Origin of the sequence: Geminicoccus sp. (assembly GCF_035556675.1) — a bacterium.
GTDB lineage: Bacteria > Pseudomonadota > Alphaproteobacteria > Geminicoccales > Geminicoccaceae > Geminicoccus.
In genome coordinates this window covers 1-57,671 of sequence record NZ_DATMFZ010000259.1, presented here as the reverse complement: position 1 = coordinate 57,671, position 57,671 = coordinate 1, and the positions used below count along the sequence as shown (strand labels likewise).

The 57,671-nt window shown below is 69.8% G+C and carries 47 protein-coding genes, 1 other RNA gene and 1 riboswitch (2 of these 49 only partly in view); of the genes, 34 read left to right on the top strand and 14 right to left on the bottom strand.

The window, feature by feature from the left end:
* Position 1: a 1-nt sliver of a cell division ATP-binding protein FtsE gene (locus tag VNS22_RS18245; protein WP_325734916.1), read on the top strand. It extends 707 nt beyond the left edge of the window; just 1 of its 708 coding nucleotides falls inside the window; its start codon lies off the left edge, out of view; only part of the stop codon is in view: it crosses the left edge, with 1 base visible at position 1.
* Positions 1-861: the 3' portion of an FtsX-like permease family protein gene (locus VNS22_RS18240; protein WP_325734914.1), read on the top strand. Its footprint begins 3 nt before the window's first position; 861 of the gene's 864 nt are visible here — the last part of the coding sequence; its start codon lies beyond the left edge, outside the window; it ends in the stop codon at positions 859-861. The genes VNS22_RS18245 and VNS22_RS18240 overlap by 4 nt, the downstream gene beginning before the upstream one ends.
* Positions 862-867: 6 nt before the next feature.
* Here the strand turns inward: VNS22_RS18240 and gloB are convergent, their stop codons facing one another.
* A complete protein-coding gene (gene gloB, locus VNS22_RS18235; RefSeq protein ID WP_325734912.1) occupies positions 868-1,608 on the bottom strand; it encodes a hydroxyacylglutathione hydrolase in 741 nt (246 codons plus the stop codon).
* A gap of 138 nt (positions 1,609-1,746) precedes the next feature.
* Between gloB and VNS22_RS18230 the strand changes: the two genes are divergently transcribed.
* On the top strand, positions 1,747-2,526 hold the full coding sequence (locus VNS22_RS18230) for a methyltransferase domain-containing protein (protein ID WP_325734910.1): 780 nt from the start codon (positions 1,747-1,749) through the stop codon (positions 2,524-2,526).
* A gap of 136 nt (positions 2,527-2,662) precedes the next feature.
* Positions 2,663-4,111, top strand: coding sequence for a hypothetical protein (locus VNS22_RS18225; protein WP_325734908.1), 1,449 nt, complete (start codon positions 2,663-2,665; stop codon positions 4,109-4,111).
* Positions 4,112-4,131: 20 nt separating this feature from the next.
* On the opposite strand, the gene sugE is transcribed toward VNS22_RS18225, so the two are convergent.
* Entirely contained in the window at positions 4,132-4,452 is a 321-nt protein-coding gene (sugE, locus tag VNS22_RS18220; RefSeq protein WP_325734906.1) for a quaternary ammonium compound efflux SMR transporter SugE, read from the bottom strand.
* 150 nt (positions 4,453-4,602) lie between these two features.
* Positions 4,603-5,532, bottom strand: coding sequence for a homoserine O-succinyltransferase (locus VNS22_RS18215; protein WP_325734904.1), 930 nt, complete (start codon positions 5,530-5,532; stop codon positions 4,603-4,605).
* Between the two features lie 87 nt (positions 5,533-5,619).
* A riboswitch (SAM riboswitch) is annotated at positions 5,620-5,698 on the bottom strand.
* A gap of 291 nt (positions 5,699-5,989) precedes the next feature.
* Here VNS22_RS18215 and VNS22_RS18210 point away from each other — a divergent pair.
* From VNS22_RS18210 to VNS22_RS18185, 6 genes are all read left to right on the top strand, one after another.
* Positions 5,990-8,485, top strand: a complete 2,496-nt coding sequence (locus VNS22_RS18210; RefSeq protein WP_325734902.1) for a glycogen/starch/alpha-glucan phosphorylase — start codon at positions 5,990-5,992, stop codon at positions 8,483-8,485.
* A 345-nt stretch (positions 8,486-8,830) separates the two neighbouring features.
* Entirely contained in the window at positions 8,831-10,099 is a 1,269-nt protein-coding gene (gene glgC / locus VNS22_RS18205; RefSeq protein ID WP_325734900.1) for a glucose-1-phosphate adenylyltransferase, read from the top strand.
* Positions 10,100-11,563 (top strand): glycogen synthase GlgA, encoded by a 1,464-nt coding sequence (glgA, locus tag VNS22_RS18200; protein WP_414653378.1) that lies wholly within the window; start codon positions 10,100-10,102, stop codon positions 11,561-11,563.
* Positions 11,560-13,191, top strand: coding sequence for an alpha-D-glucose phosphate-specific phosphoglucomutase (locus tag VNS22_RS18195; protein ID WP_325734897.1), 1,632 nt, complete (start codon positions 11,560-11,562; stop codon positions 13,189-13,191). The genes glgA and VNS22_RS18195 overlap by 4 nt, the downstream gene beginning before the upstream one ends.
* Positions 13,192-17,256, top strand: a complete 4,065-nt coding sequence (glgX, locus tag VNS22_RS18190; RefSeq protein WP_325734895.1) for a glycogen debranching protein GlgX — start codon at positions 13,192-13,194, stop codon at positions 17,254-17,256.
* A gap of 13 nt (positions 17,257-17,269) precedes the next feature.
* A complete protein-coding gene (locus tag VNS22_RS18185) occupies positions 17,270-18,019 on the top strand; it encodes an SDR family oxidoreductase (RefSeq protein WP_325734893.1) in 750 nt (249 codons plus the stop codon).
* 30 nt (positions 18,020-18,049) lie between these two features.
* Here VNS22_RS18185 and gabT read toward each other — a convergent pair whose 3' ends face one another.
* From gabT to VNS22_RS18130, 11 genes are all read right to left on the bottom strand, one after another.
* Positions 18,050-19,351, bottom strand: a complete 1,302-nt coding sequence (gene gabT / locus VNS22_RS18180) for a 4-aminobutyrate--2-oxoglutarate transaminase (protein ID WP_325734891.1) — start codon at positions 19,349-19,351, stop codon at positions 18,050-18,052.
* A gap of 15 nt (positions 19,352-19,366) precedes the next feature.
* Entirely contained in the window at positions 19,367-21,052 is a 1,686-nt protein-coding gene (locus VNS22_RS18175; protein WP_325734889.1) for an NAD(P)/FAD-dependent oxidoreductase, read from the bottom strand.
* 4 nt (positions 21,053-21,056) lie between these two features.
* Positions 21,057-21,971 carry an agmatinase gene (speB, locus tag VNS22_RS18170; protein WP_349261836.1) on the bottom strand — a complete coding sequence of 305 codons (915 nt, stop codon included), beginning with the start codon at positions 21,969-21,971 and terminating at the stop codon, positions 21,057-21,059.
* A gap of 29 nt (positions 21,972-22,000) precedes the next feature.
* Positions 22,001-22,801 (bottom strand): carbon-nitrogen hydrolase family protein, encoded by an 801-nt coding sequence (locus VNS22_RS18165; RefSeq protein ID WP_325734885.1) that lies wholly within the window; start codon positions 22,799-22,801, stop codon positions 22,001-22,003.
* Positions 22,802-22,811: 10 nt separating this feature from the next.
* Positions 22,812-24,434, bottom strand: coding sequence for a 5-guanidino-2-oxopentanoate decarboxylase (locus VNS22_RS18160; protein WP_325734883.1), 1,623 nt, complete (start codon positions 24,432-24,434; stop codon positions 22,812-22,814).
* 4 nt (positions 24,435-24,438) lie between these two features.
* Complete coding sequence (locus VNS22_RS18155) at positions 24,439-25,233, bottom strand: ABC transporter permease (protein ID WP_325734881.1); 795 nt, start codon at positions 25,231-25,233, stop codon at positions 24,439-24,441.
* Positions 25,230-26,087 (bottom strand): ABC transporter permease, encoded by an 858-nt coding sequence (locus tag VNS22_RS18150; protein WP_325734879.1) that lies wholly within the window; start codon positions 26,085-26,087, stop codon positions 25,230-25,232. The genes VNS22_RS18155 and VNS22_RS18150 overlap by 4 nt, the downstream gene beginning before the upstream one ends.
* On the bottom strand, positions 26,084-27,136 hold the full coding sequence (locus VNS22_RS18145) for an ABC transporter ATP-binding protein (protein ID WP_325734877.1): 1,053 nt from the start codon (positions 27,134-27,136) through the stop codon (positions 26,084-26,086). Before VNS22_RS18145 ends, VNS22_RS18150 begins: the two co-directional genes overlap by 4 nt.
* Positions 27,137-27,182: 46 nt before the next feature.
* Positions 27,183-28,292 (bottom strand): ABC transporter substrate-binding protein, encoded by a 1,110-nt coding sequence (locus VNS22_RS18140; protein WP_325734875.1) that lies wholly within the window; start codon positions 28,290-28,292, stop codon positions 27,183-27,185.
* 199 nt (positions 28,293-28,491) lie between these two features.
* Positions 28,492-29,298: an SGNH/GDSL hydrolase family protein gene (locus VNS22_RS18135; protein WP_325734873.1), complete on the bottom strand. Its 807-nt coding sequence runs from the start codon at positions 29,296-29,298 to the stop codon at positions 28,492-28,494.
* Between the two features lie 153 nt (positions 29,299-29,451).
* Positions 29,452-29,973 (bottom strand): TlpA disulfide reductase family protein, encoded by a 522-nt coding sequence (locus tag VNS22_RS18130; RefSeq protein ID WP_325734871.1) that lies wholly within the window; start codon positions 29,971-29,973, stop codon positions 29,452-29,454.
* Positions 29,974-30,021: 48 nt separating this feature from the next.
* Between VNS22_RS18130 and argH the strand changes: the two genes are divergently transcribed.
* From argH to VNS22_RS18010, 24 genes are all read left to right on the top strand, one after another.
* Positions 30,022-31,389: an argininosuccinate lyase gene (gene argH, locus VNS22_RS18125; protein ID WP_349261835.1), complete on the top strand. Its 1,368-nt coding sequence runs from the start codon at positions 30,022-30,024 to the stop codon at positions 31,387-31,389.
* A gap of 29 nt (positions 31,390-31,418) precedes the next feature.
* Positions 31,419-31,544, top strand: a complete 126-nt coding sequence (lptM, locus tag VNS22_RS18120; RefSeq protein ID WP_325734867.1) for an LPS translocon maturation chaperone LptM — start codon at positions 31,419-31,421, stop codon at positions 31,542-31,544.
* Positions 31,541-32,800 (top strand): diaminopimelate decarboxylase, encoded by a 1,260-nt coding sequence (lysA, locus tag VNS22_RS18115; RefSeq protein WP_325734865.1) that lies wholly within the window; start codon positions 31,541-31,543, stop codon positions 32,798-32,800. The genes lptM and lysA overlap by 4 nt, the downstream gene beginning before the upstream one ends.
* A gap of 38 nt (positions 32,801-32,838) precedes the next feature.
* Positions 32,839-35,382, top strand: a complete 2,544-nt coding sequence (locus tag VNS22_RS18110; RefSeq protein WP_325734863.1) for a TIGR02302 family protein — start codon at positions 32,839-32,841, stop codon at positions 35,380-35,382.
* Positions 35,354-36,061, top strand: coding sequence for an N-acetylmuramoyl-L-alanine amidase (locus VNS22_RS18105; RefSeq protein WP_325734976.1), 708 nt, complete (start codon positions 35,354-35,356; stop codon positions 36,059-36,061). Before VNS22_RS18110 ends, VNS22_RS18105 begins: the two co-directional genes overlap by 29 nt.
* Positions 36,062-36,087: 26 nt before the next feature.
* Positions 36,088-36,487: RNase P RNA component class A (gene rnpB / locus VNS22_RS18100), an RNA gene on the top strand.
* Between the two features lie 522 nt (positions 36,488-37,009).
* Positions 37,010-38,032: a 16S rRNA (cytosine(1402)-N(4))-methyltransferase RsmH gene (rsmH, locus tag VNS22_RS18095; RefSeq protein ID WP_325734861.1), complete on the top strand. Its 1,023-nt coding sequence runs from the start codon at positions 37,010-37,012 to the stop codon at positions 38,030-38,032.
* Positions 38,029-38,403 carry a cell division protein FtsL gene (ftsL, locus tag VNS22_RS18090; RefSeq protein WP_325734859.1) on the top strand — a complete coding sequence of 125 codons (375 nt, stop codon included), beginning with the start codon at positions 38,029-38,031 and terminating at the stop codon, positions 38,401-38,403. The genes rsmH and ftsL overlap by 4 nt, the downstream gene beginning before the upstream one ends.
* The gene (locus tag VNS22_RS18085) at positions 38,400-40,112 is read left to right on the top strand and encodes a penicillin-binding protein 2 (protein WP_325734857.1); all 1,713 of its coding nucleotides are present in this window, start codon (positions 38,400-38,402) and stop codon (positions 40,110-40,112) included. The genes ftsL and VNS22_RS18085 overlap by 4 nt, the downstream gene beginning before the upstream one ends.
* Positions 40,090-41,559, top strand: coding sequence for a UDP-N-acetylmuramoyl-L-alanyl-D-glutamate--2,6-diaminopimelate ligase (locus VNS22_RS18080; RefSeq protein ID WP_325734855.1), 1,470 nt, complete (start codon positions 40,090-40,092; stop codon positions 41,557-41,559). Before VNS22_RS18085 ends, VNS22_RS18080 begins: the two co-directional genes overlap by 23 nt.
* Positions 41,556-42,944, top strand: a complete 1,389-nt coding sequence (locus VNS22_RS18075) for a UDP-N-acetylmuramoyl-tripeptide--D-alanyl-D-alanine ligase (RefSeq protein WP_325734853.1) — start codon at positions 41,556-41,558, stop codon at positions 42,942-42,944. Before VNS22_RS18080 ends, VNS22_RS18075 begins: the two co-directional genes overlap by 4 nt.
* A complete protein-coding gene (gene mraY, locus VNS22_RS18070; protein ID WP_325734851.1) occupies positions 42,944-44,032 on the top strand; it encodes a phospho-N-acetylmuramoyl-pentapeptide-transferase in 1,089 nt (362 codons plus the stop codon). The genes VNS22_RS18075 and mraY overlap by 1 nt, the downstream gene beginning before the upstream one ends.
* Positions 44,033-44,047: 15 nt before the next feature.
* Positions 44,048-45,391, top strand: coding sequence for a UDP-N-acetylmuramoyl-L-alanine--D-glutamate ligase (murD, locus tag VNS22_RS18065; protein WP_325734849.1), 1,344 nt, complete (start codon positions 44,048-44,050; stop codon positions 45,389-45,391).
* Between the two features lie 6 nt (positions 45,392-45,397).
* Positions 45,398-46,507, top strand: a complete 1,110-nt coding sequence (locus VNS22_RS18060) for a putative peptidoglycan glycosyltransferase FtsW (RefSeq protein ID WP_325734847.1) — start codon at positions 45,398-45,400, stop codon at positions 46,505-46,507.
* Positions 46,504-47,571: an undecaprenyldiphospho-muramoylpentapeptide beta-N-acetylglucosaminyltransferase gene (murG, locus tag VNS22_RS18055; protein WP_325734845.1), complete on the top strand. Its 1,068-nt coding sequence runs from the start codon at positions 46,504-46,506 to the stop codon at positions 47,569-47,571. Before VNS22_RS18060 ends, murG begins: the two co-directional genes overlap by 4 nt.
* Positions 47,572-47,627: 56 nt before the next feature.
* Positions 47,628-48,980, top strand: coding sequence for a UDP-N-acetylmuramate--L-alanine ligase (murC, locus tag VNS22_RS18050; RefSeq protein ID WP_414653382.1), 1,353 nt, complete (start codon positions 47,628-47,630; stop codon positions 48,978-48,980).
* Complete coding sequence (gene murB, locus VNS22_RS18045) at positions 48,980-49,882, top strand: UDP-N-acetylmuramate dehydrogenase (protein ID WP_325734841.1); 903 nt, start codon at positions 48,980-48,982, stop codon at positions 49,880-49,882. The genes murC and murB overlap by 1 nt, the downstream gene beginning before the upstream one ends.
* The gene (locus VNS22_RS18040; protein ID WP_325734840.1) at positions 49,879-50,808 is read left to right on the top strand and encodes a D-alanine--D-alanine ligase; all 930 of its coding nucleotides are present in this window, start codon (positions 49,879-49,881) and stop codon (positions 50,806-50,808) included. Before murB ends, VNS22_RS18040 begins: the two co-directional genes overlap by 4 nt.
* Positions 50,796-51,638: a cell division protein FtsQ/DivIB gene (locus VNS22_RS18035; protein WP_325734839.1), complete on the top strand. Its 843-nt coding sequence runs from the start codon at positions 50,796-50,798 to the stop codon at positions 51,636-51,638. Before VNS22_RS18040 ends, VNS22_RS18035 begins: the two co-directional genes overlap by 13 nt.
* Entirely contained in the window at positions 51,638-52,936 is a 1,299-nt protein-coding gene (gene ftsA, locus VNS22_RS18030) for a cell division protein FtsA (RefSeq protein ID WP_325734837.1), read from the top strand. Before VNS22_RS18035 ends, ftsA begins: the two co-directional genes overlap by 1 nt.
* 106 nt (positions 52,937-53,042) lie before the next feature.
* Positions 53,043-54,560, top strand: a complete 1,518-nt coding sequence (gene ftsZ / locus VNS22_RS18025) for a cell division protein FtsZ (RefSeq protein ID WP_325734835.1) — start codon at positions 53,043-53,045, stop codon at positions 54,558-54,560.
* Between the two features lie 235 nt (positions 54,561-54,795).
* A complete protein-coding gene (gene lpxC, locus VNS22_RS18020) occupies positions 54,796-55,743 on the top strand; it encodes a UDP-3-O-acyl-N-acetylglucosamine deacetylase (protein ID WP_414653381.1) in 948 nt (315 codons plus the stop codon).
* A 121-nt stretch (positions 55,744-55,864) separates the two neighbouring features.
* Complete coding sequence (locus VNS22_RS18015; protein ID WP_325734831.1) at positions 55,865-56,614, top strand: hypothetical protein; 750 nt, start codon at positions 55,865-55,867, stop codon at positions 56,612-56,614.
* A gap of 47 nt (positions 56,615-56,661) precedes the next feature.
* Positions 56,662-57,671: D-TA family PLP-dependent enzyme (locus VNS22_RS18010; RefSeq protein ID WP_325734829.1), on the top strand; the 1,010-nt coding region annotated here is incomplete at its 3' end.

Below are 57,671 nucleotides of genomic sequence, written 5' to 3'. Positions count from 1 at the left end.
AGTACCGGCACCTTCCCGACGCCCGGCTGGCCGACCAGGGGCATGGTTGCCCTGCTCCTCGGGCTGCTGGTTCTGGCGGCGACGGTCGGCTTGGCGCTTGCCGCCGCGGGCCATGGCCTGCTGCTGGTGGCCGAGGACCGCAGCGTCGCCGTAGCGGTAGTGTCCTTGCCGGCACCGCTCGATCCGGCCGATCGCGACGGCGACCTCGCCGGCGTGATGGCCCTGCTGCGTGCCGACCCACAGGTCGGGCAGGTCGAGCTGATCCCCGAGGCGGAGGTGCGCGAGGTTCTGGTCGGCGGCCGGGATGCCGATCTGCCCATGCCGATCCTGCTGGAGGCCCGGTTCGACCCAGGGGTGGTGCCCGACCTGGCGCGGCTCCACGAGCGGATCACCGCTCTTGCCCCGGACGGCCTGATCGAGGATGCCGGGATCATCGGCCCGCGTCCCGACCCGGCACTGCTCGCCCTGCTGCGCTATGCCATGCCGGCCCTGGGGGCAGGCACCCTGCTCCTGGCACTGCTGCTGGCAGCGGTCCTGACGGCCGATGCCGTTCGGCGCCGGCACGGGGAGATCGAGGTCCTGCGCATGCTCGGTGCCGACGATCCATTCGTGTTGCGCGAGCTGCGGCCCTATCCGTTCCGCCCGCTATGGCTGGGCGGCTTGGCCGGGGCCGGCCTGGGCGCGTTCGCCATGCTCATGCTGGCAGAGGCCGGCCCGGCGGGCAGCTGGCCGGTGCAGACGATGCTGGCCGTCCGGCCGCTGGACGCGGCCATCCTAGTGCTGGGGGCACTCGTTGTCGTGCTGGCCGTGATGCTGGCGGCCCGGCAGACGGCCAGCGCCATGCTGCGCCGCCTGCCCTGATCTCCCTTATCCGCGGAAGTTGTTCTTGGCCTCGCGCAGCTCGGCAAAGCGCGCCTCGGAGCCACCCAGCAGGAACGGATTGGTCCGCTTCTCCTCGCCGATCGTGGTCGGCACGGTCGGCTGGCCGGCCGCCCGCAGCTCCTGGACCTTGGCGAGCCGGGCCTTGATCTCCTGATTGTCCGGGAAGACGTGGGCCGCGAACTTGGCGTTGCCCAGCGTATATTCGTGGCCGGAATAGACCTTGGTGTCGTCGGGCAGCTTGGCCAGGAGCTGCAGGGACTTCCACAGCACCTCGGGCCCGTCCTCGCCCAGCCGGCCGCAGCCCATGGTGAACATCACATCGCCGCAGAACAGCAGCTTGGCCTCGGGCAGATAGTAGCTGACATGCCCGCGCACATGGCCGGGCGTGTCCAGCACTTCGACCGGGGTGCCCAGCAGCTCGAAGCGCTGGCCCGGCTCGACCGTGCGGGTCAGCTTGGGCAGGCGGTGGCAGTCGGCGCCATTGCCGATGACCTCGACCTGGGTAGCCAGCGCCAGCTCCTCGACCCCCGCCACATGATCCGAATGGCTGTGGGTAATCAGGATGGTGCCGATCTGCAGGCTGCGCTCGGCCAGCGCCTCGGCAATCGGCGCTGCGACACCCGGATCCACGATCACCACCCTGGAATTGCCTTCCTGGCGCAGCATGAAGGCGTAGTTGTCGTCCAGGATCGGCAGGAGTTCCACCAGGATTGGGGCATTGGCCAAGGTCGCATCTCCCGATTGGTCGCGTTTGGGCGTCTACCCACTTCAGCATGGGCATTGCCGTCGTATATGGTCCGGACGAGCAGTGTGCGCCACCTCGGGCGGCACATGACCTTGGTCGAGCCGGAATCGAACGGAGTCATGAACGGCGATCTCGAGCAGTTCTACGCCAGCCGCAAGGGCCAGCTCGCGCGCCGGCTGATCGGGCTGCAGCTCCGTCAGCTCTGGCCGCAGGTGGCCGGCAAGACCATCGTCGGCATGGGTTACGCCATGCCGTTCCTGGACGTCTTCGCCGACGAGGCGGCCGCGACCCTGGCGCTGGTGCCGGCCGGCTGCAACGTGCAGCGCTGGCCGGAGACGGGACCTTGCCGGCTCGCGATCTTCCAGGAGGACGAGATCCCGCTGGCCGATCAGAGCGTGGACTGCCTGCTCCTGGTCCATGCGCTGGAGACCTGCCGCAGCCTGAACCGGCTGATGCGCGAGATCTGGCGAGTGCTCACCGATGACGGCCGGGTGGTGCTGATCGTGCCGAACCGGCACGGGCTGTGGTCTTTGTCCGACACCACGCCGTTCGGCCAGGGCTCGCCGTTTACCGCCGGCCAGCTCGAGCGCCTGCTCGCCCGCCACCTCCTGGTGCGGGGCGAGGTGCGCCGGGCCATGTTCGTGCCGCCCTGGAACCTGAAGATCCTGCAGCGCCTGGCGATCCCGCTGGAGCGCACCGGTCAGCGGCTCTGGCCGCAGTTCGGCGGCATCCTTCTAGCGGAGGCGGAAAAGCAGCTCTATCTGGGCGCTCCGGCCTTTCAGACTGCGCGGCCCCGGCGGCGCCAGTACGTGGCGCTGCCACAGGCGGCGGCGCGCACGGCCGAGCATGCCGCGATTCGGGTGCTGGCGCCCCATGACCGGCGCCCGCCCCGCCGCTGACCGCGATTTCCGGGAACGGAGCCGCTTGCGGTGGGGTTCCTGCCACAAGCGGCTGATGCTGCCGTGACGGCGTGACTTGAGGGAATGCGCAAATACGTGTCATGATGTTCCATGGCCCATGCGAGGACACGCGCGGATGATCCGTTGGGCGCACCGTGCCGGATTTTCTACGGCACTTCTTCTGTCGCTCCTGCTGCCGGGATTGTCGCCCGCGGCAGAGCCGGGACCGATCGCGAACGGCGTGGCGGCGGGTGCCGCCGGCAGCTTCTCCGGCCGCTTGGCATCGCCCCGGCCCCTGGCCGCCCTGGCGCCCGTCACGGCCAGGCCGGCCATCGGCGCCCAGGCGGCGGCAGGACCGCTGGGCGGGATGCAGGCGGTGGATTCGATTCGGCTGGATGCCGCCTGCGGCGAGGTATCCCTGGATGACCAGGGCCGGGTGCTGGCGGTCTGCACCAGGCCCGGCGGAGCGACGCTCAATCTCCTGGACCCTGGCTCCCTGACCCGCCTGGCCGAGCTGGCGCTGCCCGATGGCCCGGCGAGCGGCGCCCATTTTGTCGACCAGGCCGGCCGGATCGTGGTCCTGGCGGGCGACAGCCAGGTATGGATGGTCCAGCAGGTCCGGGTGGTGACGATCGGCGCGGTGTGGACCCGGGGAACGGCCAGGTTCGAGCAGGTGGCGGGCTGTGACCTGAAGCCTGCCCTGCCGGCCGGCGACCAGGTGACCGCCCTCCTGTCGCAGGGCGACGGCCGCGCCTGGTTCGTGAGCGCCACCGGGATCGCGGGGACCCTGCGCCTGGACGACTGCACGACCAGGACCCTGGCGCTCACGACGGCGAACGGGACTTCCGCCACGCCCGGCAGCCATCCGGCGGTCGATCCGGGCGAGGGGGCGCTGTTCCTGGTCGCAGGGGACGCGCTGCAGCGCCTGGATGCCGGTGCGGACGGGCAGCCGGTGGTGACGTGGCGCCAGCCGCTGGTGGCGCCGCAGGTGGTGGCGGGCAGGCCGGAAGCCGCCTCCAGGCAGCGGACGGTGCTGCTGCTGGGCCGGCAGATGGTGGCGCTGACCGATGGCGGCTGGCCGCATGAGCAACTGGTGGTGTTCGACCGCTCCCGGCAGGCCGGTGGCCAGCGGATCTGCAGCACGTCCCTGTTCGCTGCCTATCCCTTCCCGACCCGGTCGGGCGAGCGGCTGCTGGGCGTGGCCTGGCAGGCGGACGGGCAGGCCACGGTCCTGGCGGCGAACCTGGCAGGCGGGCGCGGCCTGGAGCGGATCGACATCGACGCGCGGCAGGGCCGCTGCGAGACGGCCTGGAACAGCACGGTGGGTGTCGCGGCGATGCCGGCCCTCTCGCTGGAGAACGGGCTGATCTACAGCTACGAGCACCTGCCGGACGGCAATCGCTGGGCATTGACCGCGCTGGATTTCGTGACCGGCCGGACTCAGTACCGCCGGATCGTCGGCACCGGGCCGGACCATGCCGGCAGCGGAGCCATCACGCTCGGCAAGGCGGGTGCCGCCAGCATCGGCGTGGCCGCCGGCATGGTCAGGGTCCAGGATCAGAACCCGGGCGACCGGCAGGGCTGAGCCCGCACCCGGCCACCCTGTCAGGCGCTGCTGGACAGCTTCATGAGCAGCAGCCCGCTCACGATGAGCATGGCCGCCAGCAGACGCATCGCGCTGACGGACTCACCGAGAAAGACGATCCCTGCCAGGAAGGCGCCCACCGCCCCGATCCCGGTCCAGACCGTGTAGGCGGTGCCGAGCGGCAGCGACCGCATCGACCAGGACAGGAGCCCGAAGCTCACCAGCATCGCGGCGAAGGTGATGACCGTGGGCCAGAGCCGGGTGAAACCTTCCGACTGTTTCATCGTGAAGGCCCAGACGACCTCGAACAGACCGGCGATCACGAGAATGAACCACGCCACGGCAACCTCCTTCGGCCAGGCTGCCGGGCCGTCCCGGACTTCATCCCGTAAAGGGGGAGGACGTGGCCTCGCGCCATCCAGGTAGGCAGGCGAGCAGGAAGGTCAATATCAATCCACCACCAGCCGGCTGCCCTCGTGCCCGCCTGCCGGTCAGCCGCCGATCCCGTCCAGGTCGAACGGCGTGGTCTGGTACATCTCGTTGATCCAGTTGCCGAACAGCAGGTGGGCGTAGGCGCGCCAGCGATTGACCGGCCGCTTGGCCGGATCGTCGTCCGGATAGTAGCGCAGCGGCATCTCGACGTTCAGCCCGCGCTCCAGGTCGCGCCGGTATTCCCGGTCCAGCGTGAACGTGTCGTATTCCAGGTGGTTGAACATGAAGAGGTGGCGGTTCGCCGGGTCCTCGCACAGGCACAGGCCGGCACGGGACGAACGGGCCAGCACCCGGATGCTGCCGTCGGCGGGCAGGTCCTCCTCGCGCACCTCGGTGTGGCGGCTGACCGGCACCCAGAATTCGTCGTCGAAGCCGCGCATGAGCGGCGAGCGCGCGGCGTCGCGCGGCTCGGTGACCTCGTGGCGGTAGATGCCGAAGCGCTTCACCGGCAGGGTGTGCTTCGGCACGCCATGAAAGTGATAGAGCGCTGCCTGGGCGCCCCAGCAGACGTTGAAGGTCGAATGGACGTGACGGCGCGACCACTCGAAGATCCGTACCAGTTCGTCCCAGTACTTCACCTCCTCGAATTCCAGGAGCTCGACCGGGGCGCCGGTGATGAGCAGCCCGTCGAACTTGCGGTCGGCGACCTGCTCCCAGCTCTGGTAGAAGCTCTGCAGGTGCGACTGCGACACATTCGAGGGGATGTAGCTTCCGGTCGAGATCAGGGTCAGCTCGACCTGGAGCGGCGTGGCGCCCAGCAGCCGGGCGAACTGAGTCTCGGTGGTGAGCTTGTCCGGCATCAGGTTGAGCAAGCCCACCTGCATCGGACGGATGTCCTGCTGGAGGGCGTCCTCCTCGCCGATCAGGCGCACGCCCTCGTTGCGCAGCAATTCGGCTGCGGGCAGGTCATTGGGAATCTTGATGGGCATCGACCGCTTCCTGGCCTCGATTCAACGTCGAGTGGCCGACCGGTCAGGAACGGGATAAGGACGCATTCCCGATCGGTTCCGGGAATAAAGTCCTATATCACGACCTTTTAGCCGCTTATTTAACGTGGCCGCAAGCCGGTCGGCGCAAATCACCACGGAGACGATGGCAGGCAAGCTGGGTGTCGAGGCCGCCAATGTCAAGTCGCTGCTGGGTGGAGCCGGCGGCTTGTGCTCGCGGCGTGGCCGATGCTGCTGCCCGGAATCTGCAAGGGCCCCTCCCGTTTCCATTGTGACGCTTGCCAAGCTCGTCATGCCCGCCATGCTCGGCCAGCGGCGTCGGCTTCCGTGCTAGAAGTCGGTCAGGGTCGGCAGCAGACCCGTCGAGCGCCGCGTGCGTACACGAGCCGAACCTCCCGCGGACCGGGTCAGGGGAAGGCCACCAAGGACCTGCGACGTGATGGACACCAAGACCATGTCGAGTTCGCCATCGCCAGCCAGCGCCTCGCCGCCGCGGCTGATGCCCGGCCGGGCGTCCGCGGACCTCAAGGAGGCGATCGTCACCACGCTGCGCTATGCGGTGGGCAAGAATCCCGAGTTCGCCCGGCTGCACGACTGGTACGCAGCGACGGCGATCACGCTCCGCGACCGGCTGGTCGACCGCTGGTTCGCCTCCACCGATCATACCTACCGGCAGCGCAGGAAGCGGGTCTACTACCTGTCGCTCGAATTCCTGATCGGCCGGCTCCTGACCGACAATGCGAGCAATCTGGGCCTGCTGGACGAGGTGAAGGCGGCACTCACAGCCCATGGCATCGACTTCGAGGCGGTCAAGGCGCTGGAGCCGGACGCGGCACTCGGCAATGGCGGCCTGGGCCGGCTCGCGGCCTGCTTCATGGAGAGCATGGCCACGGTCGGCGTGCCGGCCTACGGCTACGGCATCCGCTATGATTTCGGCCTGTTCCGCCAGGTTATCCGGGACGGCTGGCAGGTCGAATTGCCCGAGGACTGGCTGGCCTTCGGCAATCCCTGGGAGTTCGAGCGGCCCGAGGTCGCCTACGAGATCGGCTTTGGCGGCCATGTGGATGCCGAGGACAATCCGGACGGCACCGTCTCCTATGTTTGGCAGCCGTCCGAGCGGGTGCTGGCTCAGGCCTACGACACGCCCGTGGTCGGCTGGGAAGGCAAGACCGTCAACACGCTGCGCCTGTGGGCGGCGCGGCCGATCACGCCCATCCGGCTGGATGCCTTCAACCGCGGCCAGCATGTCGATGCGTTTGCCGAGCAGGTGCGCGCCAGCTCGATCTCGCGGGTCCTCTATCCCGACGATTCCACGGCCGAGGGCCAGGAGCTGCGCCTGCGCCAGGAATTCTTCTTCACCTCGGCCTCCCTGCAGGACCTGATCCGCCGCCACCTGACTCAGTATGACGACCTGACTTCGCTGCCCGAGGCGGCGAACATCCAGCTCAACGACACCCACCCGGCCCTGTCGGTGCTGGAGCTGACCCGGATCCTGGTCGACCTGAACGGCTTTGCGCTCGACGAGGCCTTCGAGATCACCAAGGCCACGCTCTGCTACACCAACCACACCCTCCTGCCCGAGGCGCTGGAGACCTGGTCGGTGCCGCTGTTCGAGCGGCTCCTGCCGCGGCACATGCAGCTGGTCTTCGAAATCAACGCGATGCACCTGGCGGCGGTGCGCAAGCGGCCGGATGTTACCCTTGATCTGGTCCGCTCGGTTTCCCTGATCGACGAGACCCATGGCCGCCGCGTGCGGATGGGCAACCTCGCCTTCATCGGCTCGCACAAGGTCAACGGCGTGTCGGAGCTCCATGGCGAGCTCATGCGCGAGACCGTGTTCAAGGACCTGAACACGCTGTTCCCGGACCGCATCACCCACGTCACCAACGGCATCACGATGCGTCGCTGGCTGGTGGAGTGCAATCCGGACTTGGCACACCTGATCACGGACGCGATCGGCCCCCAGTGGATCAAGGACGCCGAACGGTTGAAGGAATTGGAGCGGTTCGCGACCGATCAGGCCTTCCTCGAGCGGTTCGCGCGGGTCAAGCAGGGGGCCAAGCAGCGCCTGGCGGTGTTCGTGGCGCAGCGGACCGGCATCCGCCTCGACCCGGAAGCGATGTTCGACATCCAGATCAAGCGGATCCACGAGTACAAGCGCCAGCTCCTGAACATCCTGGAGACGGTCCACCTCTACGAGGCGATGCGCGCCGAGCCGGAGCGCGACTGGACGCCCAGGGTCAAGATCTTCGCCGGCAAGGCGGCCGCGAGCTATCACCGGGCCAAGCTGATCATCAAGCTGATCAACGACGTGGCGCGGGTGGTCAACCGCGACCCCACGGTGCGCGACAAGCTCCGGGTGGTGTTCCTGCCGAACTACAACGTGTCACTGGCCGAGATGCTGGTCCCGGCTGCCGACCTGTCGGAGCAGATCTCTACCGCGGGCATGGAAGCGTCCGGCACGGGCAACATGAAGTTCCAGGCCAATGGTGCCATCACGATCGGCACCATGGACGGTGCCAATGTCGAGATCAGCCGTCATGTCGGCTTGGACAACATCCTGATCTTCGGGCTGACCGCGGATGCGGTGCGCGAGCGCTGGACCAACGGGCACAACCCGCGAGCGGTGATCGAGGGAGACGGCAACCTGCGCCAGGTGCTGGACGCGGTGGGCGGCGGCGTGTTCTCGCCGGACGAGCCCGGCCGCTACGGCCCGATCGTGCACGACCTGTACGAGAGCGACTATTTCATGGTGGCGGCGGATTTCGCCGACTACTCCGCGACCCAGCGCAAGGCGGCCTCCATGTTCCGCCGGCCGGCCCAGTGGCGGCACATGTCGCTGCACAACACCGCGAACGCTGGCTGGTTCTCGTCCGACCGCTCGATCCGCGAATATGCCGATAATATCTGGCACGCGCCGATGGACCCGGGCTGAGGAAGCGGCCTCGTCCTGCGGGCCATCCATCTGCAGGTGAGCAAGGCCCGGTCCGGGCGAAGCCTTCCGTGGCAGGCAGCGCCTTATTCCAGCGTTACGACTGGAATATCGCGCCGGCCCGCCGCAACCTGGACGCGGGCGAGAAGTTCTCAACACGGGTGCGGCTTGCTACCGTGGCGGCGGATGGGCGATCGGGGCGAATTCGCGGGCGAAACGACGGCACGGTACGACCGGTCCCATGCGGCGCCGGTCACGCTCCCGCCCCCGTCGGCGGACTTATTCGACGCGGATGATGAGCTCAGTTCATGAGCGGCAGGACAAGAAGAGACGGGAAGGGAGCGATCGATGGTCGAAGTGAGGACGCCCACCACCGTCCTGGCCCGCAGTGCGATGGCCTACGTGCTGGCGGGTGGCCGTGGCTCGCGCCTGCATGAGCTCACCGACCGGCGTGCCAAGCCGGCGGTGTTCTTCGGCGGCAAGACCCGGATCATCGACTTCGCGCTGAGCAATGCACTCAATTCCGGGATCCGGCGGATCGCGGTGGCGACCCAGTACAAGGCACACAGCCTGATCCGCCATCTGCAGCGTGGCTGGAACTTCCTGCGGCCCGAGCGCAACGAGGGCTTCGACATCCTGCCGGCCAGCCAGCGCGTCTCGGAAACCCAATGGTACGAGGGCACGGCCGACGCCGTCTTCCAGAACATCGACATCATCCAGGACTATGCGCCCGAATACATGGTCATCCTGGCGGGTGATCATGTCTACAAGATGGACTACGGGCTGATGCTCCAGCAGCATGTGGACACGGGCGCCGACGTCACCGTCGGCTGCCTGGAGGTCCCGCGCCTGGACGCCACCGCCTTCGGCGTCATGCATGTCGACGAGAATTCCCGGATCGTCGCCTTCCTGGAGAAGCCGTCCGACCCGCCGGGCATCCCCGGCAACCCGGACATGGCGCTCGCCAGCATGGGCATCTACGTCTTCCGGACCGACTTCCTGTTCGACCAGCTCCGCCGCGATGCGGAACTGCCCGGCTCGTCGCGGGATTTCGGCAAGGACCTGATCCCCTACATCGTCCAGCACGGCAAGGCGGTGGCGCACCGCTTCACCCAGTCCTGCGTGAAGTCGAAGGCGGAATCGGAGGCCTACTGGCGGGACGTCGGCACGGTCGACGCCTACTGGGAAGCCAGCATCGACCTCACCGACATCGTCCCGCAGCTCGACCTGTTCGACCAGACCTGGCCGATCTGGACCTATTCGGAACTGACCCCGCCCGCCAAGTTCGTCCACGACGTGGACGGCCGCCGCGGCGAAGCCGTCAGCTCGCTGGTGGCCGGCGGCTGCATCGTTTCCGGCTCGAAGGTCCGCCGCTCGCTCCTGTCCACCGGCGTCCACGTACATTCCTATGGCCTGCTCGACGGGGCGGTGGTGCTCCCCTATGCCAAGATCGGCCGCGGCGCCCGGCTGCGCAACGTGGTGATCGACGGCAGCGTGACCATCCCGGACGGGCTGGTCGTGGGCGAGGATCCTGAGGTCGATGCGCAGCGCTTCCGGCGCACCGATCGCGGGATCTGCCTGATCACCCAGCCGATGATCGACCGGCTCGGCCGCTGATTGATGAGCTTGTCCGTTCTGTCAGTGGCATCGGAGTGCTTTCCGCTGATCAAGACCGGCGGCCTGGCCGACGTGGTGGGCGCCCTGCCGGCGGCGCTGGCGCCGTACGGCGTGGCGGTGCGCATCCTCCTGCCGGCCTACCGGCAGGTCATGGCCAAGCTGGTACAGGTGGAGGAGTGCCTGCGCCTGCCCGGCCTGTTCGGTGGCGACGCCCGGCTGTTGGCAGCGTCGGCCGACACCGGCCTGTCCCTGTTCCTGCTCGATGCACCGCATCTGTTCGACCGGCCGGGTGGGCCCTATCTCGATGCCGCGGGGCTGGACTGGGCCGACAACGCCCAGCGCTTCGCTTCCCTCTCGCTCGTGGCGGCCTGGCTCGGCCAGGGCCTCCTGCCGGGCTTCAGGCCGGACATCGTGCACGCCCATGACTGGCAGGCCGGGCTGGCTCCGGCCTATCTGGCGCTGGCCGACGGCAACCGCCCCGTGACCGTGCTGACCGTCCACAACCTGGCCTTCCAGGGCCAGTTCCCGGCCCGCCTGCTCGACGAGCTGCGTCTGCCGCGCCGCGCCTTCGTGCCGGACGGCGTCGAGTATTACGGCCAGATCGGCTTTTTGAAGGCCGGGCTCAACTATGCCGACCGCATCACCACGGTGAGCCCGAGCTATGCCCGCGAGATCCGTGCGCCAGAGCTGGGCATGGGGCTGGACGGCCTGCTGAACGCCCGGGCGGCGCGGCTGAGCGGGATCGTCAACGGCATCGATCTGGGCCGGTGGAACCCGGCCACCGATCCGTTGCTGGCGAAGAACTATGCGGCCGGCAGCCTGGAGGACCGGGCGGCGAACAAGGCGGCCTTGTGCGAGCGGCTGGGGCTCGACCAGGACGACTCGCCGCTGTTCTGCGTGATCACCCGCCTGACCTGGCAGAAGGGCGCGGACCTGATCCTGGAGGCGGTGCCGCACCTGCTGGAAGCCGGCGGCCAGTTGGTCGTGCAGGCTGCCGGGGACGTGCAGCAGGAAGCCGTCTATGCGCGCCTGGCCGAGCGTCACCCCGGTCGGATCGCCTGCGTGCTCGGCTACAGCGAGGAGTTCCCGCATCTCCTGGCGGCCGGCGCGGACGCGATCCTGGTCCCGTCCCGGTACGAGCCCTGCGGGCTCATCCAGCTCTACGGGCTGCGCTATGGCTGCATCCCGGTGGTGAGCAGGGTGGGCGGGCTGGCCGACACGGTGATCGACGCCAATGACGCCGCGCTGGCGGCGGGCGTGGCGACCGGCGTGCAGTTCTTCCCGGTGACAGCCGAGGCCTTGCGCGATGCCATCAACCGGACGATCGACCTCTACCGGCAACCCGGGCACTGGCGGAAGATGCAGCGCAACGGGATGACCAGCGAGCTTGGCTGGGAGGTGCGGGCCGAGGCCTATGCCAGCCTGTACCGGACCCTGGTGCCCGAGAGCGGAGCGGCGAGATGACCATCCAGACGATCGAGACCCGGCCCTTTTCCGACCAGAAGCCCGGCACCTCCGGCCTGCGCAAGAAGACCCCGGTCTTCATGCAGGAGCACTATGTCGAGAACTTCGTCCAGTCGATCTTCGACAGCCTGGAGGACCGCCAGGGCAAGATGCTGGTGGTGGGCGGCGACGGCCGGTTCTTCAACCGGGAAGCCATCCAGACCATCATCAAGATGGCCGCGGCCAATGGTTTCGGCAGCCTGCTGGTGGGCCAGGGCGGGCTCCTGTCCACACCGGCCGCTTCCTGCGTGATCCGCGCGCGCAAGGCCTTTGGCGGGATCATCCTGTCGGCCTCGCACAACCCGGGCGGGCCGGAGGGTGATTTCGGCATCAAGTACAATATCGAGAATGGCGGGCCGGCGCCGGAGAAGATCACCGAAGCGATCTTCGCCCGGACCAAGGCGATCACCGAGTACCGGATCGCCGATGCCCCAGATGTCGACCTGGACCAGCTGGGCACGACGTTGGTCGAGGGCATGACCGTCCAGGTGATCGACTCGGTCGAGGATTATCTCGGCCTGATGATCAACCTGTTCGACTTCGACCGGATCCGCGCGCTGTTCGCGTCCGGCTTCCGGATGCGCTTCGACGCGATGCATGCGGTGACCGGGCCTTATGCGCACGCCATCCTGGAAGGGGCGCTCGGCGCCCCGCCCGGCACGGTGGTGAACGGTACGCCATCGCCCGATTTCGGCGGCCATCATCCCGACCCGAACCTGGTCCACGCCAAGGAGCTGTACGACCTGATGATGGGGCCGGACGCGCCGGATTTCGGTGCTGCCTCGGACGGCGACGGCGACCGCAACCTGATCATCGGCAAGGGCATCTTCGTCACGCCCTCGGACAGCCTGGCTTTGCTCGCCGCCAACGCACACCTGGCCAAGGGCTATGCCGGCAGGCTCAAGGGCGTGGCCCGTTCCATGCCCACCAGTGCCGCGGCCGACCGGGTCGCCGAGAAGCTGGGCATCGGCTGCTACGAGACGCCGACCGGCTGGAAGTTCTTCGGCAACCTGCTGGATGCCGGCATGGCCACGCTGTGCGGCGAGGAAAGTGCCGGCACCGGCTCCGACCATGTCCGGGAGAAGGACGGGCTCTGGGCCGTGCTGCTCTGGCTGAACATCCTGGCGGTGCGCGGCCAGTCGGTGAAGGAGATCGTCACCGAGCACTGGGCCACCTACGGGCGCAACTACTATACCCGCCACGACTACGAGGAAGTGGACGCCCAGGCGGCCAACGCCCTGGTCGACGAGCTGCGCGGCCGCCTGAGCGAGCTGTCCGGCCGGATCGTCAACGGCCGCGGCATCGCCCGGGCCGACGACTTCACCTACAAGGATCCGGTGGACGGCTCGGTGAGCGCCAAGCAGGGCATCCGCATCCTGTTCGAGGACGGGTCGCGCATTGTGCTGCGCCTGTCCGGCACCGGCACGGCCGGCGCCACGCTGCGCCTCTATCTCGAGCGCTACGAACCCGATCCCACCCGCCATGATCTGGATACCCAGGCCGTGCTGGCCGACCTCATCGAGACCGCCGAGCAGATCGCCGGCATCCGCGCGCGCACCGGACGCGCCGCACCGAGCGTGATCACCTGAGTGGACCTGCGGGTCCTCCCGGGACGCCCCAACCCGCTGGGCGTCACCATTGACGGGAACGGCGTCAACGTCGCCTTGCCGACGCTGCATGCCGAGCGGGTCGAGTTCTGCGTGTTCGATGCGGGAGGCGGTACCGAACTCGCCCGGTTGACCCTGCCGGAGCGCGCCTCGGGCGTGGCGTTCGGCCGGATCGAGGGGATCGGGCCCGGCACGCGCTATGGCTTCAGGGTTCACGGCCCCTATGCCCCCGATGCCGGGCACCGCTTCAACCCGAACAAGCTGCTGCTCGACCCGTTCGCCAGGGCGATCGACCGGCCGTTCCGCCTGGCCCCGTCCATGTTCGGCTACCAGCGCGGTGCCGCGGACGCCGACCTGTCCTTCGACGCCTCGGACAGCGCGCCCGACATGCCCAAGGCGATCGTGACCGCACCCGTTGTGCCGCGCCCGGACAGCCGGCCGCGCACGCCGTTCGGGCACACGGTGATCTACGAGACCCATGTGCGCGGCATGACCAGGCTGCACCCGGCCCTGCCCGAACGGCTGCGCGGCAGGTTCTCCGCACTCGCCGAGCCGCCGGTCCTGGATCATCTGCGCCGCCTGGGCGTCACCACGCTGGAGCTCCTGCCCGTCCACGCGATCCTGGACGAGCGGCATCTGGCCGATGCCGGCCTGACCAACTACTGGGGCTACAACCCGGCGGCCTATTCGGCGCCGGAGCCGCGCTATCTGGTGGATGGGCAGGCGGACGAGCCGGCGGAGGAACTGGCGGCGACGATCGAGCGGCTGCACCAGGCGGGCATCGAGGTGATCCTCGACGTGGTCTACAACCACAGTGCCGAGGGCGACGAGCTGGGCCCGACCGTGTCGCTGCGCGGCCTGGACAACGCCCTCTACTACCGGCTCGATCCGGCCAACCGCCGCTACTACCTGAACGACGCCGGCTGCGGCAACACGCTGGCCACCGAGCGCGCGCCGGTATTGCGGCTGGTCATGGATTCACTCCGCCACTGGGCGAGCCTGGGGGTCGATGGCTTTCGCTTCGATCTGGCGGTCACGGTGGCACGCACGCCCACGGGCTATGCCCGGGACGGCGCGTTCCTGATGGCGCTGCAGCAGGACCCGGTGCTGGCCGACCTGAAGCTGATCATGGAGCCCTGGGACATCGGGCCGGGCGGCTGGCAGACCGGCAACTTCCCGGACGGGATGCTGGAGTGGAACGACCGGTTCCGCGACGACCTGCGCAGTTTCTGGCGGGGCGAGAACGAGATGGTCGGCCAGCTCGCGACCAGGCTCGCGGGCTCGGAGGACCTGTTCGGTGCCAGGCGGCCGTCCGTCAGCGTCAACTACGTCACCGCCCATGACGGCTTCACCCTGCGCGATCTGGTCTCCTACGAGCACAAGCACAACCAGGCCAATCTGGAGGACAACCGGGACGGCACCGACAACAACCGCTCCTGGAACCATGGCGTGGAGGGGCCGTCCGACGACCCGGAGCTGATCCGCCTCCGGCGCGCCGACATGCGGGCACTCATGGCCTGCCTGATCCTGGCGCGCGGCACGCCGATGCTGACCATGGGCGACGAGCTCGGCCGTACCCAGGGCGGCAACAACAACGCCTATTGCCAGGACAACGAGATCAACTGGCTGGACTGGTCGGCCCCATCGGCGGAGGCAGATGGCCTGGTGGAGCTGGTGGGGCGGCTGGTGGCGCTGCGCTGCCGCCATCCCGCCCTGCACCTGGACGGCTTCCTGGACGGCACCACCGTCACCTGGCGGCGCGAGGACGGGCGAGCCTTCGAGGAGAGTGACTGGTTCGCCCAGGAGCGCAGATTTCTCGGCATGGAGCTGCGCTCCATGCAACCGGAGGACCATGTCTACGTTGGAGTGAACGCCCACGGCGCGCCGCTCCGCCTGATCCTGCCGGAAGCGGATGGCCGCTGGCATCTGGAACTCGACACGGCCGTGGAGAAGGCGAGTGGACCGGTTGCTGCGAGCGAGCTTGAACTGTCGGCGCGGTCCGTGGTCGTGCTGAGCGACCGGCCGGCCCGACGCGATGGCGACGATCCCGAGACGCTGAAGCGCCTGGCGGATCTCGCCGGCATCGATCTCGCCTGGTGGGACATCGCAGGCACCCGGCACGAGGTGTCGCCGGACAGCCTGAAGGCGCTGCTCCAGGCGATGCGCATCCCGTCCGGCAACCCGAGCGACATCGCCGATTCCCTCCATCGCCTGGAAGAGGAGCCCTGGCAGCGCCGCCTGCCGCGCCTCTCGGTCGGCAGCACAGGCAAGCCGCCGGTGCTGGAGATCACCACCGATGATCCGGACGGGCTGCTGACGCTCGAGCTGTCCGCCGAGACCGGCGAGACGCGGCGGGTCACCGTGCAGCCCGGCAGGGGCGAGGTGATCGCCAGCCGGCACGCGGACGGAGGGACCCGGGCACGCTGCCGGGTCACGCTGCCCGAGCCGCTTCCGGCCGGCCGCTGGCGGATCGACGGGATGGACGAGCCGGCCCATCTGCTGGTCTCGCCCGGTGCCTGCCATCTGCCGGCAGCGCTGCAGGACGGCAGGCGGTTCGGCATCACCACCCATCTCTATGCGCTGCGGCAGAAGGAGCGCGACTGCGGGATCGGCGACTTCGGCACGCTCGCTCTGTTCGCCGACGCCTGCGCCGCGATGGGCGCCGACGTGGTCGGGCTGAACCCGTTCCACGCCCTGTTCCTGAGCGATCCCGGCCGGGCCAGCCCCTACTACCCCTCGGACCGGCGCTTCCTGGATCTGCGCTACCTGACCAGCGTGCTCGACGAGCGGTACCTGCCGGCCGACGGCCGGACGGCCGGGCGGATCATCGACTATCCGGCCGTGGTCGCCGCCAAGCTGGCCGCCGCCGAGCAGGCGTTCGCGGCGCTGGGTGACCGCAGCGATCTCGACACGTTCATGACCGCCGGCGGCCAGGCGCTCCGCTCCTTTGCCATGTTCCAGGCGCTCGAGGAACGCTTCGGCACGAGTGACTGGGGCAATTGGCCGGAATGGGCGCGCCAGCCGGAAACGGTCGGCGACCAGCTCGATCCCGAGCGGGTCCGCTTCTTCGCCTTCGTCCAGTGGCAGCTCGACCAGGAACTGGCGCTGGCGGCCGGGCGCACGAAGGACATGGCGATCGGGCTCTACCGGGACCTCGCGGTCGGTGCCGCGCCCTCGGGCGCCGAGTTCTGGTCGCAGCAAGGACGCTTTGCCCAGAATGTCGCGGTGGGCTCGCCCCCCGATCCGTTCAGCCCGACCGGGCAGATCTGGGGCGTGCCGCCGCTCGACCCGCAGGTCCTGATCCGGGAAGGTGTCGGGGCCTGGCGCGACCTGCTGCGGGCCAACATGCGCCATGCCGGGGCGCTGCGCATCGACCACGCCATGACCCTGCAGCGGCTGTTCTGGGTGCCGTCCGGGGCCTCGGCGCTGGAGGGCGCCTATGTGCGCAACCCGATCGACGCGATGTTCGCCGAGCTGACGATCTCCAGCCACGAGAACGGCTGCATGGTGGTGGCAGAAGATCTCGGCACCGTGCCGGAAGGGTTCGGCGAGCGGCTGGCCGCGGCGGAGATCCTTTCCACCAAGGTCATGTGGTTCGAGCGCGACGGCAACCGGTTCCGCCCACCGGAGGAATGGCCAAAGCGTGCGGCCGCCTGCATCTCGACCCACGACCTGGCGACGCTCGCGGGCTTTTGGCAGGGCGACGACATCCGGCTGCGCGCCCAGGTCAAGGGCGAGGACCCGCCGCAGGCGGCCCTCGAGGAGCGGGCGGCGGAGAAGGCCGGGCTCGCCGCGAACCTGGGTATCGATCCGGCCGACGAGGATTCGCTCGCGCCTGCGGCCCATGCGGCGCTCGCCCGGTCCCCCTGCTCGCTGGTGCTGGCCCAGGCGGAGGACCTGGTGGGCGAGGTGGAGCAGCTCAACCTGCCGGGCACCGACCTGGAGCGGCCGAACTGGCGGCGCCGGCTGGACGTGCCGGTGGAAGAACTTGCCGATCACCCCTTGGCCCGGCGCGTGGTCGCCGCCATGAAGGCGGAACGACCATGAGGGGGCACCGAGAATGGCTGCACAGAAAATCGCTCTGATCACCGGCGGCGGCAGCGGCGTGGGCCGCGCCGCCGCCCTGGCACTGGCCAAGGCCGGCTGGTCGCTGGTGCTGGCCGGCCGCCGCCAGGAACAGCTGGACGCGGTCGCCAAGGAGGCGGCACCGGCGGAGGTGCTGGCCGTGCGCACCGACGTCGGCGACGACGCCTCGGTCCAGAACCTGTTCGCCAAGGTCAAGGAGCGATTCGGCCGGCTCGACCTCCTGTTCAACAATGCCGGCACGTTCGGCCGCAACGCGCTCCTGGAGGAGCTGACCTACGACGACTGGAAGAACGTCGTCGACGCCAACCTCAACGGCGTGTTCCTGTGCACCCGCGAGGCCTTCAGGCTCATGAAGGACCAGGACCCGCAGGGTGGGCGGATCATCAACAACGGCTCGATCTCGGCCCATGTGCCGCGGCCGAACTCGATCGCCTATACCGCCACCAAGCATGCGGTCACCGGCATCACCCGTTCCACCTCCCTGGACGGGCGCAAGTACAACATCGCCTGCGGCCAGATCGACATCGGCAATGCCGCCACCGAGATGACCGCGAAGATGAGCGGCGGCGTGCCCCAGGCGGATGGCAGCATCAAGCCAGAGCCCAAGATGGACGCGGCGCATGTCGCCGACACGATCGTCCACATGGCGAGCCTGCCGCTCGACGCGAACGTCCAGTTCGTCACGGTGATGGCGACCAAGATGCCGTTCATCGGCCGCGGCTGACCACCGTTCCTGGGAGCGTGGCCGGCGGGTTCAGCTCCCCGGCTGGCCCGCCTCCGCCTCGACCAGCGCCCGCTCCAGAATGGCAAGGCCGTCCTCGACCACCTCGTCCGGTGCCGTGAGCGGGACCAGGACGCGCAGTACGTTGCCGGCATGACCCGCGGTCAGGACTATCAGCCCGTCGCGGCGCGCCAGGGCGGTCACGCTGCGCGCCAGCTCCGGGGCCGGCGTCCGGGTCTCCCGATCGGCCACCAGCTCGACCGCGATCATGGCGCCCAGCCCGCGGATCTCGCCGATCGAGGTGAGGTCGTTGCGGCGCGCCATCGCCTGGAGCCGGCCGGTCACCAGCTCGCCCAGCGCCAGGCCGCGCCGCAGCAGGTCCTGTTCCTCCAGCACCTCCAGCACCGCCAGCGCCGCGGCACAGGCGACCGGGTTGCCGGAGAACGTGCCGCCGAGCCCGCCCTGGCCCGGCCCGTCCATGAGCTCGGCCCGGCCGATCACGGCGGAGAGGGGAAAGCCGGCCGCCAGGCTCTTGGACGCGACCACCAGGTCCGGCACCACGCCGGAATGCTCGATGGAGAAATATCTGCCGGTCCGGCCCATGCCGGCCTGCACCTCGTCCGAGATCAGCAGGATGCCGTGCCGGTCACACAAGGCGCGCAGCTCGTGCAGGAAGCCGAACGGGGCCACCCGGAAGCCGCCTTCGCCCTGGACCGGCTCGATGATGATGGCGCTGACCCGTTCCGGGCCGATGTCATGGGCGAACAGCGCCTCGATCGCGTCCAGGGACTGCCGCTCGCTCACCCCGTGGAAGGCCGAGGGGAACGGCGCGTGGTAGACCTCTCCCGGCAGCGGCCCGAACCCGGTCTTGTAGGGCGCCACCTTGCCGGTGAGCGCCAGGGTCAGGAGGGTCCGGCCGTGGAACGCGCCGGAAAACGCGATCACGCCCGGGCGGCCGGTGGCGAAGCGGGCGATCTTGATCGCGTGCTCGTTGGCCTCCGCGCCGGTCGTGAACAGGGCGGTCTTCTTCGGGAAGTCGCCGGGGGCCAGCGCGTTCAGCTTTTCGGCGAGCTCCACGTAGAGCTCGTAGGGCAGCACCTGGAAGGCAGTGTGGACGAAGCCGTCCAGCTGGCGGCGCACGGCCTCGATCACCTTGGGATGGCGATGGCCGACATTCTGCACGCCGATCCCGCCGGCAAAGTCGATATAGCGCTTGCCCTCGACATCCCAGACGAAGGCGTTCTCGGCTTTTGCCGCATAGATGCCGGTGGGATTGCTGACGCCACGCGCAACCGCGGCGTCACGCCGGGCCCGCAGGTCCGCGTTGCTGATCACTGCTGAAGTCTCCGCTCAGTCGCCGAGCGTCATGGGGGCCAACTCCCCGAACCGGTCGCCGGGGCCGGGATTGCCGGCCGCGCTCGTGCCGCCCAGATGGCGTACCACCCCCCACACCGCATTCAAGGCCGACGTGACGGCGCCCTCCGCCCAGCCGGCCGTCCAGGACACGTCGTCGCCGGCCAGGAAGATGCCACGCTGCATGGGCGGCAGGCTGTCCTGCATGAAATGGCCGAACAGCCGGCGCTGGTAGCGGTAGTGGCCGGGCAGGTTGGCCTTGAAGGCGCCCATGAAGTTCGGGTCGGCCTCCCAGGACACGGTGATCGGGTGGCCGATGATGTGCCGGCGGATGTCCAGTCCCGGATAGATCTGCGCCAGGCTGTGCAGCATCAGGCGCACCCGCTCGTCCACCGGCAGGGACAGCCATTTCATGGCATCGTCGTTCCAGGTGTAGGACAGGCAGATGACGCCCGGCTTGTCCTCCCCCTGGTCGAGCAGATAGGTGCCGCGGGTGAGGCGGTCGGAGAGCGTCATGCTCATTCGGTGCCGGCCAGTCGCGGGGTCGAGCTCGCGCCAGAACGGCCGGTCGACCAGCACGAAGGTCTTGGACGCCTGCATGTAGTGGGTGCGCTCCATCGCCATCCACAGCGGATGGGCGAACAGGCGCTCGTCGCAGTCGATCCGGGCCGAGAGCAGCCAGACCTGGCAGGTGACCACGGCCGCGTCATAGAGGCGCCGGTTGCCCCAGCGGTCGGTGATGGCGATCCGCCCGTCCGGGTCGCGCCCGATCCGGGCGACGCCGGGCATGGGCATGCCGTTGTGCAGGCCTTTCAGCGAGGTGCCGGCCGGCCAGTGCACCACCCGGTCGGGAGCGTGCTCCCACAGGCGTACCGGCAGCTGCTCCACTCCGCCCTCGACCGTGCGGTGGTCGGCGTCGGCATCGGTATAGACGACCCGCAGGATCTCCAGCATCGAGTTCGGGTAGTCGGTGTCCCAGCCGCCCGTGCCGAAGCCGACTTGGCCGAACACCTCGCGATGGTGGAACGAACGCCGGCCGAAGGCGCGGGAGCGGGCGAGGAAGCCATAGAAGGTCTGCTCGTCCAGCTCCGGCACCAGCCGGTTCCAGATCGCCTTGATGGCGGCAACGTCGCGGGTCCGGATCGCCGCCTGCATCTCGTGGAACGAGGCTTCCTCCTCCAGGAGCTCCCGCCAGGCATCCGCCACCTCCTGGAACAGAGGCGGCAGGTCGGCCAACGTCCGGGCATAGTGGGCCTGGCCGCCCAGCTCGATCACCGTGCTGGGGGTGGCAGGCGTCAGCGGGTTGGGAAAGGGCTGGGTGCTGAGCCCGGCCTTGTCGAAATAGTGGAACAGGGTGGTTGCCGATGGCGGGAAGCGCATCGCCCCCAGTTCGGCGATGGTCCCGTCCCCGCCCTTGAAGGTCTCCGAGCGCAGCCGCCCGCCGATCCGGTCGGCCTCGTAGAGCACCGGCTTCAGGCCGAGCTTCATCAGCTCATAGGCCGTGACGATCCCGGCAATGCCGGCTCCCACCACCGCGACCTCGGTGCCGTGGCGCTCGGGCGGCAGCACGCCCAGCCCGGCCGGATGACGCACATGGTCGTCATAGGCGAACGGGAAGTCCGGCCCGAACATGGTGACCGGCCGGGCATGCGGGCCAGACGATCCAGGCAAGGCGGACGACATGGATTCAGGTCCGGTACTGGACGCCCGGCAGGACGCAGAGCATCTCGAACAGGAGGTTGGCGGCGACGAGCGCAGTGGTGCCGGCCGGATCATAGGGCGGGGACACCTCGACCAGATCGCAGCCGACCAGGTTCAGCCCGCGGCAGCCGCGCACGATCTCCAGCCCCTGCCAGATGGTGAGCCCGCCCACCTCCAGCGTGCCGGTGCCCGGCGCAAATGCCGGGTCTAGGCTGTCGATGTCGTAGCTGAGATAGACGGGGCCATCGCCCATCATGGCGCGCACCTCGGCCATCAGCGGGGTGAGCGACTTGTGCCAGCACTCCTCCGCCGGGACGACGCGGAAGCCCTTGGAGCGAGTCCAGTCGAACTCGTCGGCCGAGTAGCCCGAGCCGCGCAGGCCGATCTGGACGGCGCGCTGGCAGTCGATCGCCCCGTCCTCGATGGCACGGCGGAACGGCGTGCCATGCGCGATCTTCTCGCCGAACATGTGCTCGTTGATGTCGGCATGGGCATCGACATGGATCAGGCCCACGGGCCCGTGCTTCTTCGCCATGGCGCGCAGGATCGGATAGACCAGCGTATGGTCGCCACCCAGGCCCAGGGGGATGCAGCCGGCCTGGAGGATCTGGTCGTAATGCTCCTCGATGATGGCGACCGACTTCTTCAGATCGAACGTATTGGTCGGGATATCGCCGATATCGGCCACCTGGAGGCTGTCGAAGGGGGCTGCCCGCGTCGCCATGTTGTAGGGCCGGATCATCGTCGATTCCTGCCGGATCTGGCGCGGGCCGAACCGCGTGCCGGCCCGGTGCGAGGCGCCGATGTCCATGGGGATGCCGACGAAGCAGGCGTCCAGCCCCTCGGCGGAGGCGGCGGCCGGCAGGCGCATCATGGTGCCCGGACCGGCAAAGCGCGGCATCTCGTTGCCGCCCAGCGGCTGGTTGAAGGTCAACGGCGTTCTCCTTGCACGAGCGCGCGGTAGAGGTCGGGGCGGCGGTCGGCGAGATAGGTGTAGTCGGGCCGCGAGCGCTCGAGCATCTCCTGCCCGATCCGGGCACCGATCACCTCCTCGCCCCGGCCGGCCCGGGCAAGGTCGGTCCCGTCCGGCCCGACCAGGCAGCTCAGCCCGCAATAGACGAGGTCGCCCTCGGTGCCGCAGCGATTGGCATAGGCGAGGAAGACCTGGTTCTCGATGGCGCGGGCCGGCACCAGGATCCGGGCCACCACGTCATAGGGCTGCATCAGCGCGGTCGGCACCACGACGAGCTCGGCGCCCGCCAGGGCCAGCGCGCGCACCGCCTCCGGGAACTCGACATCGTAGCAGATCAGGAGGCCCAGCCGGAAGCCGTCAAGCTCGACGATCGGACTAGGCCCTTCGCCGGCCTCGAAGGCCCCTCGGTCGAGATCGCCGAACAGGTGGCACTTGCGATAGTTCAGGAGGCGCTGTCCGTCCCGGCCGATCAGGATGGCGCTATTGTAGATCGACCCGTCGGCGGCACGCTCCGGATAGCCGTAGAGCAGGGCCGTGCCGGTGGCCCGTGCGATCATCTGCGCACGGCGGGCCGAGGGTCCGTCGACCGGCTCGGCCAGGCGCTCGATCGTCTGGCGCCCGATCGCATAGCCGGTGAGGAACATTTCCGGGCAGACCAGCAGCCCGCCTTCCTCATGGGCCGCGAGCTCGGCCAGCCGCTCCAGGTTCTCGGCAGGCGTGCCGGCGCGCAACGGTCCCTGGAACAGCCTCACCCGCATGGTTCTTCTCTCATTCCTGGCCAAGAAACGGCGCGTTCTGGTCGATCTCGATCAGGGTCGGCACGCTGTGGTCGATGCTGGCCGAGAGCAGCCGCTCCAGATGGTCCAGGCTGGTCGCTCGCTCGGCCGCACAGCCGAAGCCGCGGGCGACCGCCACGAAATCCGGCGTCACCAGGTCGACGCCCAGCTTCGGCACGCCGGTCTCGGTCATGTAGTCGGCGATCTCGCCATAGCCCCGGTTGTTCCAGAGCAGGATCACGATGGGCACGCCCGCTTCCACCGCCGAGGCCAGCTCCGGCAGGGTGAACAGGCAGCCACCATCGCCGATCAGCGCCACGACCGGCCGGTCAGGCGCCGCCAGCTTCGCACCGATCGCCGCGGGCAGGGCGTAGCCCAGCGTGCCGTAGCCGGTGCTGGCGTTGAACCAGGAGCGCGTCCGGCGCGGCTGGTAGAACTGGTTGCCGCCATAGACCGGCTGGGTCTGGTCACCCACGATGACCGCATCGGGCAGAATCCGGTCGACCGCCGCCAGCACCAGGCGATGGCCCGCGATCGCCGGCCACCACTGCGCCTGGACCGCAGCACGGACTTTCGCCGCGCGCTCGCTGCCGTCCCGGACGATGCCCGGGCTGCGCACCGCGTGGAGCAGCGCGTCCAGCGCCAGCCGCGCATCGGCGAGGATCGCGACGGCGGGCTTCGGCCCGCGCGCCAGCTGCTGGGGGTCGATGTCGATCCGGACCAGCGCGCCGTCGAGATGCAGCTCCTGCGGCTCCGGATACATCTCGGTCTCGCCGAACTCGGTGCCCACCGCGAGCACCAGGTCGGCCGTGCGCAATGCCTCGCGCAGGGGCTGGAAGGACAGGTTCTCGCCCAGGTGCAGCTTGTGGTCCGGCGGCATGATGCCCTTGGCGTTCACCGAGTTGGTGAAGGGCGCGTTCAGGAGCTCGATCAGGGCGCGGGCCGGCTCGGCCGCGTCCACGGCCCCCCCGCCCAGCACCACGGCCGGCCGCTCCGCCAGGCGCAGGAGCTGGGCGGCGCGCGCGATGCAGGCGGGGTCGGGGGCGGGCCGGCCCGGTAGTGCTGGTGGCGTCAGGTCGAGATGGCCGGCCGCCATCGCGATCACGTCGGTCGGGATCTCCAGGTGGACCGGGCGGGGCCGCGACGTGCGGAACAGGGCGAAGGCGCGGGCGAGCACCTCGGGCAACTGGTCGGGCGAAAGCAGGGTATGGCTGAAGGCGGCAACGCCCGCGGCTACCGCCTGCTGGGCCGGCAGCTCGTGGAGGGCACCTCTGCCCATGGCCAGCTGGTCGCGCCGGTTCACGCTGGAGACCACCAGCATCGGCACGCTGTCGCCATAGGCCTGGCCCATGGCGGTCAGGATGTTGGTGACACCCGGCCCGGTTACCACGAAGCAGGCGGCAGGCCTGCCGGTGACCCGGGCATAGCCGTCCGCCATGAACCCGGCACCCTGCTCGTGGCGGGGCGTGACGTGGCGCAGCCGCGCGCCGTGCAGGCCGCGATAGAGGCCCACCGTATGTACGCCCGGGATGCCGAACACCAGTTCGACTCCGTAGGCCTCCAGGAGGCGGACCAGGGCCTCTCCGGTGGTGAGGCCAGGGTCAGGGTTGGGCATCCCGTCACTCCTTCGACCAGGCACCGAGCAGCTTCGGCAGGTCGCCGAACCGGGCGATCAGGCCGAAGATCAGCGCCGCCAGCAGCACGAACACCACCGCCACCACCCCCATTACCGGCGTGTAGCCGTAGCGCAGGCTGTTGAAGATCTTGATCGGCAGTGTTTCCACGGTGAAGCCTGCGACCATGTAGGCCACGATATACTCGTTCAGGCTGAGCACGAAGACGAAGGCATAGCTGGAGATCAGGTAGGGCCGGACCAGCGGCAGCACCACCGTCCGGAACACGGTGGCCTCGTCGGCACCCATGGTGGTGGCGGCCTCGATCACCTGCCGGTCGATCGCCGCCAGGCCCAGGCTGATCGTGACGAGCGGCAGGGTGACGAGGAAGACCGCGTGGCTGACGATCGTCGCCACGATCGAGCCATGCCAGCCAGCCGCCGTCCAGAACACCAGGAAGCCCAGCGCCGTGATCACCGGCGGCAGGGTGAAGGGGGCGATGCCCAGGCCGTAGAGCAGCCGGCCATAGCCCGTGCGATAGCGCCAGACGAACCAGGCGAGCGGGAAGGCGATGGCAAGCGCCAGGGCGGCCGAACTGATGGCGATGATCAGGCTGTTGGTCAGCGCGTTCAGCCAGTCCTGGGCGATGAACAGCTCGGCATACCAGCGCAGCGAGGGGTTACGCGGCGGGAAGAGCAGTTGCTGGCCGCCGTTCAGCGACACGCCGGCCACCACCACGAGCGGCAGGGCCATGAACAGCACCACCAGCCCCATGAACAGGTTGCGTAGCGACCGGGTCATTGCGCTGCCTCCCGCTGCCCACCCAGCACCATGGTGAGCCCGATGAACGCCAGGCTGAACAGCACCAGGAAGATCGCCATGGCGGCGGCGAACGGCAGGTTGGACTGGAACACGGCCTGGTCGGTGATGTGCACCGAAAGGGTCCAGTGCTGCGGCCGGCCCAGCACCTGCGGCAGCAGATAGGCGCCCAGGTTGAACACGAACACCATGATCAGCGCACCGAGCAGAGGAGCCCGCAGCACCGGCACGATCACCAGGAAGAAGGTGCGCAGCGGCGAGGCGCCCAGCGTGCGCGAGGCTTCCGGGATCTCCGGGTCGAGGCGGGAGAGCGCTGGGTAGAGGATCAGGACCGTGTAGGGAAAGCCCAGGTAGCACAGGCCCATCAGCAGGGCGCCGAAGCTGGGCGTCCAGGCCTGCGCTCGCGGGATCAGGCCTATCCAGACCAGCAGGTTGGACAGGCCGGCCGTGCGCGAGAGCAGAGTCGACCAGGCAAAGCCGATGATGACCTCGGAGAGCGAGAGCACCGCCAGCACGAATACCAGGAACGGCACCTGGGCGCGCCGACGCAGCCGGGTCAGGCAGTAGGTGAACGGGAAGGCCACCGCGATCACGATGGCGGCAGCCAGGACCGAGATCCAAAAGGAGAACAGAAGGGCCCGACCGAAGAACGGATCGAGGAAGCGGGCATAGTTGGCCAGCTCGAAGCCCGGCTCGTAGAAGCCGCCCTCTACCTGGTGGGAGAAGCTCACCGCCAGCATGATGCCGAACGGCACCACGAAGAACAGGAGCAGCATCGCGGCCGGCCAGAGCACCGGCAGCCGGGCGGGCAGACCTCTTGGCCGGAGGTCGCTCATGACGGCAGCACCACGCAGGCGGCGGGCGGCAGCTCCAGGGCGACTCGGTCGCCGACCTGCACGTCCGGGCGCTCCCTGGGGCTGGTCACCGCCAGCAGTTCCTGCCCGGCGCAGGCGAGCATGATCTCGACGCTGGCACCCAGGTCGCGCACGAAGATCACCTCGGCCGGCAGGCGGTTCGGCCCGAGCTCGCCCGCGGGATGGATCACCACCTCCTCGGGCCGGATCGAGATCGCCGCCTTGCTGCCCTGGGCAAGGCCATGGGGCCGCGCGCCGGCCATCCGGATGCCGTCGATCGACAGGCTGTCCTGGCCGTCGACCGCGCCCGGCAGGAGGTTGCTGGTGCCGATGAAGTCGGCGACGAAGGCGTTGACCGGGTTGCGGTAGATCTCGAGCGGCGGGCCTACCTGTTGGACTCGCGCGTTGTCCATCACCACCACGATGTCGGCCATGGTCAGCGCCTCGCGCTGGTCATGGGTGACCACGATGGTGGAGATGCCCAGGCGCTGCTGCAGGAGCTTCAGCTCGACCTGCATCGCCTCGCGCAGCTTGGCGTCCAGCGCGGACAGAGGCTCGTCCAGGAGGAACAGTTTCGGATCGAGCGCCAGCGCGCGGGCGATCGCAACGCGTTGGCGCTGTCCGCCCGAGAGCTGCGAGATCGACCGGTCCGCCACGCCTGGCAGGTGGACCAGCGCCAGGAGCTCCTCCACCTTCCTGCGCCGCGTGGCCAGGTCGACCCCTCGGATGCGCAGGCCGTAGGCGATGTTCTCGCCTACGCTCAGATGCGGGAACAGGGCCAGGGACTGGAACACCATGCCCAGGCCGCGCCGGTGCGCCGGCACGCTGGTGATGTCGGTGCCGTCCAGGAGGATGCGCCCGGTGGACGGCATCTCCAACCCAGCGATCGCCCGCAGGAGCGTGGTCTTGCCGCAGCCGGACGGCCCCAGGAGGCAGATGAAGCGGCCGGCTGGGAAGTCGAGGTCGATATCCTTCAGTGCTTCGAACATGCCGAAGGTCTTGCCGACATGATCGATGCGCAGCCCGGACATCACTACCTCGCAAGACGGAAAGGACGACGGAAAGAGGCGGTCAGGATCAGCCCGCGATCAACTCGCTCCATTTCTGGCTGATCCACGCGTCCTTTTCGACATAGAGGTCGTAGCGCGGGATGATCGGCGGGATGTCGCTGCCGACCGCGGCGAACTCCTCTGGCGTCAGGTCGGTGAACTCGCGCTTGACGGTCGGCGATGTCCCGACCTTGCGCGCCAGCTTCGCCTGGATGTCCGGGCGCGACATGTAGTCGATGAAGACATGCGCCTCGTCGATGGCCTTGGAGGTGTTGATCACGCACCAGGAGCCGGAATCCAGTACTCCGCCCTCCTCCGGGAAGGTCGAGCGCACCGGCTTGCCCTGGCTGGCCGCCAGGCCGGTGACGTCGTGGTAGTACTCGCCCATCGGGATCTCGCCCGATTCCAGCGCCTGCTGGAACTGGCCCTCGTCGCGCCACCAGAGCTGCACGTTCGGCACCAGCTCCTTCAGCTTGTCGAGCACCTGCTGCACGCCAGCTTCGTCGCCCAGCATGTCGGTGCCGCCGAACCAGGTCTTGGCCGTGATCTCCAGCAGGAAGGAGTTGGAGGCCAGCGCCATCAGCCCGATCAGCCCGGCATTCTCCTCGTCCCACAGCGCCTTCCAGGAGGTCGGTGGCTCCGGGAACTCCTCGGTGTTGGTGCACAGGGTCACGTACCAGGAGACGGCGCCCACGCCGCTGATCGCACCGTCCGGGTAGCGATGCACGAAATGCTCGTGGAGGTTCTTGGTGTTGGGCAGTTTCGCTTCGTCGAGCTTCGCCCAGAGGCCGGCGTTCTGGCCCCTGAGGCGCGCCACCTGGGCGATCATCGACACGTCAGCCGGTGCCTGCCCGGACTGCGCTGCCGTCTGGAGCTGGACCAGCCAGGCATCGCCGGTCGGCTCGGCGATCGATTCCACCTGGATCCCGGTCTCCTCGGTGAAGGCCGGGTAGATGTGCTCGTCGAAACTGTCCTTGAAGTAGCCGCCATAGGTGCCGACCTTGAGCGTGCCTGCCGCCCGTGCCGGCCGGGGCCGCAGCCCGCCCACCGCCAGCGCGCCGGTGGCCGCGGCACCGAGCAGGACCTGCCTGCGCCCCGCGGCCAGATGGCTGCCGGTCTTCACCCTGTTCCAGTTCATCGTGGCGTTCCCCGTTGCCGACGGGTCGACGGGCCTGCCGAGCCGCCGGCGTCTCTTTCCCATCATGCTTGCGGGTTTTTCTGCCTTCGTCAAAGCCTCCGCGGCTTGCGCGGTTGCGACGCGAGCCTCCGAAATGCGCCGAGGGCGGGGCGGCCATGCCGCCCCGCCCTCGGCGTGGACCGGAAGATGCAGCCCGGCCCTAGCGGGTGCGGCAGACCAGGTCGAAGGCGCTGCTGAACTCGTTGGCCAGGATCGTCTGACCCTTCGCGCCGAAATGGCTGGTGTTGTAGTAGAGTGCCGTGGTGGCGGCGCGGGCCGGATCCGCCGTGGTGACGTTGTTCAGCCCGTAGGACTGCGGACGGAGCACCACGTCGTTGAAGCGGCGGAAGACGTTGACGCAGATCATGCCCTTGTGGGTGGCGCGCCGCTTGTTGACGAAGTCGTAGGTGAAGGTCAGCCACTCGCGGGTGCGTGGCAGGTACTCCGCCCGGCTGTTCGGCTTCCTGCTCCAGTCATGCACGGCGACGATCAGCAGGCGGCGCTTGTCGCGGGCAGCCCCGGCAGTGAGCAGCCGGTCGACACCCACCCGGAAGTCCGCCTTGGACTGCATCAGGTTGGTCCAGCGGACATCCGTGCTGCGCGCGATGTCGTTGTAGCCCATATAGACGACGGTGATGTCGTCGTCGCCGTAGCGCGGATTGGCCAGGAACAGGTCGAGCTGCTTCTTGAAGGTGCCGCGGGCGGGCGCATTCGCATAGTCCAGTGCGGTGGCACCCGAGAGCGCGTAGTTGGCCATGCTCGCGGCGCGGCCGCGGCTCACCAGGATCTCGGCCCAGTTCGGGATCACGGCCGAGGTGTTGGTGGTATCGTAGTTCGGGTCCGAATAACTGTCGCCGATAACGACTAGCCGCTTGGTCACCTGGTTGGTGATCGGCGCGGCCCGGACAATGGAAGGCATGGCTACGGCAGCGGCCAAGCCGCCCGCTACTATCTGGCGACGGCTCAACATGAAGATCCGGACCTCACGGAAATGGGCGACAGTCGGCGGAGGGTACTAGTAGCACACGCAAGCGTTGCATAGCCCCTGCTTGCATACAGGATGCACCATGGTGTTCATTTTGCATCACGTCATCGCGATATGGGCAGGTTCGCCACAAGCTCAGCCCTGCAGCAGCTCGTCGACGAGCGCGGTCGCTTCCGGCCCGTCCCATTCGGCGATGCCGAGCAGCCGGCCGACCTCGCGGCCCTCTCGATCGATCATGAGCGTCGCCGGCAGGCCGGGCGCATTGAGCAGGCGGGCAGATTTCGCGGTCTGGTCGTGGCCGACCACCAGTGCCGTGGCCCCGACCTCCTCCATGAACTGGTCGACCTTCTCCCGCGCCGCACGGTCGGCGGCGAGCGCCAGCACCACCATCACCTCCTTGGGATACTTGGCCTGCAGCCGGTCCAGGGAGGGCATCTCGGTGCGGCAGGGCGCGCACCAGGTGGCCCAGAGGTTGAGCACCACCACGCGTCCCCTGAGTGCCGCGAGGTCGGTCTCGTTGCCGCTCTCGTCCAGGTACTTTATCTGCGGCAGTGCCGCGGGCTCGGGCAGCCGGCGGAAGTCGAACTTCTCCGCGGCAAGCGCGCTCCGGCCGACTAGAGCGGCCAGGGCAGTGGTCAGGAGCAGGCGGCGGTTCAAGTCATCACCTCTGGGCGAAGCAGCGTGAGCACCGGCAGCGGACGTAGCATGTGGGGCGGCCATTTCCAGGAGGGACCGGCTCCCCTCATGGAGGCCATCAACGCCTCGATCCCCTTCGACCGTCGGCTGTGGCGCGAGGACCTGGAAGGCTCGGCCGCACATGCCCGCATGTTGGCCGCTCGCGGCGTGATCGCCAAGAGCGACCTGGACGCGATTCTGGCGGGGCTGGAGCGGATCGCCCGGAAGATCGAGGCCGGTGAGTTCGAGTTCACGACGGCGCTGGAGGACATTCATCTGAATGTCGAGGCGCGCCTGTCCGAGGACATCGGCGAGCCCGGCCGCCGGCTGCACACTGCCCGCTCGCGCAACGACCAGGTCGCCACCGACTTCAAGCTGTGGACGCGGCGGGCGATGGCGCGCGCGGACGCCCTGCTCAGGGAACTGCAGCGGGTCCTGCTCGACCTGGCCGAGCGCAACGCCGACACGGTGATGCCGGGCTTCACCCATCTGCAGGCCGCCCAGCCGGTCACCTTCGGCCACCACATGATGGCCTATGTCGAGATGCTGGGCCGCGACCGCTCGCGCTTCCTGGACGCGCTGGCCCGCGCCGGCGACTGCCCGCTAGGTGCCGGTGCGCTCGCCGGCACCTCCTACCCGATCGACCGGGAGGTGACGGCGCGCGAGCTGGGCTTCGCCAGACCCATGGCCAACTCGATCGATGCCGTGTCCGACCGCGACTTCGCCCTGGACTATCTGTCGGCGGCCTCGATCGGTGCGGTGCATCTCTCGCGGCTGGCCGAGGAGCTGGTGCTGTGGAGCACGCCGCAGTTTGGCTTCGTGCGGATGCCGGAGGCGTTCACCTCCGGCAGCTCGATCATGCCGCAAAAGCGCAATCCCGATGCCGCCGAGCTGGTGCGCGGCAAGTCCGGCCGGGTGCTGGGCCACCTGCAAGCCCTGCTGGTGGTGCTGAAAGGTCTGCCGCTCGCCTATTCCAAGGACATGCAGGAGGACAAGGAAGGGCTGTTCGATGCGGTCGACAGCTATGAGCTGGTCCTGCGCGCCACGGCTGCCATGCTGGAAGGCATCACCCTCTATCCGGAGCGGATGCGCGCTGCCGCAGGTGTGGGCTACACCAACGCCACCGACCTCGCCGACTGGCTGGTGCGCGAAGGCGGCGTGCCGTTCCGCGATGCGCACGGGATCGCCGCACGTTGCGTGAAGATCGCCGAGGAGCGCGGCTGCGCCCTGGAGGAACTGCCGCTGGAGGCGATGCAGTCGGTCGACCCGCGGATCGACCAGCGGATCTTCGCCGTGCTGGGCGTGGAGAACTCGGTGGCGAGCCGGACCAGCGAGGGCGGCACGGCGCCGGTGCGGGTGCGCGAGGCGATCGCTGCTGCCCGGGTCCGCTTCCTGTGAGCACCCATCCGACCGACTGGAGCCGACCGATGCGCGCTTTCGCCTTGCTCGTTGCCCTGGCCCTGCCGCTGGCGCTCGGCGCCTGCGGCAAGAAGGGTGCCCTGGAGATCCCGCCCGAGGAGCCGGACCAGGCCGAGACGGGCAGCGCCGGATGACCGGCAGCTTCACCCGCCGCGACGGCGTATTGTACGCCGAGGACGTAGCGCTGCCGGCGATCGCCGAGGCCGCCGGCACGCCCGTCTATGTCAACTCCGCAGGCGGGATGCGCCGCCAGGCGAGGGCCCTCCTGGACGCCTTTGCCGGCCATGACGTGCGCATCTGCTACGCGGTGAAGGCCAACCACCACCTGGCGGTGCTGCGGTTGTTCGCCGGCATGGGCCTTGGCATGGACACGGTCTCGGGCGGCGAGATCGCCCGGGCGCTCAAGGCCGGTTGCCCGCCGGAGCGGATCGTGTTCGCCGGGGTCGCCAAGGACACGGACGAGATGCGGCTGGGCCTGGCTCAGGGCATCTTCCAGTTCAACGTCGAATCGATCGAGGAGCTGCGCCGGCTTGGCCAGGTGGCCAGTGCCATGGGGCGGCGGGCGCCGGTGGCGCTCAGGGTCAATCCGGATGTGGCCGCGGGCGGTCACGACAAGATCTCCACTGGCAAGAAGGGCGACAAGTTCGGCGTGCCGATCGAGGACGCGTCGGCGATCCTGGCCGAGGCCGCGACCATGGCCGGGATCGAACCGGTGGGTCTCCATTGCCATATCGGCTCGCAGATCACCGAGCTCGCCCCGTTCGAAGCCGCCTATCGCCGGGTGCTGGAGGCGTTCACGGCGATCCGGGAGGGCGGCGTCGAGCTGACCCGGGTCGATTTCGGCGGTGGGTTCGGCGTGCGCTACCAGGAGCCGCCCAAATTCACGATCGCCGACTATGCCCGGATGGTGCTGCGGCTGACCTCCGGCCTGGGGGCCAGCGTCGTGCTGGAGCCCGGCCGGTTCCTGGTCGCCGAGCAGGCGGTGCTGGTCGCGCGTGCGATCTACCTGAAGGAGACGGCCACGCATCGCTTCCTGGTGCTGGACGCCGGCATGAACACGCTGATCCGGCCGGCCATGTACGGTGCCTGGCACGACATCCTGCCGGTCGTCGCCAAGGACGGCCCGCTGGTACCCACCGAGGTGGTGGGCCCCATCTGCGAGAGCAGCGACTTTTTCGCACGGGGACGACCGCTCCCGCGCATGATGGAAGGGGATCTGGTCGCGATCATGCAGGCCGGCGCCTATGGAAGCGTGATGGCATCGGACTACAATTCTCGGCCAGGACCGGCCGAAGTCATGGTAGACGGAGAGCGCTTCACCGTGATCACCCCGCGCCGCGCGGTGGAAAGGCAGTACGAGGACGAGACGGTCCCGCCCTGGCTCGAGTGAGCCGGTAGGCGGGCAGCCAGCCCTGGAAGGAGCGGCCATTGAACGGGTCGAAGCATGCGGCGGACCTGCCGCGCCGACTGAGCCGGATCATCCATGCGGCCCGTTTGTTCGTGGACCTGGAACGCCTGTGGACGGCGGCCCGCTGGCCGCTGCTGGTCCTGTGCCTGTTCCTGATCCTGGCGCTGTTCGGCCTCCTGGCGAAGCTGCCGCCCATCCTGCATGCCCTGGTGCTGCTCCTGTTCGCCGCGGGCTTCCTCTACGTGGGCTACCGTTCGCTGCGCGGGTTCCGGCCGGCCCGCCGGGGCGACGCGTTGCGCCGGCTGGAAGCCGACAGCGGTTTCAGCCATGCGCCGCTGCGCGGTCTGGAGGACCGTCTCGCCGCAGGCGACGATGATCCCTTCACCCAGGCGCTGTGGACCCGGCACAAGGCACGGCTGGCCGTGCTGGCGGGACGCACCAGGCTGGCGCCGCCGCGCTCGGACCTGCCGCGCCTGGACCCCTGGGCCATCCGGGTGGGGGTGCTCCTGGTGCTGGTGCTGGCCCTGGTCGACGCCGAGGGCCGGTTCGGTCAGCGCCTGCAGGAGGCGGTGATCCCGGGCCTGGCCGCGCGCACGCCCGACCTGGCGATGGCCGCGACCTTGTGGGTGGAGCCGCCCGCCTACACCAGGCTGCCGCCGCAGATGGTGGCCGCCGGCGGCCAGCGCCGCACCCTGGTGCCGGCCGGCTCGCAGGCCCTGCTCCAGGTCCATCACCTGCCCGAAGGGACGCCGGCACCGCAGGTCCGCTTCGAGGACCAGGAACTCACCGCGACGCGGCTGGGCGAGGCCAGTGCCGAGGCGCGGCTGGAGGTCGCCCATGACGGCGACCTCGTGGTGCGGGACGAGGCGCAGGCGGAGATCGCCCGCTTCCTGCTCGCCGCCCAGCCGGACCGGGTCCCGACCATCCGGAGCGAGGACGAGCCGCGCACCACGCTGCGCAACGCGCTGGAACTCGCCTGGAGCGGGGCCGACGACTATGGCCTGGTGTCGGTGGCGCTGGAGATCGCGCCCACTTCCGGCGACCGGCCGCCGGAGCGGATCGCGCTGAAGTCGCTCCCCGACCAGCCGCACGAGGCCAAGGGCCGCTCCTATCTGGATACCACCCCGCACCCGCTGGCCGGGGCGGAGGTGCGCATGGTGCTGATCGCGGTGGACGCGGCCGGCCAGGAAGGCCGCTCCGAGCCGATCACCCTGACGCTGCCCGAGCGGAAGTTCGAGCACCCGGTGGCGCGCGCCATCATCGATCAGCGCAAGGATCTGGCCGAGACGCCGCAGGAGCGGGAATCGGTCGCCGACATCCTGGACCAGCTGGCCGGCAGCCAGATGATGGAGGAGCTGCCGAGCTCGGTGCCGCTGTCGCTCAGCAGTGCTGCCGAGCGGCTGCGCCGGGGCGAGCTGTCCGAGCAGGATCTCGACTCGGTGCTGGAGCAGCTCTGGGAGACCGCCCTGTTCGTCGAGGAAGGGCGGATGGCCACGGCCGAGGCGGACATGCGCCGCCTCCAGGAGGAGCTGGAGCGGGCCCTGGCCGAGGGCCGCGACGATGCCGAGATCGAGCGGCTGATGGACGAGCTCCAGGCGGCGATGGACCGCTATCTGGACGAACTCACCCGTCAGGCCCTGGCCGAGGCGATGCGCGATCCGGAGGCGCTGGAGCGGGCGCTGCGCCAGCAGCAGCAGATGCCGCCGGGCGAGCCGAACCCGAACATGGTCGACCGGCAGGACCTCCAGTCGATGCTCGACCGGGCGCGCGAGATGCTGAAGAGCGGCTCGCGTGACGCTGCCGAGCAGCTGCTCTCGCAGCTGCGCGAGATGATGGAGAACCTCCAGGCCCAGCTGCCCATGCCGCAGGGCGAGCCCGGCCCCGGCGAGCAGGCCCTGTCCGACCTGCAGGAGGCGATCCGCCGCCAGCAGATGCTGCAGGACGAGGCGTTCCGGATGGACCAGCGGATGAACCAGATGCCGCAGCAGCCGGGCCAGCAGGGGCAGCAAGGCCAGCAGGGACAACAGGGTCAGCAGGGCGAGCAGCAGATGACGCCCGAGCAGCTCGCCCAGCTCCAGGAGATGCTCCGGCGGCAGCTCGGCCAGATCATGGAAGGGCTGGCCGAGCAGGGCATGGAGATCCCGGACGAGCTCGGCCAGGCGGAGCTGCAGATGCGCGGGGCGGAAGGGCAGCTCCAGCAGGGCAGCCCGGGTGCCGCCACCGACCCGCAGGGCCAGGCGATGGCGCTGATGCAGGAGGCGGGCCGCGGCATCATGGACCAGATGCGCCAGCAGATGGGCGACGGGCAGGGCCAGGGCCCGGGTCGACCGGGCGGCACCCAGCCGGGCCAGCCCGGCCGCAACCAGGCCGGCATGCAGCGCGACCCGTTCGGCCGCCAGCCGGAAGGGATGGGCGGGGTCGACACGGAGAACACCTCGGTGCCCGACGAGGCGGCGCTCGGGCGGGCCAGGGCGGTGCTGGAGGAACTCTACCGCCGCTCCGGCGACCCGAACCGGCCACGGATGGAGCTCGACTATTACGACCGGCTGCTCGAGCGGTTCTGAGCCGCGCGCCCGGCCGTCGCCCAACCAGGACGAGCGGCCGGCGGGCACCACGGTCGATACGCTGGTGCTCCACTATACTGGGATGCGCAATGCCGGCTTGGCGCTCGACCGGCTGCGCGACCCGGTGGCCAAGGTGAGTGCGCACTGGCTGGTGGACGAGGACGGGACGATCCTGGCTTTGGTGCCGGAAACCCGCCGGGCCTGGCATGCCGGGGTCAGCGCCTGGGCCGGCCGGGCCGGCCTGAACGGCAGCTCGATCGGGGTGGAGGTCGTCAATCCCGGCCATGAATGGGGCTACCGCCCGTTTCCCGAGGCCCAGATCCTGGCGGTGATCCGGCTGTGCCGGGGGATCCTGCGCCGCTGGCCGATCCCGCCGGCCCGGGTCCTGGCCCATTCCGACATAGCACCTGACCGCAAGACCGACCCGGGCGAGCTGTTCCCATGGTCCCGGCTGGCCGCGGCGGGGATCGGCCGCTGGCCGGCAGCGTGCGGGGAGCCGGTCGCCGACCCGCGGGCCAGCCTGCGCGCGATCGGCTATCCGGTGGACCTGGAGGGTGTGAGCCTGGAACTGGCCCTGGCCGCGTTCCAGCGCCGCTACCGGCCGGGCCGGGTGGACGGGCACGCCGATCCGGAGACCCGCCGCCTGCTGGGGGCGGTTGAAAGGCTTCAGTTCGGGTGAGCATCGTGATAGAGGCCGTGGCCACGTCAGGCGGCCGGGCGGCCGCGCTCCTTGCCAGCGATGGCAAGGGGTGAGGAAAGTCCGGGCTCCACGGAAGCACGGTGCCGGGTAACGCCCGGCGGGGGCGACCCTAGGGAAAGTGCCACAGAGACCGAACAGCCCGCCTGGGTCATCCTTGGCCTGCGGGTCATGGTGAAAAGGTGCGGTAAGAGCGCACCGCGCTGCCGGCGACGGCGGCGGCAGGGCAAACCCCACCGGGAGCAAGACCAAATAGGGACGACGGCAGGTTTCGCACCTGCAGGCCTGCTTCCGGGCTGGTCGTCCGGGTCGGTCGCGCGAGGCGGCGCGTAAGCGCTGTCCCAGAGGAATGGTCGCCTCCCGCCCAACGGGCGGGAACAGAACCCGGCTTACAGGCCGCCTGACGTATTTTCACCGAACGGTAGAATATCCGAGTGGGCTAGCCGGGCCGGCAGCCACTGAATTGTCCATGTCACACATGGAGATTTCCGCAGGGTTATCCACAACCGGCAGGGTAGCCGGAGGCGCGTTTTTCCACAGGTTGTGGTACGATATCCACAAGCATGGTAGTGTTTGCTGCTTGACCATCCCCGGAGCAGCGCCCATAACTGGCGCAGCACCACGCCCATAGGTTGAGACCTCGGCGGAGGCAGCCTGTGCCCACCTGCCGCTCGCCGGGTGGCTGGCATGATCGGCCGCAAGGGCTATGTAAGAATAATTAAATAGACGTGCGCTGTCAGGCGACTTCGTCATTGGTCGCTTTTGCCTGATACTCGGAAATAGCCAGTAACGGCCCGCCCGGACCGCGGGAAAATGGTGACAGCCGAAGAACTTCCTGGGAATCCCTAAGAAAACCGTTGGTTGCCTGTGCGCTGCGTGTTAACCCGCAGGCGATAGTCCTGCAGCCTTCGTTCGAGGACGTTGCGGCCCGTGGTCCCGACCGACGCTACCCCCACCGTTGCCGATCGGCAGACCGCCCAGGGTCATGCGCCCGTGATGCTGGCCGAGGTGCTGGAGGCACTGGCACCCTCAGAGGGGCAGGTCGTGGTCGACGCCACCTTCGGCGGCGGCGGCTACAGCCGGGCGATCCTCGCCCGCGGGGTGGCAAGGCTGGTGGCGCTCGACCGCGACCCCGACGCCATCGCCCGCGGCCAGCGCGATTTGGCGGGCGATCCCCGCCTGACCCTGGTCCACGCCCGGTTCGGCGAGCTCGAGCGAGTGCTGGCGGACCTGGGTGTGCCCGCGATCGACGCCATCGTGTTCGACCTGGGCGTCTCCTCCTTCCAGATCGACCAGGCCGAACGCGGCTTCTCCTTCCGCTACGACGCGCCTTTGGATATGCGCATGTCCAAGGAGGGGCCAACGGCTGCCGAGTTGCTGGCCGGCCTCAGCGAGATCGAGCTCGCCCGGATGCTGTGGAACCATGGCGACGAGCGCGACGCGCGCCGGATCGCCCGCGCCGTGGTGGCCGAGCGCCAGAAGGCGCCGATCGACACCACGCGCCGGCTGGCCGAGCTGGTGGCCCGGGTCAAGGGGCAGGGGCGCGAGGGCATCGACCCGGCGACCCGGACCTTCCAGGCCCTGCGCATCGTGGTGAACGACGAGCTGGGCGAGTTGCGCACCGCGCTCGACGCGGCGGAGCGGGTGCTGCGCCCGGGGGGGCGTCTGGTCGCGGTGTCCTTCCATTCGGGTGAGGACTCGATCGTCAAGGATTTCGTGAACGAGCGCGGCGGGCGGATCCGGCGCGCCTACCGCCACCTGCCGCCGCTGGCCGAGGTGGCGCCGCGCTTCGCCTGGCTGGTGGACCGGCCGCAGCGCCCGGGGCTGGCGGAAACCGAGAGCAACCCCAGGGCCCGCTCGGCGCGCCTGCGCGCGGCCGTGCGCCTGGGGGAAGGATACGAACACCGGGCGCCGGAGCAGGGCGATCCCGGCATGAGCGGGGACGGGCGATGACGGGGCGGAACTTGCTGTTTCTCGTGCTTCTCCTGCTGGGCACCGCCTGGTCGACCTTCCACCTGAAATACGCGGTGGTGCGGCTGGAGCGGCATGCGCACGGCCTGGAGCGTGAGATCGCCCGCACCGTCGACGAGATCCGCACGCTGGAGACTGATCTGGCGCTGCGCACCCATCCCGACCGGATCGTGGCGATGGCGCCCAAGCTCGACATGGTCCCGGTGACCGTGCAGCACCTGGCCAGTGCCAGCGCCCTGCCCGACCACGCACGGGTGGCCTATGCCGACCGGATGCTCGCGGTCCTGCTTCCGTCCGGGGCGGAAGTGCCGGCGCGCCTCAAGCCGTTGACCCTGAGCGGGCTGTCGCGATGAGGCAGCCGGTGCCGCTCGATTCGGTGGCGCTCGGCCGAAGGAGGATCGGGGTCGTGGTCGCGGCCTTCGGGCTCCTGTTCGCGACGCTGGCCTTCCGCCTGGTGGACATCACCCAGTTCGCCGCCAAGGAGGAGCGCACCACCGCCCTGGTGCTGCCCAAGGACGGCATCAGCCGCCGCGACGTGGTCGACCGGCGCGGCATCCCGGTGGCGACCGATGTGATCGTCTCGGGCGTGGGCGCGGACCCGCGCGAGGTGCCGAAGGACCCGGAGGTCTATCGCAGCCTCGGCGCGGTGCTCGAGCGCGACCCGCGCGTCATCGCCCGCCTGCTCGACACCGACCGGCATTTCATCTGGCTGGAGCGGCGGATCACGCCCAGGCAGCAGGCCGACCTCCTGCGCCTGGGCATCCCCGGCATCGAGTTCCGTGACCAGCCACGGCGGGTCTATCCGCAAGCCAACCTGGTGGCGCACCTGATCGGCCAGACCGGAATCGACAATAACGGGCTGAGCGGCCTGGAGCTGGTGTTCGACAAGACCATCCGCACCGAGGCCGGGATGCGCGACCGCGAGCCGTTCGCGCTCTCGATCGACCTGCGCGTCCAGCAGGCGCTGCGTGAGGAGCTGGCTGCTGCCATCCGCACCTACGAGGCGGCCGCCGGCAACGCCATCATCATGGACGTGCATACCGGCGAGCTGCTGGCGATGGTCAGCCTGCCCGACTTCGACGCGAACCACCCGGTCTCGCCCGACGACGTGCGCCGCTTCAACCGCAACACGGAAGGCGTCTACGAGGTAGGCTCGCTGTTCAAGAGCCTGACGCTGGCCACCCTGCTCGATGCCGGCGTGGTGCGAATGGACGATATGTGGGACGTCCGCGAGCGGCTGAAGATCGGCCGCCGCTCGATCGGCGACGCCCATATGCTCAAGCGCTGGGCGTCCACCACCGACGTGTTCCTCAACAGCTCCAACATCGGCACGGCGCGCATGGCGCTGGCCGGGGGGCGCGAGCTGCAGCACCATTATCTGGAGAAGCTCGGGCTCCTGGAGAAGCCCCAGCTGGAGTTGCCGGGGGTGAGCAGCCCGCTCGTGCCGAAGCGCTGGCCGGACATCACCGTGGCGGTAGTCTCCTATGGCCATACCCTGGCGGTGACGCCGCTCGGCTTCCTGAACGCCTTCGCCGCTGTCGTGAACGGCGGGATCCTGCGTCCGGCGACGCTGCTGCAGCGCGATCCCGAGCAGCCGGTGCCGGGCGAGCGCGTGATCTCGCAGGCAGCCTCGGATCAGATCCGCGAGCTGCTCTGGCTGAACGTCGTGGGGGGCGGCGGCACCAAGGCGCGGGTGCCGGGCATGATGGTGGGCGGCAAGACCGGCACTGCCGACAAGCCGGTCAACGGCAGGTACGTGAAGGGGGTGGTGATCTCCAGCTTCGTCGCGGCCTTTCCGATGAATGCGCCGCGCTACGCGGTGCTGGTGATGCTGGACAACCCGACCGCCAACGAGGCGTCGATGGGCTTTCGCTACGCCAGCTGGAACGCAGCGCCCGCGACCGGCCGGGTCATCGCCCGGGTGGCGCCGCTCCTGGGCGTGCCGCTGGTCCCGCAGGAGGTCGAGGACGGCTTCCTGGCCAAGGCGCCGCCGGAGATCCAGCAGAAGGAACTGAAGCGGCGGGGCAAGGAGGCGCAGATTGCGGCTTTCGCGCCTTACTGACGGGCTGGGCCTGACGCTCCTGCCGGCACCCGACGCCACGGATCCGGAGATCCGCGGCCTCACCCTCGATTCGCGTGAGGTCCGGCCCGGCTCGCTGTTCGCGGCCCTGCCCGGCACACGGGTGGACGGCGGCGCGTTCGTCGACCAGGCGATCGCGGCGGGTGCCGTGGCCGTGCTCGGCGGGGCGGCCCTGGCAGAGCGCGCGCTGCCCGTGCCGGTGCTGGTCGCCCCCGACCCCGCCGCGGCCCTGGCCAGACTCGCCGCACGCTACTTCGGCCGCCAGCCGGCCATCGTGGCGGCGGTCACCGGCACCAACGGCAAGACCTCGGTCGCGAGCTTCACCCGCCAGCTCTGGGCGCTGTCCGGCCACGAGTCCGCCTCGATCGGCACGCTCGGCGTGCAGTCGACCACCGGCGACCTGCCGGGCAACCTCACCACGCCGGACGTGCTGACCCTGCAGCGCCTGGCCGCCGAGCTGGCCGGGGCGGGCGTCGAGCGGCTGGTGATCGAGGCTTCCAGCCACGGCCTGGAGCAGCGCCGCGTCGACGGGCTGCGCATCACGGCTGCCGCCTTCACCAACCTCACCCGCGACCATCTCGACCATCATGGCGACATGGGCGCCTATCTGGCCGCCAAGCGCCGCCTGTTCGCCGAGGTGCTGGCACCCGACGGCGTGGCGGTGCTGAACGCCGACATCCCGGAGTTCGCCGAGCTGGCGGCGACCTGCCAACAGCGCGGCATCCGGGTGATCGACTATGGTCGCAATGCCCGTGCGCTGCGCCTGGTCGAGCAGCGGCCGGAGCCCGGCGGCCAGAGCCTGGTGCTGGCGGTGTCCGGGCGGGAGTTCCGGGTCGCGAGCCCGCTGGTGGGCGCGTTCCAGGCGGAGAACCTCCTGGCGGCCCTGGGACTGTGGCAGGCGACCGGCGGGGATCCCGCCGATGCGGTCCGGCTGCTCCCGCAGGTTACGGGCGCGCCCGGGCGCATGGAGCTGGTGGGCGCCACGCCCGCTGGCGCCGCCGTCTATGTCGACTATGCACACACGCCCGACGCGCTGGAAAAGGCGCTGGCGGCGGCAAGGCCGCACGTCCAGGGGCGCCTCGTCGTGGTGTTCGGCTGCGGGGGCGACCGCGATCCGGGCAAGCGGCCCCTGATGGGCCGGGTGGCCGCCGAGCGCGCCGACATGGCGATCGTCACCGACGACAACCCGCGCAGCGAGGATCCGGCCGCAATCCGGGCTGCGGCCCTGGCAGGGATGGCGCCCGGTGCGCGCGAGATCGGCGATCGGGCGCTGGCGATCCGAACGGCGGTGGCCGAGCTTCGCCCGGGCGACCTGCTGCTCATCGCCGGCAAGGGTCATGAGCGCGGGCAGACCCTGCGGGGCGTGACACATCCGTTCGACGATGCCGAGGTCGCCCGGGCGGCGCTTGCGGAGCTGGCCCCGGCATGAGCGCGCTCTGGACCTCCGGGGAAGCCGCCCTGGCCACGGGCGGGATGCTGGCCGGGCCCGCCTGGCAGGCGGGCGGCGTGGCGATCGACACGCGGGAACTCCAGCCGGGCGACCTGTTCGTGGCGCTGAAGGGCGAGCATCGCGACGGTCATGCCTTCGTGAGCGATGCGCTGGCCGCCGGTGCCGCCGCTGCCTTGGTCGCCAGCAGGGAGGCCCTGCCGCCAGGAGCGTCCGGCCTGGTCGTGGCCGACACGCTCATGGGCCTGGAGCGGCTGGGCCGTGCCCGCCGCGCCGCGACCGCTGCACGGGTCGTGGCGATCACCGGCAGTGCGGGCAAGACCACCGCCAAGACGGCACTCGCCACGCTGCTCGCCGGGTTCGGCCCGACCCATGCCAGTGCCAAGAGTCACAACAACCATTGGGGTGTGCCGCTGAGCCTGGCCCGGATGCCGCAGGACACGGCATTCGGCGTGTTCGAGCTCGGGATGAACCATGCGGGCGAGATCCGCGCTCTGGCGGCGCAGGTCCGGCCCCATGTGGCGCTGGTGACCACGGTTGCCCCGGCCCATCTCGGCCATTTTCCGGGCGAGGAGGCGATCGCCCGCGCCAAGGCCGAGATCGTCGAGGCGATCGAGCCGGGGGGCACGGTGGTGCTGCCCGCCGGCAATCGCTGGTCGGACCTCCTCCTCCAGGCAGCGCGCAGCTCGCGGGCCGGCTCCATCCTCACCTTCGGCCGCTCCGTCGGTGCCGACCTGCAGCTCCTGACCGAGACGGGCGACGCGGACGGCAGCCGGGTCGAAGCGCGGCTGGGCGGGCGGACGCTCCGCTGGCGCCTCGACCTGCCCGGCGGCCACCAGGTCGAGAACAGTCTGGGCTGGCTCGCCGTGGCAGCCGCGCTCGGGCTCGACCCCGAGGCAGTGGCCGGCCGGATGGCGCTGGTCCGCCCGGTCGAGGGGCGGGGCGTGCGCCGGCCGCTCCGGCTGCCGGGCGGTGCGACCATCCTGCTGCTGGACGAGAGCTACAACGCCAACCCGGCCTCGATGCGGGCAGCCCTGGATGTGCTGGCGCGCCAGGCTGGCCGCAGGGTCGCCGTGCTGGGCGACATGCTGGAGCTGGGTGCCCAGGCCGAGCCGCTCCATGCCGGGCTGGCCCCCGATCTGGCGGCAGCCGGCGTCGAGGCCGCCTATCTGTGCGGCCCGGCCATGACCGGCCTGGCCGGGCGGCTGGCCTGCGGGATCGCCGTTCATCACGCACCCACCAGCGCCGAACTCCTGCCGCTGCTCCAGTGCCAGCTGCGGGACGGCGACGTGGTGCTGGTCAAGGGTTCATTGGGAAGTCGAATGCGCGTGATCGTCGACGGGCTCGCGGCAGGGGGACAGGGCTGATGCTCTACCACCTGCTGGTGCCCCTTTCGGAGACGGTGAACGTCCTCAACGTGTTCCGCTACATCACCTTCCGCGCCGGCGGGGCGGTGATGACTGCGCTGTTCCTGAGCTTCTGGCTGGGCCCCAGGGTGATCCGCTGGCTCAAGAGCAAGCAGCCCGGTGGCCAGCCGATCCGCCTGGACGGGCCGGAAAGCCATCTCCTCACCAAGAAGGGCACGCCCACCATGGGCGGCGTGCTGATCCTGCTGGCGCTCAGCCTGTCCACCCTGCTCTGGGCCGACCTCACCAACGGCTACACCTGGTGCGTCCTGTTCGTGACGCTGGGCTACGGCCTGATCGGCTTCGGCGACGACTATCTCAAGCTCACCAAGCGCAACAGCAAGGGCCTGTCCGGGCGGATGAAGCTCCTGGCCCAGGCGGTGATCGGGCTGCTCGTGGCCCTCTATCTCGTGCTGGTCGTGGACGGGCCGGGCGCCACCTCAGTGGCGCTGCCCTTCTTCAAGGACGCCTTCATCCCGCTGGGCTTCATGTTCCCGGTCTTCGCCACCCTGGTGATGATGGGCAGTTCCAACGCGGTGAACCTGACCGACGGGCTGGACGGGCTCGCGATCGTGCCGGTGATGATCGCGGCCGGGTGCTTCGGCATCATCGCCTATCTCGGCGGCAACGTGATCTTCGCCAACTATCTGGGCGTCCCGCACGTCCCGGGTGCCGGCGAGATCACCGTGTTCCTGGCGGCACTGGTCGGCGCCTCCATGGGCTTCCTCTGGTTCAACGCCCCGCCGGCCATGGTGTTCATGGGCGACACCGGCTCGCTCTCCGCCGGCGGCGCGCTCGGCGTGACCGCGGTGATCGTGAAGCACGAACTGGTGCTGATGGTGATCGGCGGCCTGTTCGTGCTGGAGGCGGTGTCGGTGATCGTGCAGGTTGCCAGCTTCAAGATGACGGGGCGGCGGGTGTTCCGGATGGCGCCGCTGCACCACCACTTCGAGAAGCTGGGCTGGCAGGAATCGACGATCGTGATCCGCTTTTGGATCATTGCCTCGATCCTGGCCCTGGTAGGTCTCTCCACCCTCAAGCTGAGGTGAGCCGAGATGGGCTGGATGGAACGGATCGCCGGAGCCGACGTGGGGGTGCTGGGCCTGGGGCGCAGCGGCTTGGCTGCCGTCCGGGCACTTGCCGGCCGGGCCAAGCGGGTGGTCGCCTTCGACGATGATCCGGCCCAGATCGGGCAGGCCGTGGCGCTGGGTGCCGTGCCGGGCGACGTCAGCGCGATCGGAGGGCTCGCGGCCCTGGTGGTGAGCCCGGGCGTGCCGCTCACCCATCCCGCACCGCACCCCGTGGTCCGGGCTGCTGCCGAGGCTGGCGTGCCGCACATCGCCGACCTGGACCTGCTGGCCGGAAGGCTGGGTGAGCGGCGGGTCGTGGGCATCACCGGCACCAACGGCAAGTCGACCACCACGGCGCTGATCCACCACATTCTGACCGGTTCTGGCCGGGCGGCAGTGATGGGCGGCAATATCGGCGTGCCGGTCCTGGACATGGATCTGGGACCTGCCGACGCGGTGGTGGTGCTGGAGCTGTCCTCCTACCAGCTCGACCTGATCCAGGACCTGCCGATCGACATTGCGGTCTGGACCAACATCTCGCCGGACCATCTGGACCGGCACGGCGACCTCGCCGGCTATGTCCGGGCCAAGGAGAAGCTGTTCCGCCACGGGCGTGGCCATGCCACCGCAGTGATCGGCGTGGACGACCAGGAGAGCCGGCAGGTCCTAGCACGCCTGGCCGGGCAGGGCACCCACCGGATCGTGCCGGTCTCGGGCGGCCAGATGCCGGGCGGTGGCGTGGGCGTGGTCGAAGGGCGGCTGATCGACGCCAGCGACAAGACCTCGCGCTTCGTGGCCGACCTGAGCGATGTCCCCACGCTGCGCGGCCGGCACAACCACCAGAACGCCGCTGCCGCCTATGCCGCGGTCCGGGCTCTGGGCGGCATCGCACCCAGGCAGGTGACGGAGCGGATGTTCGACTTCCCGGGCCTGCCGCACCGCATGGAGGAAGTGGCCCTCAGGGACGGCGTGCGCTGGGTCAACGACAGCAAGGCGACCAACCCCGATGCCGCCAGGCGCAGCCTCTGCGCCTTCGACCAGATCGTCTGGATCGCCGGGGGGCGGCCCAAGCCCGGGGGCTTTCGCAGCCTGGCACCCGCCATGGCCAATGTCCGGGCAGCCCTCCTGATCGGCGAGGCGGCGGACGCGATCGCCGCGGATCTGGCCGGCGTCGTCTCCTGCCGCAACGTCGGCACGCTGGAGGAAGCGGTCGCGGCCGCACGCGAGATCGCCGCGCCCGGCACCACCGTGCTGCTGGCGCCCGCCTGCGCCAGCTTCGACCAGTTCAGGGACTACGAGGCACGGGGCGCGCGCTTCCGCGACCTCGTGAAAGGTTAGGGCGGCATGATCGTCGTCCCGCGCAGCAATCGCAGCGTCCTGGGGTCCTGGTGGTGGACGGTCGACCGCGTCCTGATGCTGGGCTTCGCGATCCTGGCCGTGATCGGCCTGATTCTGGTGTTCGCGGCCAGCGGCCCGGTCGCGATCCGCAACAACAATCCGGCCACCTACTTCGTCGAGCGTCAGGCCGTCTTCCTGGCGGCATCGATCACCCTGATGCTGTGCGCGTCCATGCTCTCGCCGCGCGGCGTGCTGCGGCTGGCCTGGTTCCTCCTGCTGGTGTTCGTCGGGCTGACCGCGCTCACCCCGTACGGACCGGAGGTCAAGGGTGCTCATCGCTGGCTCGACTTCGGCAGCTTCCGCCTGCAGCCGTCCGAGTTCGTGAAGCCGACCCTCGCGATCGTGGTTGCCTGGCTGCTCGCCCGCAGCCAGGGCCTGCGCGGCCTGTGGCCCTCGCTTCTGCCGGTCTGCCTGGCCCTGGTGATGCTGGCCCGCCAGCCCGACATCGGCATGGCCTTCGTGGTGGCCGCGGTGTTCGGCATCCAGCTGTTCCTGGCCGGGCTCGGCTGGGGCTGGATCACGGCTGCCGCCGGTGCCGGCATCACCGGGCTGTGGGGGGCCTACCTGTTCTACCCGCACTTCACCCAGCGGGTGGACGGCTTCATGGACCCGTCGCAGGAGGTCTACCAGGTCGACAAGGCGATGAACGCGGTGGCTTCCGGCGGCCTGCTCGGCCGGGGGCCGGGCGAGGGGGTGGTGAAGTTCCAGCTGCCCGACGCCCATTCCGACTTCATCTTCGCCGCCACCGCCGAGGAGTTCGGGGTGATCACTTGTCTGGCGCTGGTCGGGCTGTTCTTCTTCCTCCTGTTCCGCGCGCTGCGCCGGGTCTCGGGCCTGCATGACCGCTTCTGCCTGCTGGCGGCCGGCGGGCTAGCTGCCCAGTTCGGCCTGCAGGCCTTCATCAACATGGCGGTCAACCTGAACCTGATGCCGACCAAGGGGATGACCCTGCCGTTCATCTCCTATGGCGGCAGCTCGCTTCTGTCCTTTGGGCTCAGCATGGGCCTGCTCCTGGCCCTAACCCGCCGCGGCGCCCGGCTGGAGCTGGTGCGATGACCGGCCCGGTGGTGATCGCGTCCGGCGGCACGGGCGGGCACATGTTCCCGGCCCTGGCGCTGGCCGACGAGATCGTCCGCCGCGGCCACCAGGTGGCGCTGGTGGTGGACGAGCGCGGCCGGCGCTGGGTGAAGGGCTCCTATGACGTCCATGTGGTGGCCGCGGCCCGGCCAGGCCTGGGTGCGGTCGGCCGCGGCCTGGGCGTGGCCCAGGGCCTCGTCCAGTGCCTGCGCCTCCTGCGCCGCTGGCGGCCCTCGGTGGCGGCCTGCTTCGGCGGCTATGCCTCCTTCCCGCCGGCACTCGCCGCCAGGCTGCTCGGCCGCCCCCTGGTGGTCCACGAGCAGAACGCGGTGCTGGGCAAGGCCAACCGGGCGCTGGCCAGGCTCGCCCAGCGGCTGGCACTGAGCTTCGTCCGCACCGAGCACGCCCCGCCGCTCTCCGACCGGACCCTGGTCACCGGCAATCCTCTGCGCAGCGGGTTTGCGGCGGCACCTGCCGTCCCCGATCCGGACGGGCGCCGGCGGATCCTGGTGCTGGGCGGCTCGCAGGGAGCCCGCGTCTTCTCGACCGTGCTGCCCGAGGCGCTGGCCCTGCTCCCGGCCGAACTGCGCCAGCGCCTCGCCATGGTGCAGCAGGCCAGGCCCGAGGACCTGGACCGTGTCCGCTCACGCTATGCCGAACTCGGCATCCAGGCCGAGATCGCGAGCTTCTTCGATGACATGCCGAAGAGGCTCGCCGTCTGCGACCTCGTGATCGCGCGCAGCGGCGCCTCCACCGTGGCCGAGGTCACCGCCTGCGGCCGTCCGGCGCTCTACGTGCCCTATGCGCATGCCGCCGACGACCACCAATACGCCAATGCCATGCGGATCGCCGAGGCAGGTGGGGCGGTGACGCTGCGCGAACTGGCCGCGTCGCCGGAAACTCTCGCAGATGCCATCGCCTCTTTAGCGGATGATCCGGCGCGACTCGAGGAGATGTCCAAAGCCGCCCGGTCGGCCGCACGGCCGGACGCGACCCGGGCACTCGCCGACCTGGTACTTTCCGTTGCGGAGCCAAGACCGTGAAGTTCCTGCCGCAGGATGTGGGCATCATCCATTTCATCGGGATTGGCGGGATCGGCATGTCCGGCATCGCGGACGTGCTCCATCACCAGGGCTATCGCGTGCAGGGCTCCGACCAGGCGGCCAGCGCCAATGTGCGTCGGCTGCAGGAGCAGGGCATCCGCGTAGCGATCGGCCATCGTGCGGCGAACCTGGGCGAGGCCGCTGTGGTCGTGTTCAGCTCCGCGGTGAAAGCCGACAATCCGGAAATGGTCGAGGCGCGCGCCCGGCGCCTGCCGGTAGTGCGTCGGGCCGACATGCTGGCCGAGCTGATGCGCCTGAAGTCGTCCATCGCGATCGCCGGCACGCACGGCAAGACCACCACCACCTCGCTGGTGGCGGCCTTGCTGGACGCCGCGGGCCTGGATCCCACCGTGGTGAACGGCGGCATCATCAATGCCTATGGCACCAATGCCCGGGTCGGTGCCGGCGACTGGATGGTGGTCGAGAGCGACGAGAGCGACGGCAGCTTCCTGCGCCTGCCGGCCACGATCGGCGTGGTGACCAACATCGATCCCGAGCACATGGAGCATTACGGGACGTTCGAGGCGGTACGCGACGCCTATTACAGCTTCGTCGAGCGGCTGCCCTTCTACGGCTTCGCGGCGCTCTGCCTGGACCATCCCGAGGTCCAGGCGCTGATCGCGCGGATCACCGACCGCCGGGTGGTCACCTATGGCTTCAGCCCGCAGGCCGACGTGCGCGCGACCAGCCTCGCCATCGAGGCAGCCGGCTCCACCTTCGACGTCACCGTCACCCGGCGCGGCGGCCGGCCGCTCCAGCTCGACGGCATGTTCCTGGCGATGCCCGGCCGGCACAACGTCCAGAACGCGCTGGCGGTGATCGCGATCGCCGAGGAGCTCGGCATCGACCATGCCGCCACCCGCAAGGCGCTCAGCTCCTTTGGCGGGGTCAAGCGCCGCTTCACCATCACCGGCAAGGCCAGCGGGGTGACGGTCGTCGACGATTACGGCCACCACCCGGTCGAGATCCGCGCCGTGCTGGCGACCGCGCGCCAGGCGACCAAGGGCCGGGTGGTCGCGATCGTCCAGCCGCACCGCTACTCGCGGCTGGCCTCGCTGTTCGACGAGTTCTGCGGCTGCCTGCACGACGCCGACACCGTGCTGATCGCCCCGGTCTATGCCGCCGGCGAGGCGCCGATCGAGGGGGTTGACCGGGACCGGCTGGTGGCCGGCATCCAGGCGCGCGGCCATCGCGACTGCCGGGCGATCGAGGGACAGGAGGGGCTGGCCGATCTCGTGCGCGCGATCACCGAGCCGGGCGACCTGGTGGTGTGCCTGGGTGCCGGCACGATCTCCGCCTGGGCCAACGCGCTGCCAGCCGAGATGGCTGCTTTGGCCGAGGCCGCCTGATGACCGACTGGCGCGACCAGCTGCCGATGGTGCGCGGCGACCTGCGCCGGGACGTGGCGTTGAGCGGGCTGACCTGGCTCCGGGTCGGCGGCCCGGCGGATGTCCTGTTCCATCCCGCCGACGCCGAAGACCTGGCAGCCTTCCTGCGGGCACTGCCGCCAAAGGTGCCGGTGCTGCCGGTGGGGGTGGGCTCGAACCTGCTGGTCCGCGACGGCGGCATCCGCGGCGTGGTGGTGCGCCTGGGCGGGCCGCTCGCCAAGGTCGTGGCCGAGGGAACCAAGCTGATCGCCGGTGCCGGGGCACTGGATCAGAACGCAGCACGTGCCGCCCAGCGCGCCGGACTTGCCGGCATCGAGTTCATGATCGGCATTCCCGGCACGATCGGCGGTGCGGTGCGCATGAACGCCGGCGCCTTCGGCGGCGAAACCGCCGAGCGCCTGCTCTGGGCGGAGATCGTTACCCGCGACGGCGCGATCCGCCGGCTGGAGCGGGCCGAACTCGGCCTGTCCTACCGGCGCTCCGCCCTGCCCGACGGAGCGATCGTGCTCCGCGCGGCGTTCGGCCTCGAGCCGGACGATCCGGCGGCGGTCCTGGCACGCATGGACCGGATCCGGACCGAGCGAGAGGCGGCCCAGCCGATCCGGGTCGCGACCGGCGGCAGCACCTTCAAGAATCCCGAGGCGGGCCGCGCCTGGCAGCTGGTGGACGAGGCCGGCTGCCGCGGCCTGGCGCACGGCCAGGCGATGGTCTCGGACAAGCACTGCAATTTCCTGATCAACCGTGGCGGTGCTTCGGCCAGGGAGGTCGAGGAACTGGGCGAGATTGTCCGGCAGCGCGTCCTGGCGCAAACCGGGGTGGCGCTCGCCTGGGAGATCGTCCGCGTCGGGGAGGAGGCGTCATGAGCCGCTGGAAGGCTGCCACGGTCGCCGTGCTGCTGGGTGGCCGGTCCGCCGAGCGCGAGGTCAGCCTCGTGTCGGGCGCGGCCTGCGCCGATGCCCTGGACGCGGCCGGGTTCCGGACGGTCCGGATCGATGCCGCCGACCGGCTGGTCGAGCGGCTGGTCGAGTTGCGGCCGGACGTCTGCTTCAACGCCCTGCACGGCCGGTTCGGCGAGGATGGCCGGGTCCCGGGCCTGCTCGACCTCTTGGGCATCCCCTACACCCATTCCGGCGTGCTCGCCTCGGCCCTCGCGATGGACAAGCCGCAGGCCAAGCGGGTGTTCCAGGCGGTCGGGCTGCGCTGCCCCGAAGGGGTGGAGACCAGCTATGCCGAGCTGGTCGAGCATGGGCCGCCGATCCCCGGGCCGATCGTGGTGAAGCCGGCCTGCGAGGGCAGCTCGGTGGGTGTCCTGATCGCACCGGACGGCGACATCACGGCACTCGCCCGCCGCAACGACGTCGATCCTGCGCAGCGGCTGATGGTCGAAACTTACGTCCGCGGCCGCGAGCTGACCTGCGGCGTGCTCGACGACCGGGCGCTGGCGGTCACCGAGATCGTGCCGCGCGACGGATTCTACGACTATCGCGCGAAATACACGTCCGGCTTCGCCGATCACGTCGTGCCGGCCGATCTGCCGCCCGAGGTCTATGACAGCGTGCTCGACTGGGCGCTGCGCGCCCATCGCGCGCTGGGGTGCCGTGGGACGAGCCGTTGCGACTTCCGCTGGGATCCGGATCAGCCGGGCAACGACGGTCTCCATCTGCTGGAAATCAACACCCAGCCGGGGATGACGCCCCTGTCCCTCCTCCCAGAGCAGGCGGCGTTCTGCGGAATTCCATTCGGTGAACTGGTGCAGCGTCTGCTGGAGAGCGCTCGATGCGACACCTGAGCCGTACCGCTGTCCGGATCCGTGCGCTGCGCCGGACCCGCCGCAAGCCACGCTGGCTGCGCCCGCTGCTGATCTCGGTGGCGGTCGCGTTCGGGCTCGGCATCGCGGTGCCGGCCCTGTGGATAACTTATGGAAAGACTCACCTGCCCCCGCTGCTCGCCGCGTTCGACGCCGGCTGGCGGTCAGCAAGTGCCCAATCTGGCTTGGTTGTGCAGAAACTTTCCAGTGATGGGAGAGTGCGGACTTCTGTGGATGAATTGAGGACGGTCCTTGATGACCTTCGGGGCTCCAATATACTTGTGGTTGATATCGATCAGGTTCGTAAACGTATCGAGGAGCTTCCCTGGGTGAAGTCCGCCTCCGTCCATCGCCGGCTTCCGGACACCTTGCATGTCAGCCTGGAGGAGCGGGCCCCGCTGGCGCTCGCCGAAGCGGACGGGCGGAGACTGGTGCTGATCGACGAAGACGGCCAGCCGGTCAAGGTCGCCGATCTGCGGCCGTTCGCCGACCTGCCGACCGTCGCCGGCGAGGGGGCCCAGCGCCATGCCGGCGAGCTGCTGGCCCTGGTCCGCTCCGAGCCCTCGCTCTACAGCCGGGTGTCGGGTGCCTATCGGGTAGGTGACCGCCGCTGGAACGTGTGGATCGACGGGAGGATCGAGGTGCGGCTGCCCGAGGACGACGCGGCGGGCGCCTGGCGCAAGCTGGCGCGGGTCCAGGCCGGCAGCGGCCTGCTCGACAAGGCGATCGTGGCCCTGGACATGCGGGCGACCGGTGGTGTGGTGGTGCGGACGGACCCGCGGGTGACCGCCGGCAGCGGGGAGGGTGCCTGATGGCCGTCACCCTCGACCGCCACCCGCCGCTGCCCACCGGCGGCTTCGACCAGGGCCAGGGCAGCCGGATCCGTGCGGTGCTCGATGTCGGTACCAGCAAGTTCGGCTGCTGGATCGTCCGCGCACGCCGCTCGGGCGGCTTCGAGCTGTGCGGCAAGGGCTATCAGGCCGCGGATGGGATGCGCAGCGGCGAGATCGTGGATGGCGACGATGCCGAACTGGGCATCGCCGCGGTGGTGCACGAGGCGGAGCAGGCGGCCGGCGAGGAGCTGCGCGACGTGGCGGTGGTCACCAGCGGCGGCAGCCCGCTGTCCAGCCATGGCCGGGTCGAGATCCCGCTCTACGGGCGCGCGGTCGACCGCACCGACATGGCGCGGGCGCTGGACGCCGCACGGCGTCAGTTCGACCGGCCCGGCCGCTCGATCCTCCATCTGGTGCCGCTGGAAGTCTCGATCGACGGCAGCCGGCCGCTGCGCGACCCCACCGGGATGCGCGGCGAGAGCCTGCAGGTGCTCGCGCATGCGGTCAGCATCGACAGCCGCCACGTGGCGCAGCTGCGCGCCTGCCTGGACGGCTGCCACCTGGACGTGACGAGCATCGTGGCCGCGGGCTATGCGTCCGGCTGGTCGGTCACCACCCAGGAGGAGCGCGAGCGCGGCGTGCTGGTGCTGGACCTGGGCGCCGGCGTGTCCTGCGCTGCCCACTTCTTCGGCGGCCGCTTGGCCCTGCTGGCCTCGGTACCTTACGGCGGCGAGCACATCACCGCCGACCTGGCCCATGGCCTTGCCACCCAGCGCACCCATGCCGAGCGGATCAAGTCGCTCTACACCAGCGTGCAGGCGCGCCATGGCGACGCCGACCAGCGGATCGCGGTGCCGCATGTGGGCGACCCGGACGGCTGGCCGTCCGGCGAGGTCGCCCGCTCCCGCCTGACCGAGATCGCCCGGCCGCGCGTCGAGGAGATCCTGGAGCTGGTCCGCTCCCGGCTGAAGGAGCATGCCGAGCTGTTCCGGACCATGCCGCCGTCCGGCCTGGTGCTGACCGGCGGCGCCTCGCGGATCGAGGGGCTGGTCGAACTGGTCGACGAGATGTTCGGCCTGCCGGTGCGCTTCGGCCGGCCCGACCGGATCCGGTCGGGGGAAGTGTTCGAGTGTGAGCCCTGCGCCAGTGCCGCCAATGGCGCACTGGCCTTGTGCCGGGGCGAGGACGGCGGGCAGGGTTGGCGCGGCGAGGTTTCCGGAAGCACGATCGGCCGCGGCTGGTCGCGGTTCCGCAAGTGGCTGCGCGAGAATTTCTAGCGGTTGGACGGACCGGAGCGCCTGAGGGGGGCGGGCCGGCCGTGATGGCAGACGAACAGTGGTGCCCCCGTGCCTGCGCGAGAGGACGGGAGGGGTGGAGGACCAGATGACGATCAACTTGACCATGCCGGTGGCCCATGACCTGAAGCCCAGGATCAGCGTGGTCGGGGTGGGTGGTGCCGGCGGCAACGCCGTCAACAACATGATCACCGCCCATCTCGAGGGGGTGGAGTTCGTCGCCTGCAACACCGACGCCCAGGCGCTGGACCGCTGCCTCACCGACCGGAAGATCCAGCTCGGCAACACCGTGACCCATGGTCTCGGCGCCGGTGCCCGCCCCGAGATCGGCCGCGCGGCTGCGGAAGAGGCGCGCAACGAGATCATCGACGCGCTCTCCGGCAGCCACATGGTGTTCATCACCGCCGGCATGGGCGGTGGTACCGGCACGGGTGCGGCCCCGGTCATCGCCAAGGCCGTCAAGGAACAGGGCATCCTGACCGTCGGCGTGGTCACCAAGCCCTTCCAGTTCGAAGGCGGCTACCGCGCCCGCCTGGCCGAGAGCGGCATCGAGGAACTGGAGCAGTGGGTCGACACGCTGATCGTGATCCCCAACCAGAACCTGTTCCGCATCGCCAATGAGCGCACCACCTTCACCGAGGCCTTCCAGATGGCCGACCAGGTGCTGCACATGGGTGTGCGCGGGGTCACCGACCTGATCGTCATGCCGGGCCTGGTCAACCTGGATTTCGCCGACATCCGCACCGTCATGTCCGAGATGGGCAAGGCGATGATGGGCACCGGCGAGAGCGAGGGCGAACGCCGCGCCATCGAGGCCGCCGAATCGGCGATCTCCAACCCGCTGCTCGACGAGGTGTCGATGAAGGGTGCCCGCGGCGTCCTCATCAACATCACCGGCGGCCCGGACATGACCCTGTTCGAGGTCGACGCCGCGGCCAACCGGATCCGTGAGGAGGTCGACACCGACGCCAACATCATCTTCGGCTCGACCTTCGACGAATCGATGCAGGGCAAGATCCGCGTGTCGGTGGTCGCCACCGGCATCGCCATGCAGGAGCGCAAGCGCCGGCCGCAGCCGGGTGCGCCGGAAGTCGTGGCCAGCACCGCGCCGGCCGCCTCACCGCTGCGCTTCCAGCCCCAGGTCGCCAGGCCGATCTCCCAGGCCTACCCGACGCTCCGCGCCGCCACCCAGCCCGCACCCACCACCGCACAGGCGGTGGACGTGCATATCCGGGCCATGACCGAACGCGGCGGTGCCGGTGCAGAGGCGGGCGCGGATCAGGTCGATGCCTATGCGCCGCCCGCCGCCGAGCCCCAGGCCGGCTACGAGCAGGCCGAACGCGACTACGAGACGGCGGGTACCGAGCAGCATGCCATCGGGCGGCCCCGTAACCTGTCCGGCCTCGGCCGTGCGGAGGACCGGCTGAGCAACCTGTTCAGCAAGATGAGCAAGGGCCTGGGCTTCGGCGGCGAGGGGCAGGGTGGTGAACAGAGGGGCGACAATGCCCATCTGCGCTGGGAGCAGTCCGGCAGCAACAGCGCCGCGGGCGGTGATCCGGTCGCTGAAATCCCTGCCTTCCTTCGTCGTGACCGCACAAGGACTTGAGGTCGCCGGCTGTTACGCCCCTTGAAGCCGAGGGCTGTAATAATCGGTAACCAACTGTGAGTGGCGGCGGTGGTCACCTCTGCTTATCTCGAAGGTGCCCGGTACTGCCTGATCCGGCGGGACCGGCCCTGGACCAGGGTCGGTGCCTGCCGGGAATGGCATCCGGATCGTCGAGAGCGGAGCAAAGTTAGTGATCATCGCAGGCAGCCAGCGTGACGAACTCGGCAACCAGGACCTGGGGGTCCGGGCCAGCCGCAGCGCACGGGCGCAGCGTACGATCGCCCATCGCATCGGCTGCGTCGGCATCGGCCTGCATGGCGGCCGCAAGGTTTCCCTGAACCTGCTGCCGGCAGCGCCCGATACCGGGATCATGTTCGTCCGCACCGACCTGCCCGGCCGCCCGGTGATCCCGGCAGTGGCCGACCGGGTCGGCGACACCACCATGTGCACTGCCCTGGTCGGGCCGGACGATGCCAAGGTCGCCACGATCGAGCATCTGATGGCCGCCCTGGCGCTGGCCGAGATCGACAATGTCACGGTCGAGCTGGACGGCCCGGAAGTGCCGATCATGGACGGCAGTGCCGCGCCGTTCCTGTTCCTCCTGGAATGCGCCGGCGTGCGCGAGCAGGACCGGCCGCTCCGCCGGATCGAGGTGATCAAGCCGGTGGTGGTGGAAGCCGCCGGCAAGTTCGCCCGGCTGGATCCGGCCCCCTTCACCAGCTTCTCCGCCTCGATCGACTTCGCCCACCCTGCCGTCGGCACCCAGTCCCTGTCCCTGCCGTTCGAGCCCGGGCGCCTCGCGCGCGTCCTGGGCCCGGCCCGGACCTTCGGCTTCGCCGCGGACATCGAGCAGCTGCGCGCCATGGGCCTGGCCCGGGGCGGCTCGCTCGACAATGCGGTGGTGGTGGGTCCCGAAGGCGTGCTAAACCCGGGCGGCCTGCGCTTCCCCGACGAGTTCGTCCGGCACAAGCTGCTGGATGCGGTGGGCGACACCTATCTGGCGGGCGCGCCGATCGTCGGCCGCTGGACCGGGCACCGTGCCGGCCATGCCCTGCATGTGAAGCTGGTGCGCGCCCTGCTGGCTGACCGCTCGGCCTGGCGCTATGTCGAGGATCTCGACGCGGAGCAGGGCCTGGACGCCGCGGATCGCGCCGCCGCCCAGCCAGTCGCCGCCTCGGCCTGAACCCGGCCGCACCTGCGACCAACCTGCGCGGCTCGGCGGCGATGCGGCCGCTGTTCCAACGTGATAGAGCATGCTCGCGCCGGCCATCTCTTCCGGATGGCCGCCGGAGTGGGGAGCGTGCGTGCTGCGGGGCTGGTTCGTCGATCGTCATTTCTACACGCGTGACCGGTCGGGCCGCGGCCGCTACGCCACCTTCACCCGCACAGCCCAGATCCGCCTGGCATCCGCCGGCCTGGGCCTGGCGCTCCTGACCCTGCTGCTGGCCGGGATCGTCGTCTGGGACCGGCTCGGTGGCTCCGGTACGGCGACCCCATCGTCCGGGCTGGTGCCGGCACTGGCGGCGGCGCATGACGGGGACGACGAGCTCGTGGCGCTGCGTGCGGCCCTGGCGGAAAGCCGGGAGAAGCGGGCGGAACTCGCCGCTGCGGTCGAGAGCCTGGAGCGACGGCTTGCGGCACTGGCCGAGGCCGCGCCGGACCAGGCGGCCGAACTGGACCGGCTGCGGCAGGAACATGACCTGGCGGTGGAGCGGGCGCTGGCGGCCGAGATCGAGCGCGATGCCGCCATCGCCGAGCAGGAGCTGGCCCTGGCGGCACAGCGGGCGGCCGAAGCCCGTGCGCTGGAACATGGGCGTGATCTGGCGAGCCGCGAGCCGATCGATCCGGCGAGCGTGCCGGACCGGATCCGGGCGCTGGAACTGGAGCTGGAGCTCGTGCGTGTCGATGAGGCGGCCGGCGACTCCACGCCCGTCGATCCCTCGCCGGACGAGCCCACATCCGTCGGCGCGGACGGGCAGGACGATCCGACTGTTGCACCGCAGTTGCCTGAACCGCTACCGGACCAGGAGCCCGACGAACCCGCCGGACCCTGAGCCCAACCCTTCAGTCGTTGCTCCCGCCGGCCCTCCTGGACGAGATCATGAAGCTGGACGAACTCGACACGCCCATCGCCCTGGTAGACATGGACCGGGTCGAGGCCAACCTGAAGCGCTGGCAGGCCTTCTGCGACCGGCACGGGTTCGCCAACCGGCCGCACATCAAGACCCACAAGCTGGTCGAGCTGGCACGCCTGCAGGTCGAGCTGGGTGCCCGCGGCATCGCCTGTCAGAAGCTGGGCGAGGCCGAGGTGATGGCCGATGCCGGGATCGACGACATCCTGATCCCGTTCAACCTGGTGGGCGAGCGCAAGCTCGCGCGCGCGGTGGCCCTGGCGAAGCGGATCCGCCTGATCCTGATCGCCGACAGCCGCGAGGTGTCGGACCCGATCGGCCGGGCGTTCGCTGAGGCCGGCATGAGCGTCGAGATACTGGTCGAGTGCGACACCGGGGCCAAGCGCAACGGCACCCAGACCGTCGAGGAGACCGTGGAACTCGCCCGGCACATCGCCGCCACGCCGGGCCTGCGCTTTGCCGGCCTCCTGACCTACCCGCCGCCGGGCGGCCAGCCGAACGTGGTCCGCTTCTTCAACGAGGCCGTGGCCCGGCTGAAGGAGCTGGGCATCGAGGCGCCGATCCTGTCCTCGGGCGGCAGCCCGGACATGTGGACGGCCAACGAGCAGGGCCCGGTCACCGAGCACCGGCCCGGAACCTACATCTACGGCGACCGGATGCAGATGCGCGCCGGCTGCATCGGGCTGGACGACTGTGCGCTGACCGTGCTGACCACGGTGGTGTCCCGGCCGACCCCTGACCGGGCGATACTGGATGCCGGCTCCAAGGCGCTCACCGCCGACCTGCACGGGCTGAACGGCTACGGCCGGATCATGGAGTATCCCGACGCGGTGATCCATGGCCTGTCCGAGGAGCACGGCCATGTCGACCTGAGCCAGGTCGAGGGCCCGCGGCCGAAGGTCGGCGACCTGGTGCGGGTCCTGCCGAACCATGCCTGCCCGGTCAGCAACCTCTACGACCAGGTGGCGCTCATCCGCGG

Bases quoted from the DNA above. Each gene is read 5' to 3' on its own strand.
- ftsZ (WP_325734835.1), top strand. From the start codon at position 53,043: ATGACGATCAACTTGACCATGCCGGTGGCCCATGACCTGAAGCCCAGG.
- VNS22_RS18035 (WP_325734839.1), top strand. From the start codon at position 50,796: ATGCGACACCTGAGCCGTACCGCTGTCCGGATCCGTGCGCTGCGCCGG.
- ftsA (WP_325734837.1), top strand. From the start codon at position 51,638: ATGGCCGTCACCCTCGACCGCCACCCGCCGCTGCCCACCGGCGGCTTC.
- VNS22_RS18175 (WP_325734889.1), bottom strand. From the start codon at position 21,052: ATGTCGTCCGCCTTGCCTGGATCGTCTGGCCCGCATGCCCGGCCGGTC.
- VNS22_RS18085 (WP_325734857.1), top strand. From the start codon at position 38,400: ATGAGGCAGCCGGTGCCGCTCGATTCGGTGGCGCTCGGCCGAAGGAGG.
- ftsL (WP_325734859.1), top strand. From the start codon at position 38,029: ATGACGGGGCGGAACTTGCTGTTTCTCGTGCTTCTCCTGCTGGGCACC.
- murC (WP_414653382.1), top strand. From the start codon at position 47,628: ATGTCCGGCATCGCGGACGTGCTCCATCACCAGGGCTATCGCGTGCAG.
- VNS22_RS18215 (WP_325734904.1), bottom strand. From the start codon at position 5,532: ATGCCCATCAAGATTCCCAATGACCTGCCCGCAGCCGAATTGCTGCGC.
- VNS22_RS18140 (WP_325734875.1), bottom strand. From the start codon at position 28,292: ATGAACTGGAACAGGGTGAAGACCGGCAGCCATCTGGCCGCGGGGCGC.
- VNS22_RS18150 (WP_325734879.1), bottom strand. From the start codon at position 26,087: ATGAGCGACCTCCGGCCAAGAGGTCTGCCCGCCCGGCTGCCGGTGCTC.
- VNS22_RS18075 (WP_325734853.1), top strand. From the start codon at position 41,556: ATGAGCGCGCTCTGGACCTCCGGGGAAGCCGCCCTGGCCACGGGCGGG.
- argH (WP_349261835.1), top strand. From the start codon at position 30,022: ATGTGGGGCGGCCATTTCCAGGAGGGACCGGCTCCCCTCATGGAGGCC.
- VNS22_RS18145 (WP_325734877.1), bottom strand. From the start codon at position 27,136: ATGTCCGGGCTGCGCATCGATCATGTCGGCAAGACCTTCGGCATGTTC.
- VNS22_RS18040 (WP_325734840.1), top strand. From the start codon at position 49,879: ATGAGCCGCTGGAAGGCTGCCACGGTCGCCGTGCTGCTGGGTGGCCGG.
- VNS22_RS18230 (WP_325734910.1), top strand. From the start codon at position 1,747: ATGAACGGCGATCTCGAGCAGTTCTACGCCAGCCGCAAGGGCCAGCTC.
- VNS22_RS18195 (WP_325734897.1), top strand. From the start codon at position 11,560: ATGACCATCCAGACGATCGAGACCCGGCCCTTTTCCGACCAGAAGCCC.
- VNS22_RS18160 (WP_325734883.1), bottom strand. From the start codon at position 24,434: ATGCCCAACCCTGACCCTGGCCTCACCACCGGAGAGGCCCTGGTCCGC.
- murB (WP_325734841.1), top strand. From the start codon at position 48,980: ATGACCGACTGGCGCGACCAGCTGCCGATGGTGCGCGGCGACCTGCGC.
- VNS22_RS18060 (WP_325734847.1), top strand. From the start codon at position 45,398: ATGATCGTCGTCCCGCGCAGCAATCGCAGCGTCCTGGGGTCCTGGTGG.
- VNS22_RS18210 (WP_325734902.1), top strand. From the start codon at position 5,990: ATGGACACCAAGACCATGTCGAGTTCGCCATCGCCAGCCAGCGCCTCG.
- VNS22_RS18225 (WP_325734908.1), top strand. From the start codon at position 2,663: ATGATCCGTTGGGCGCACCGTGCCGGATTTTCTACGGCACTTCTTCTG.
- murD (WP_325734849.1), top strand. From the start codon at position 44,048: ATGGAACGGATCGCCGGAGCCGACGTGGGGGTGCTGGGCCTGGGGCGC.
- lysA (WP_325734865.1), top strand. From the start codon at position 31,541: ATGACCGGCAGCTTCACCCGCCGCGACGGCGTATTGTACGCCGAGGAC.
- glgC (WP_325734900.1), top strand. From the start codon at position 8,831: ATGGTCGAAGTGAGGACGCCCACCACCGTCCTGGCCCGCAGTGCGATG.
- VNS22_RS18185 (WP_325734893.1), top strand. From the start codon at position 17,270: ATGGCTGCACAGAAAATCGCTCTGATCACCGGCGGCGGCAGCGGCGTG.
- murG (WP_325734845.1), top strand. From the start codon at position 46,504: ATGACCGGCCCGGTGGTGATCGCGTCCGGCGGCACGGGCGGGCACATG.
- mraY (WP_325734851.1), top strand. From the start codon at position 42,944: ATGCTCTACCACCTGCTGGTGCCCCTTTCGGAGACGGTGAACGTCCTC.
- lptM (WP_325734867.1), top strand. From the start codon at position 31,419: ATGCGCGCTTTCGCCTTGCTCGTTGCCCTGGCCCTGCCGCTGGCGCTC.
- VNS22_RS18165 (WP_325734885.1), bottom strand. From the start codon at position 22,801: ATGCGGGTGAGGCTGTTCCAGGGACCGTTGCGCGCCGGCACGCCTGCC.
- VNS22_RS18155 (WP_325734881.1), bottom strand. From the start codon at position 25,233: ATGACCCGGTCGCTACGCAACCTGTTCATGGGGCTGGTGGTGCTGTTC.
- speB (WP_349261836.1), bottom strand. From the start codon at position 21,971: ATGCCGCGCTTTGCCGGTCCGGGCACCATGATGCGCCTGCCGGCCGCC.